Origin of the sequence: Streptomyces sulfonofaciens, from assembly GCF_014656295.1 — a bacterium.
Taxonomy (GTDB): Bacteria; Actinomycetota; Actinomycetes; order Streptomycetales; family Streptomycetaceae; genus Streptomyces; species Streptomyces sulfonofaciens.
Map to the genome: position 1 here is coordinate 348,155 of NZ_BNCD01000003.1, position 57,671 is coordinate 405,825.

General features: G+C 73.5%; 49 protein-coding genes and 2 riboswitches. Of the genes, 15 read left to right on the top strand and 34 right to left on the bottom strand.

Annotated elements, in window-relative coordinates:
• The first annotated feature begins 577 nt into the window (after positions 1–577).
• Complete coding sequence (locus tag IE313_RS07290) at positions 578–2,077, top strand: phytoene desaturase family protein (RefSeq protein WP_189930113.1); 1,500 nt, start codon at positions 578–580, stop codon at positions 2,075–2,077.
• Between the two features lie 196 nt (positions 2,078–2,273).
• Here the strand turns inward: IE313_RS07290 and IE313_RS07295 are convergent, their stop codons facing one another.
• The 5 genes from IE313_RS07295 to IE313_RS07315 all read right to left on the bottom strand — a co-directional run bounded on the left by IE313_RS07295 (position 2,274) and on the right by IE313_RS07315 (position 7,525).
• Positions 2,274–3,392, bottom strand: coding sequence for a hypothetical protein (locus IE313_RS07295; protein ID WP_189930114.1), 1,119 nt, complete (start codon positions 3,390–3,392; stop codon positions 2,274–2,276).
• 54 nt (positions 3,393–3,446) lie between these two features.
• Complete coding sequence (metF, locus tag IE313_RS07300; RefSeq protein ID WP_189930115.1) at positions 3,447–4,367, bottom strand: methylenetetrahydrofolate reductase [NAD(P)H]; 921 nt, start codon at positions 4,365–4,367, stop codon at positions 3,447–3,449.
• A 369-nt stretch (positions 4,368–4,736) separates the two neighbouring features.
• The gene (gene thiE / locus IE313_RS07305; protein ID WP_189930116.1) at positions 4,737–5,432 is read right to left on the bottom strand and encodes a thiamine phosphate synthase; all 696 of its coding nucleotides are present in this window, start codon (positions 5,430–5,432) and stop codon (positions 4,737–4,739) included.
• 298 nt (positions 5,433–5,730) lie between these two features.
• Positions 5,731–6,096, bottom strand: a complete 366-nt coding sequence (locus IE313_RS07310) for an Rv2175c family DNA-binding protein (protein ID WP_189930117.1) — start codon at positions 6,094–6,096, stop codon at positions 5,731–5,733.
• Between the two features lie 187 nt (positions 6,097–6,283).
• Positions 6,284–7,525, bottom strand: a complete 1,242-nt coding sequence (locus tag IE313_RS07315) for an NAD(P)/FAD-dependent oxidoreductase (RefSeq protein ID WP_373316933.1) — start codon at positions 7,523–7,525, stop codon at positions 6,284–6,286.
• A 122-nt stretch (positions 7,526–7,647) separates the two neighbouring features.
• Positions 7,648–7,761, top strand: a riboswitch (TPP riboswitch).
• 57 nt (positions 7,762–7,818) lie between these two features.
• On the opposite strand from IE313_RS07315, the gene thiO reads away from it, so the two are divergent.
• The 5 genes from thiO (at position 7,819) to IE313_RS07340 (ending at position 13,549) form a co-directional block, all read left to right on the top strand.
• Complete coding sequence (gene thiO / locus IE313_RS07320; RefSeq protein ID WP_229924442.1) at positions 7,819–9,156, top strand: glycine oxidase ThiO; 1,338 nt, start codon at positions 7,819–7,821, stop codon at positions 9,154–9,156.
• Complete coding sequence (gene thiS / locus IE313_RS07325; RefSeq protein ID WP_189930119.1) at positions 9,153–9,374, top strand: sulfur carrier protein ThiS; 222 nt, start codon at positions 9,153–9,155, stop codon at positions 9,372–9,374. The genes thiO and thiS overlap by 4 nt, the downstream gene beginning before the upstream one ends.
• A gap of 5 nt (positions 9,375–9,379) precedes the next feature.
• Complete coding sequence (locus IE313_RS07330) at positions 9,380–10,174, top strand: thiazole synthase (protein WP_189930120.1); 795 nt, start codon at positions 9,380–9,382, stop codon at positions 10,172–10,174.
• A gap of 255 nt (positions 10,175–10,429) precedes the next feature.
• Positions 10,430–12,382 carry a Stk1 family PASTA domain-containing Ser/Thr kinase gene (pknB, locus tag IE313_RS07335; protein WP_189930121.1) on the top strand — a complete coding sequence of 651 codons (1,953 nt, stop codon included), beginning with the start codon at positions 10,430–10,432 and terminating at the stop codon, positions 12,380–12,382.
• A 321-nt stretch (positions 12,383–12,703) separates the two neighbouring features.
• Positions 12,704–13,549, top strand: a complete 846-nt coding sequence (locus IE313_RS07340; RefSeq protein WP_189930278.1) for a deoxyribonuclease IV — start codon at positions 12,704–12,706, stop codon at positions 13,547–13,549.
• A gap of 31 nt (positions 13,550–13,580) precedes the next feature.
• On the opposite strand, the gene IE313_RS07345 is transcribed toward IE313_RS07340, so the two are convergent.
• Positions 13,581–14,228 (bottom strand): sulfite oxidase-like oxidoreductase, encoded by a 648-nt coding sequence (locus IE313_RS07345; RefSeq protein ID WP_189930122.1) that lies wholly within the window; start codon positions 14,226–14,228, stop codon positions 13,581–13,583.
• Positions 14,229–14,681: 453 nt separating this feature from the next.
• Positions 14,682–16,031 (bottom strand): class II 3-deoxy-7-phosphoheptulonate synthase, encoded by a 1,350-nt coding sequence (locus IE313_RS07350; protein WP_189930123.1) that lies wholly within the window; start codon positions 16,029–16,031, stop codon positions 14,682–14,684.
• A 224-nt stretch (positions 16,032–16,255) separates the two neighbouring features.
• Between IE313_RS07350 and IE313_RS36330 the strand changes: the two genes are divergently transcribed.
• Both IE313_RS36330 and IE313_RS07360 read left to right on the top strand, forming a co-directional pair.
• A complete protein-coding gene (locus tag IE313_RS36330; protein WP_373316945.1) occupies positions 16,256–16,312 on the top strand; it encodes a trp operon leader peptide in 57 nt (18 codons plus the stop codon).
• Positions 16,313–16,409: 97 nt separating this feature from the next.
• Positions 16,410–18,614: an anthranilate synthase family protein gene (locus IE313_RS07360; RefSeq protein ID WP_308439146.1), complete on the top strand. Its 2,205-nt coding sequence runs from the start codon at positions 16,410–16,412 to the stop codon at positions 18,612–18,614.
• Positions 18,615–18,780: 166 nt separating this feature from the next.
• Here the strand turns inward: IE313_RS07360 and IE313_RS07365 are convergent, their stop codons facing one another.
• The 4 genes from IE313_RS07365 to IE313_RS07380 form a co-directional block, all read right to left on the bottom strand.
• Positions 18,781–19,809 (bottom strand): 6-phosphofructokinase, encoded by a 1,029-nt coding sequence (locus IE313_RS07365; RefSeq protein ID WP_189930125.1) that lies wholly within the window; start codon positions 19,807–19,809, stop codon positions 18,781–18,783.
• Between the two features lie 143 nt (positions 19,810–19,952).
• Entirely contained in the window at positions 19,953–20,597 is a 645-nt protein-coding gene (locus tag IE313_RS07370) for a response regulator (protein ID WP_189930279.1), read from the bottom strand.
• A gap of 100 nt (positions 20,598–20,697) precedes the next feature.
• A complete protein-coding gene (gene macS, locus IE313_RS07375) occupies positions 20,698–22,023 on the bottom strand; it encodes a MacS family sensor histidine kinase (RefSeq protein ID WP_189930126.1) in 1,326 nt (441 codons plus the stop codon).
• A gap of 37 nt (positions 22,024–22,060) precedes the next feature.
• Positions 22,061–22,801 (bottom strand): lysophospholipid acyltransferase family protein, encoded by a 741-nt coding sequence (locus IE313_RS07380; protein WP_189930127.1) that lies wholly within the window; start codon positions 22,799–22,801, stop codon positions 22,061–22,063.
• 265 nt (positions 22,802–23,066) lie between these two features.
• Here IE313_RS07380 and IE313_RS07385 point away from each other — a divergent pair, with 265 nt between their 5' ends.
• Positions 23,067–23,846: an alpha/beta hydrolase gene (locus tag IE313_RS07385; RefSeq protein WP_189930128.1), complete on the top strand. Its 780-nt coding sequence runs from the start codon at positions 23,067–23,069 to the stop codon at positions 23,844–23,846.
• A gap of 487 nt (positions 23,847–24,333) precedes the next feature.
• Positions 24,334–24,972: a hypothetical protein gene (locus IE313_RS07390; protein ID WP_189930280.1), complete on the top strand. Its 639-nt coding sequence runs from the start codon at positions 24,334–24,336 to the stop codon at positions 24,970–24,972.
• 378 nt (positions 24,973–25,350) lie between these two features.
• Here IE313_RS07390 and IE313_RS07395 read toward each other — a convergent pair whose 3' ends face one another.
• From IE313_RS07395 to IE313_RS07420, 6 genes are all read right to left on the bottom strand, one after another.
• Complete coding sequence (locus IE313_RS07395) at positions 25,351–26,127, bottom strand: endonuclease/exonuclease/phosphatase family protein (RefSeq protein WP_189930129.1); 777 nt, start codon at positions 26,125–26,127, stop codon at positions 25,351–25,353.
• Positions 26,128–26,245: 118 nt separating this feature from the next.
• Positions 26,246–27,187, bottom strand: a complete 942-nt coding sequence (locus IE313_RS07400; RefSeq protein ID WP_189930130.1) for an ROK family glucokinase — start codon at positions 27,185–27,187, stop codon at positions 26,246–26,248.
• A 53-nt stretch (positions 27,188–27,240) separates the two neighbouring features.
• Positions 27,241–27,939 (bottom strand): DUF5304 domain-containing protein, encoded by a 699-nt coding sequence (locus tag IE313_RS07405; protein WP_189930131.1) that lies wholly within the window; start codon positions 27,937–27,939, stop codon positions 27,241–27,243.
• Between the two features lie 113 nt (positions 27,940–28,052).
• Entirely contained in the window at positions 28,053–29,267 is a 1,215-nt protein-coding gene (locus tag IE313_RS07410) for an ArsA family ATPase (protein WP_189930132.1), read from the bottom strand.
• Positions 29,268–29,361: 94 nt separating this feature from the next.
• Complete coding sequence (locus tag IE313_RS07415) at positions 29,362–29,799, bottom strand: SRPBCC family protein (protein ID WP_189930133.1); 438 nt, start codon at positions 29,797–29,799, stop codon at positions 29,362–29,364.
• Positions 29,800–30,012: 213 nt separating this feature from the next.
• Complete coding sequence (locus IE313_RS07420; RefSeq protein ID WP_229924467.1) at positions 30,013–30,768, bottom strand: metallophosphoesterase family protein; 756 nt, start codon at positions 30,766–30,768, stop codon at positions 30,013–30,015.
• A gap of 440 nt (positions 30,769–31,208) precedes the next feature.
• On the opposite strand from IE313_RS07420, the gene IE313_RS07425 reads away from it, so the two are divergent.
• Positions 31,209–33,020 (top strand): AMP-dependent synthetase/ligase, encoded by a 1,812-nt coding sequence (locus IE313_RS07425; protein WP_189930135.1) that lies wholly within the window; start codon positions 31,209–31,211, stop codon positions 33,018–33,020.
• A 310-nt stretch (positions 33,021–33,330) separates the two neighbouring features.
• On the opposite strand, the gene IE313_RS07430 is transcribed toward IE313_RS07425, so the two are convergent.
• Entirely contained in the window at positions 33,331–34,482 is a 1,152-nt protein-coding gene (locus IE313_RS07430) for a glycosyltransferase family 4 protein (protein WP_189930136.1), read from the bottom strand.
• A gap of 203 nt (positions 34,483–34,685) precedes the next feature.
• Here IE313_RS07430 and IE313_RS07435 point away from each other — a divergent pair, with 203 nt between their 5' ends.
• On the top strand, positions 34,686–35,942 hold the full coding sequence (locus IE313_RS07435; protein WP_189930137.1) for a glycosyltransferase 87 family protein: 1,257 nt from the start codon (positions 34,686–34,688) through the stop codon (positions 35,940–35,942).
• Between the two features lie 220 nt (positions 35,943–36,162).
• On the opposite strand, the gene IE313_RS07440 is transcribed toward IE313_RS07435, so the two are convergent.
• The 5 genes from IE313_RS07440 to IE313_RS07460 all read right to left on the bottom strand — a co-directional run bounded on the left by IE313_RS07440 (position 36,163) and on the right by IE313_RS07460 (position 41,812).
• The gene (locus IE313_RS07440; protein ID WP_189930281.1) at positions 36,163–37,350 is read right to left on the bottom strand and encodes a hypothetical protein; all 1,188 of its coding nucleotides are present in this window, start codon (positions 37,348–37,350) and stop codon (positions 36,163–36,165) included.
• 208 nt (positions 37,351–37,558) lie between these two features.
• Positions 37,559–38,584 (bottom strand): C40 family peptidase, encoded by a 1,026-nt coding sequence (locus tag IE313_RS07445; protein ID WP_189930138.1) that lies wholly within the window; start codon positions 38,582–38,584, stop codon positions 37,559–37,561.
• A 285-nt stretch (positions 38,585–38,869) separates the two neighbouring features.
• The gene (locus IE313_RS07450; protein ID WP_189930139.1) at positions 38,870–39,889 is read right to left on the bottom strand and encodes a C40 family peptidase; all 1,020 of its coding nucleotides are present in this window, start codon (positions 39,887–39,889) and stop codon (positions 38,870–38,872) included.
• Positions 39,890–40,190: 301 nt separating this feature from the next.
• Positions 40,191–41,540 (bottom strand): NYN domain-containing protein, encoded by a 1,350-nt coding sequence (locus IE313_RS07455; protein WP_189930140.1) that lies wholly within the window; start codon positions 41,538–41,540, stop codon positions 40,191–40,193.
• Between the two features lie 32 nt (positions 41,541–41,572).
• A complete protein-coding gene (locus tag IE313_RS07460) occupies positions 41,573–41,812 on the bottom strand; it encodes a hypothetical protein (RefSeq protein ID WP_189930141.1) in 240 nt (79 codons plus the stop codon).
• Positions 41,813–42,083: 271 nt separating this feature from the next.
• On the opposite strand from IE313_RS07460, the gene IE313_RS07465 reads away from it, so the two are divergent.
• A complete protein-coding gene (locus IE313_RS07465; RefSeq protein WP_189930142.1) occupies positions 42,084–42,365 on the top strand; it encodes an Lrp/AsnC family transcriptional regulator in 282 nt (93 codons plus the stop codon).
• Between the two features lie 66 nt (positions 42,366–42,431).
• On the opposite strand, the gene IE313_RS07470 is transcribed toward IE313_RS07465, so the two are convergent.
• The 6 genes from IE313_RS07470 to ctaE form a co-directional block, all read right to left on the bottom strand.
• The gene (locus IE313_RS07470) at positions 42,432–43,802 is read right to left on the bottom strand and encodes an aminotransferase class V-fold PLP-dependent enzyme (RefSeq protein ID WP_189930143.1); all 1,371 of its coding nucleotides are present in this window, start codon (positions 43,800–43,802) and stop codon (positions 42,432–42,434) included.
• A gap of 143 nt (positions 43,803–43,945) precedes the next feature.
• Positions 43,946–44,062: riboswitch (SAM riboswitch) on the bottom strand.
• 186 nt (positions 44,063–44,248) lie between these two features.
• Positions 44,249–45,331 (bottom strand): anthranilate phosphoribosyltransferase, encoded by a 1,083-nt coding sequence (gene trpD, locus IE313_RS07475; protein ID WP_189930144.1) that lies wholly within the window; start codon positions 45,329–45,331, stop codon positions 44,249–44,251.
• A gap of 140 nt (positions 45,332–45,471) precedes the next feature.
• Positions 45,472–47,106, bottom strand: coding sequence for a cytochrome bc1 complex cytochrome b subunit (qcrB, locus tag IE313_RS07480; protein ID WP_189930145.1), 1,635 nt, complete (start codon positions 47,104–47,106; stop codon positions 45,472–45,474).
• Positions 47,103–48,164 (bottom strand): cytochrome bc1 complex Rieske iron-sulfur subunit, encoded by a 1,062-nt coding sequence (gene qcrA / locus IE313_RS07485; RefSeq protein ID WP_189930146.1) that lies wholly within the window; start codon positions 48,162–48,164, stop codon positions 47,103–47,105. The genes qcrB and qcrA overlap by 4 nt, the downstream gene beginning before the upstream one ends.
• Positions 48,161–48,970: a cytochrome bc1 complex diheme cytochrome c subunit gene (qcrC, locus tag IE313_RS07490; RefSeq protein WP_189930147.1), complete on the bottom strand. Its 810-nt coding sequence runs from the start codon at positions 48,968–48,970 to the stop codon at positions 48,161–48,163. Before qcrC ends, qcrA begins: the two co-directional genes overlap by 4 nt.
• Before the next feature lie 64 nt (positions 48,971–49,034).
• The gene (ctaE, locus tag IE313_RS07495; RefSeq protein ID WP_189930148.1) at positions 49,035–49,646 is read right to left on the bottom strand and encodes an aa3-type cytochrome oxidase subunit III; all 612 of its coding nucleotides are present in this window, start codon (positions 49,644–49,646) and stop codon (positions 49,035–49,037) included.
• 217 nt (positions 49,647–49,863) lie between these two features.
• On the opposite strand from ctaE, the gene IE313_RS07500 reads away from it, so the two are divergent.
• Entirely contained in the window at positions 49,864–50,265 is a 402-nt protein-coding gene (locus IE313_RS07500; protein ID WP_189930149.1) for a hypothetical protein, read from the top strand.
• A 156-nt stretch (positions 50,266–50,421) separates the two neighbouring features.
• Here IE313_RS07500 and IE313_RS07505 read toward each other — a convergent pair whose 3' ends face one another.
• The 4 genes from IE313_RS07505 to ctaC all read right to left on the bottom strand — a co-directional run bounded on the left by IE313_RS07505 (position 50,422) and on the right by ctaC (position 54,967).
• Complete coding sequence (locus tag IE313_RS07505; protein ID WP_189930150.1) at positions 50,422–51,681, bottom strand: L,D-transpeptidase; 1,260 nt, start codon at positions 51,679–51,681, stop codon at positions 50,422–50,424.
• Between the two features lie 162 nt (positions 51,682–51,843).
• On the bottom strand, positions 51,844–52,242 hold the full coding sequence (locus IE313_RS07510) for a cytochrome c oxidase subunit 4 (RefSeq protein WP_189930151.1): 399 nt from the start codon (positions 52,240–52,242) through the stop codon (positions 51,844–51,846).
• Positions 52,239–53,978 carry an aa3-type cytochrome oxidase subunit I gene (gene ctaD, locus IE313_RS07515; protein ID WP_189930152.1) on the bottom strand — a complete coding sequence of 580 codons (1,740 nt, stop codon included), beginning with the start codon at positions 53,976–53,978 and terminating at the stop codon, positions 52,239–52,241. Before ctaD ends, IE313_RS07510 begins: the two co-directional genes overlap by 4 nt.
• Positions 53,975–54,967, bottom strand: coding sequence for an aa3-type cytochrome oxidase subunit II (ctaC, locus tag IE313_RS07520; protein WP_373316936.1), 993 nt, complete (start codon positions 54,965–54,967; stop codon positions 53,975–53,977). Before ctaC ends, ctaD begins: the two co-directional genes overlap by 4 nt.
• A 271-nt stretch (positions 54,968–55,238) precedes the next feature.
• Between ctaC and IE313_RS07525 the strand changes: the two genes are divergently transcribed.
• Positions 55,239–56,618, top strand: coding sequence for a cysteine desulfurase/sulfurtransferase TusA family protein (locus tag IE313_RS07525; RefSeq protein WP_189930153.1), 1,380 nt, complete (start codon positions 55,239–55,241; stop codon positions 56,616–56,618).
• Here IE313_RS07525 and IE313_RS07530 read toward each other — a convergent pair.
• Positions 56,611–57,630 (bottom strand): carbohydrate kinase family protein, encoded by a 1,020-nt coding sequence (locus IE313_RS07530; RefSeq protein ID WP_189930154.1) that lies wholly within the window; start codon positions 57,628–57,630, stop codon positions 56,611–56,613. The genes IE313_RS07525 and IE313_RS07530 overlap by 8 nt on opposite strands.
• Positions 57,631–57,671 lie beyond the last annotated feature (41 nt).

Sequence of the window (57,671 nt, forward strand, 5' to 3'; positions counted from 1 at the left end):
TCCCGGCTTCCCGGCTTCCCGGCTTCCCGGCTTCCCGGCTTCCCGGCTTCCCGGCTTCCCGGCTTCCCGGCTTCCCGGCTTCCCGGCGGGAAACGAAACGCCGGTCCGGTGCGGTCTCGTCCCCCGTCGAGACCTCGCCGGACCGGCGTCCCCCCGTACATCCCCCGCAAGGGCCCCGCGGACGGCGCCCGCCCCCCCTGGTCGCGCCGGTCGACGGGCCCGGCCTCCCCCGCCGTGCGGCGGGGGCGGCCAAGGGCGCCGCGCCGTTCCGCCGCCCCGTGTCGGCGGTACCGGAGCCGCGCCCCTTCCGTGCCACCACTCTTCCGTGGCGGGTGCCCCCGCCCCATCCGCGCGGCTACTCATCTACGCGCCTAGGTAGCCGTACTCAGGGATGGGCACCTGCCCCTAGCCACCACCCGGCGGGACGCGCCCCGACCCGCCGCGCGGGGCGGCCCGGCAGGGCGGAACGGGCGAGGCGGAGGGGGAACAGGCGGGACAGGCCGGGGGCCACCGGTGGCAGCGCTTCCGGTTCCGGCCCCGCGCGTGCCTGTCAGAGACGGCCGATAGGGTCCCTGGCATGGCACGGATTGCGGTGATCGGCGCCGGGATGGGCGCGATGGCGGCCGCCGCCCGGCTGGCCGTCGCGGGCCACCGGGTAGTGGTGTACGAACGCGGGGAGACCTACGGCGGCGCGCTGGGCAGCGTCGAGCGCGAGGGCTTCGTCTTCGACACGGCTCCGGGCCTGCTCACGCTCCCCGCCGTCTACCGCGACCTGTTCGTCAAGACGGGCAGGCAGCCCCTGGAGGAGTGTGTCGAGCTGGCGCAGGTGGAGCCCGCGGTCCGCCACGTCTTCGCGGACGGCACCGGCGTCCACCTGGCGAACGCCTCCCGCGCGGCCGTCGGCGAGGCCCTGGACCACGCTCTGGGCCGGGGCTCGGGCGAGCGCTGGGCCGCGTTCATGAACCGTGCCCGCGATGCCTGGGACCGCACGCGCCGCCCCCTGCTGGAAGAGCCGCTGTGGCCGAACTGGCAGGTCCTCGCCGACCGCGAGCCCTACCCGGCGCCCACCCGGCGCAGGCTGCTGCGCCGGGACCGCTCGGCGGCCACCCTCTCGGAGATCGCCGAGTTGGAGCTCGGCGGCGACGCCCGGCTGCGTGCGCTCCTGGAGCACCACGCGCTCACCGCCGGCCTAGATCCGCGCACGGCCCCCGCGTCCGCCGCCGTCCTGCCGTACCTGGAGCAGACGTTCGGCGTCTGGGCGGTCCGGGGCGGGCTGCGGGCCCTGGCGAGCGCCGTCCACGAGCGCTGTGTGGCCCGGCGGGTGGAGTTCCGCTTCGGTGCCGCGGTGACCGGGATCGTCGAGAAGGACGGCAGGGCGGCGGGGGTCGAGCTGGCGGACGGCACCGTGGATCAGGCCGCGTTCGTGGTGGCGGGTGTGGCACCCGGGGTGCTCGACCGGCTGCTGCGCGGCGTGCCGGCCCGCACCCCGGACGAGGTCCCCGGCAGGACGGGCCTGCCCAGCCGTCTGACGCTGCTGCTCGCCCTGCGCGGCCCCCGCCCCAAGGACGCCGTGCACCGCACGGTGGTGCACACCGGCGACCGCGGCGCGGAACTCGACCGGCTCTTCGCGGCCGCTCCCGGCGTCCCCGCCGAACCGACGGTCACCGTCCTGCGCCCCGCCGGCCCGGGGCCCGCGCCCGACGCCGAGCACGAGGCGGTCACCGCCACGGCCACGGTGCCCGCGGGCGCCGCGGTCACCGAGGCGGACGTCGAGCGGGTCCTCACGCGCGCGGAGCGTGCGGTGGAGGGCCTGCGCGAGCGCCTCCTGTGGCACGAGGTGCGCACCCCGGCCCATGTCGCCGAGGCGACCGGCGCGGAGGGCGGTGCGGTTCCGCCGCCCGCCCTGGCCGCGGGCGGCGGCCGGCTGCTGCACCCGTCGAACGCCACTCGCCTGCCGGGACTGTTCACCGTGGGCGGCTGGTCCCACCCGGGCGGCGGCCTGCCTCATGCGGGGATGTCCGGTGCACTGGTCGCCGGACTGATCGTGGAGGGTCCCGGGTTCCGCGGCTCGCAGTAACGGCACCAGCGGCGGCCACAGGCGGACCTGGGCGCCACGGCCACGGCGGACCTGGGCGCCGGCAGTCGCGCCTCACCACGCCGGTCGCCCGGTGCCGGCTCACCGGCTGCCCGGCTACCGGCGGCGCGCCCGTGCGCGCCGGTGCCGCGCCCCTCGGTACCCCGTACCGCGCCCGTCGGCACGGGTACCGCGCTCGTCAGTACCGGTACTGCTGGTCGTGGTAGCCGTCGTCGTAACCGGTGGGGTCGTAACCGCCGTGGGGGTGCTCCCCGCTGGGATGGCCGCCGTTCGCCCCGTCCTGGTAGGGGTACGGCTGCTCGGGCGGCAGCTCACCGCCGTAAGCCGCCTCCGTGGCGCGCTGCTGGGGCATCCACACACCGCCCGGCGGTGTGTCCGTCTCGTACGACGCGCTCGCGTACGGGTCCTGGGCGGGGTACGCCCCGGCGTACTGCTGCCCGTAGGGGTCGTACTGCTGGTGCTGCTGCTGGTGCTGGTGCTGGTCGGTGCCGTAGCCCTGGGCGCCCTGGAAGCCGTCCTGCGCCGCCCCGGTGTAGGCGTCGGCGGAGTAGGCGCCGTACGCCTGCCGGCCGGTGTCGTAGCCGTACTGCTGGTCGTAGCCCGCGTGGTCGTCGTAGCCGTACTCGCCGGTGCCGTAACCGGTGTGCTCGGCGGACGCCGAGGCGTAGGCGTCGGCGGGGGTCCCGGAGCCCCCCGGCGCGTAGGCACCGGAGTCCGCGGGCGCGGTGGGCGGGTAGCCGTAGGCGGTGTCGGCGTACCCGCTGTCCGCGTCGGCGGTGTACCCGGTCCCCGCCGTGCCGGTGTACGCGGTGTCGGTGCCGTAGACGCCGTACTGGCCGGTGTCCTCGGGCAGCGGCTCGGGTTCGTAGATCGGCGCCGGGGGCTGCTCCGGTTCGTGGGTCGGCGCCGGGGGCTGGTCCGGGAGCGGCGGGGCGTCGGCGGTCCCGGTCGGCTCGTACTCCACGTCGGACACCTTGAGGGTGGGCTCCTGGCGGCCCGCGGCGCGGCCGGGGGCCGCCTTGCGGCGCCTGCTCGCGCCCGGTCTGCCGCCCAGCGCCCAGCCGGTGGAGAACCCGCGGCGGAACGAGAGGGTGACGTACGTCTGCCCGACGGCGAAGGCCACCGCGCCGACGGCGATGACCACGACGGACGGCAGTGCTACACCGATCACCACGCAGAGGAAGCCGACGAAGGCGAGCAACCGCCAGCGCAGCCGCGCCTTGTACTGCAGCAGCACCTCGCCGAGCAGCCAGAGCGCGACCAGACCGAATGCGATGTAGAGGACCGTCCAGCCCATGTACGCCCCTCTCGTGCGGATGTCACGCCTCGTCGGGCAAGGGTACGGCCGCCGCTAGGCCTGCTGCGGGTGCAGGCCGAGATTCTCGTGGATTTCCAGCGTCGCCGTGGAGTTGTTGAGCGTGATGTAGTGCAGCCCTGGGACGCCTTCCGCCAGCAGGCGCGCGCAGAACTCCGTCGCGAACTCGATGCCGATGGAGCGTACCGCCGCGGGGTCGGACGCGGCGGCGAGGATGCGCTCCCTGAGCCCGCCGGGAACGGCGGCGTTGCTCAACTGCGGGAGGCGCTCCAGCATCCGCACGCTGGTCACCGGGATCACCTCGGGGATGATGGGCGTGTCGCAGCCCGCCGCCGCGACGCGGTCCCGCAGCCGCAGGTACGACTCCGGTTGGAAGAACATCTGGGTGATCGCGTAGTCGGCGCCCGCCCGGCACTTGTCGGTGAAGTACCGGATGTCGCTGTCCTCGTCGAGCGAGCGCGGGTGCAGTTCGGGGAACGCGGCGACGCCCACGCAGAAGTCGCCGGACTCCTTGATCAGGCGGACCAGGTCGGCGGCGTAGGTGAGGCCCTGCGGGTGCGGCACCCACTCGCCCATGGGGTCGCCGGGCGGGTCGCCCCGGACGGCGAGCATGTTGCGGATCCCGGCGTCCGCGTACTGGCCGATGATGTTGCGCAGCTCGGCGACGGAGTGGTTGACGGCGGTGAGGTGGGCGACCGGTGTGAGGGTGGTGTCGGCCACGATGCGCTCGGTGGCCTTCACGGTGCCCGCGCGGGTGGACCCGCCGGCGCCGTAGGTGACCGAGACGAAGCTCGGTGCCACCGCCTCGACCCGGCGCAGGGCGTCCCAGAGGTTCCGCTCGCCTTTCGGGGTCTTCGGCGCCCAGAACTCGAAGGAGTACGTGGTGGTGCCGGACGCGAGCATGTCGCGCACGGTGGGTGCGCGATCGGTCCTGGTGGATGCGGTGCCGAAGGCCATACGGGCAGGTTAGCCAGGTGGCGGCCGCGACCAAACCAGACCAGGGGCAATTGTCTTGATTGCCAGGATGTCGGCCGTGCCGGTGTCCACGTTCCGGACGGCCGTCACCCGGTGTGCACGATCCGGATCCGGCCGAATCCGTGCTGCGTCCCCTGTGGTGTTCCGGTGTGGCCCGGGCGGGGCCGTCTGGGCTTCCCGGGCCCGTGTGGGGTTCCGGGGCCGTGCGGGGTTCCAGGGCCGTGCGGGGTTCCAGGGCCGTGCGGGGTTCCGGGGGCGTGTGAGGTTCCAGGGCCGTGCGGGTTCAGGCACGGGCCGCGCGGCCACGGGGCGCCGGAGGCGCTGGGCCGGGCCCCGGCGGGCGGGCGGTGGTCAGACGGCGCGCAGGCGCTCGGCGAACTCGGCCGCGGCGGCAGCGGGGTCGTCCGCGTCGGTGATCGCCCGTACGACGACCACCCTGCGGGCGCCCGCGTCGAGCACCTGGTCCAGGTTGGCGAGGTCGATCCCGCCGATCGCGAACCAGGGGCGGTCGGTGCCCAGGGCGGCGGTGTGGCGCACCAGGCCGAGCCCGGGGGCGTAGCGGCCGGGCTTGGTCGGGGTGGGCCAGCAGGGACCCGTGCAGAAGTAGTCGACGCCTTCCTGGACTGCGGCGGCCGCCGCCTCCTGCTCGGCGTGGGTGGAGCGGCCGATCAGGACACGGTCGCCGAGTATCGCCCGGGCGGCCGTGACGGGCAGGTCGCCCTGGCCCAGGTGGAGCACGTCGGAGCCGATGGCGTGGGCGACGTCGGCGCGGTCGTTCACCGCGAGGAGCGTGCCGTGCCGGCGGCAGGCGTCGGCGACGACCTCCAGGTGTTCCAGTTCCTCGGCGGCCTCCATGCCCTTGTCGCGCAGTTGCACGATGTCGACACCGCCCGCGAGGGCCGCGTCGAGGAAGGCCGGCAGGTCGCCCTGGCGCTTGCGGGCGTCCGTGCAGAGGTACAGCCGGGCGTCGGCCAGCCGGGCACGGGGGGTGCCGGGGGCGGCCGCGGGGCCGGTGGCCGGGGTGCTGCTGGAGCTGTGGCTGGGCATGGCGCGGGGTCCCCCCGGGGGTCGTGGTGGCGTCGGTCGTCCTGGCGGGCGGGTGGCGCACGCCGGTGGACGGCGTACGTCGGCGATCGGCGCACGCCCGTGTGCGGCGCACATCGGCCGTCCGCGTACGCCGGTGGAACAGCGCGCGCCGGCGGTCGGTGTCGGGCCGGCAGCGGGCGCGTGCCCGGTGGGCGCGGTGGGCGGGAGCGGTGTGCGCACCGGGCGGGCCGGTGGTGGGCGGGTCGGCACCCGGGGCCGCGGGGTGGCCGCGGCCCCGGGTGCCCGGCGGCTTGTCCGGTCAGACGGCGAGCGCCTGGGCGCGGCGCTTCACTTCCGTGCCGCGGTTCTCGCCGAGCGCCTGCGCGGGGGTGCCGGGCAGGGTCGGATCCGGGGTGAAGAGCCACTCCAGCATCTCTTCGTCGGTGAAGCCGTCGTCCCTCAGGAGCGTCAGCGTGCCGGTGAGGCCCTTGACGACCTTGTCGCCGTCGATGAAGGCGGCGGGCACGTGCAACGCCCTGTTCTCACCACGGCGCACCGCGATCAGTTGGCCCTCCTTGACCAGTTGCCGGACGCGCGTCACTTCCGCGCCGAGCATTTCGGCGATGTCGGGGAGGGTGAGCCAGGCGGGGACGAGAGCATCGATCTTTGCGTCAATCTCGGTCACGGGACAAGCGTGCCATCTTGGACCGACAGCCGGAAGCGGGGCGCCTCCCGCGGGGCGCGTCGCGGGGCCGGTCCGGCGTGCCCGCGGCGGGTGAGCGGGAGGTCCGCGGCATGCCCACGACACGTGTGCGGCACGCCCACGGCCCGCCGCACCGGCAGGAGGGCGGCCCCGTGGGCGCCGGGGCGGGTCACACCGTGGCCGATTTCAGCGGCCGGGTGGGGTCGGAGAGGGCGGCGGGGTCCATCCGGGCGGCGGACTCGATGAGTCTGCGGCCCTGTGCCAGGTCGCGGGGGCGGCCCACCGCGAGGACGGCGACCAGCCGGTGGTCGAGGAGCCAGCAGACCGACCAGGCGGCGCTCGTGGGGTCGCCGCGCCACACCAGGGCGTCGGCGCCCCCGTGGTACCCGGCGTACTGCACGAACCGCCCGAACTGCTCCGACCAGAAGTACGGCACGGGGTCGTACACCGCGGGCGCCGGACCGAGGACGTTGGCGGCGACGGTGCGCGGGCCCTGGAGGGCGTTGTCCCAGTGGTGCACCAGGAGCCGCTGCCCGTAGCGCGCGGACGGGAACGAGGCGCAGTCGCCCACCGCGTACACGTCGGGCGCCGAGGTGCGCAGCCGGTCGTCGGCGGCCACCTCCTGGTGGGCCCCGAGCGCGATGCCGGAGCCGGCGAGCCACCCGGTGGCGGGGCGCGCGCCGACGCCCACGACGACCGCGCCGGCGGGCAGCCGGGTGCCGTCGTCCAGCACCACCCCGCCCGGCTCGACGCGCGCCACGCGGGTGCGCGTGCGCAAACGGGCCCCGGCCTCGGCGTACCAGTCGGCCATGGGCGCCGCCACCTCGCGGGGCAGCGCCCCGGCGAGCGGTTGGTCACCGGCCTCGACCACGGTCACCGCGCAGCCCGACTCGCGCGCCGCGGTGGCGAACTCGGCCCCGATCCAGCCCGCTCCGACGACCACGACGTCGCTCCGCGCGGCGAGCACCGGCCGCAGCCGCTCGGCGTCGTCCAGGGTGCGCAGCAGGTGCACCCCGGGCACGCTCTCCGCGCCCGGCAGCCGGAGGGGTTCCGCACCGGTGGCGAGCACCGCCGTGTCGTACGGGACGGGCCCGAGGGCGGTGTCCACCTCGTGGTCGGCGGGCCGCAGGCCCCTCGCCCCGTGGCCGAGCCGCAGCTCGACCCCGAGGGTGTCGAAGTCGATGTCGAAGGCGGAGCTCTCCGCCTTGCCGAGCAGCACCGCCTTCGACAGCGGCGGCCTGTCGTACGGCGGGTGCACCTCCGATCCGAGCAGGGTGATCGTGCCCCCGAAGCCCTTTTCGCGCAGGGCCACGGCGGTCTGCACCCCTGCCATGCCCGCACCCACGATGACGATGCGCCGCTGCGCCTGCGGCTGCTGTGGCCGGCTCTCCGGCTCCGTCTGCTCGCTCACCCGATCACCTTAGACACGTGACTTTGCGTCAGTCAGCCGTTCCTGTCGCAAAGGCTCCTGCGGGCCCCCGGGATGCGGCTCCCCTACTGGGCCGCACGATGACGAGCTAGGGTGGACAACGGAAAAGAACTCGCGGGAGCCCGGGCGCACCGGGCTGAGAGGGAGGCTGCGGCGGCCTCCGACCGTACGAACCTGATCCGGGTCATGCCGGCGAAGGGAGGGTCCTGACACCCATGCGACCCCATCATGCGGGTAGTCCGCGCCCCACGGGCGGACCACGCCCCCGAGAAGACGTGCCCGGCGGCGCACCGCGCGCGCGGCAGGCGGGCACGTCCCGCACCGCGGACGTGCTCGTCGTCGGCGGCGGTGTGATCGGCCTGGTGACGGCCTGGCGGGCGGCCCAGCGCGGCATGCGCACCGCGGTCGTCGACCCGGCGCCGGGCGGGGGCGCGGCCCAGGTGGCGGCGGGGATGCTGGCCGCGGTCACCGAGCTGCACTACGGCGAGCAGACACTGCTCGGACTGAACCTGGCCTCCGCGCGGCGCTACCCCGACTTCGCCGAGGAGCTGGCCGGGGCCTGCGGGGGCCAGGACCTCGGCTACCGGCGGTGCGGCACGCTCGCCGTCGCGCTGGACGCCGACGACCGCGCGCACCTGCGCGAGCTGCACGCCTTCCAGCAGCGCCTGGGCCTGGACTCGCAGTGGCTGACGGGCCGTGAGTGCCGCCGCCTCGAACCGATGCTCGCGCCGGGGGTGCGCGGCGGACTGCGGGTGGACGGCGACCACCAGGTCGACCCGCGCAGACTCTCCGCCGCCCTCCTGACGGCCTGCGAGCGTGCCGGGGTGTCCTTCCACCGGCAGTGGGCCGCGCGCCTGTCGGTGGTGCGGGACCGGGCCGCGGGCGTCGTCCTGGAGGACGGCACGCACGTCGCCGCCGGGCAGGTGGTGCTGGCGGGCGGCAGCCTCAGCGGGCGCCTGGCGGGCGTTCCCGAGGCGGTGCTGCCACCGGTGCGGCCCGTGAAGGGGCAGGTGCTGCGGCTGACCGTGCCGCCGTCCCACGCGCCGTTCCTGAACCGTACGGTGCGCGCGGTGGTGCGGGGCAACCACGTCTACCTGGTGCCGCGGCTGAGCGGCGAACTCGTGGTGGGCGCCACCAGCGAGGAACTCGGCTGGGACACCACGGTGACCGCTGGGGGCGTGTACGAGCTGCTGCGCGATGCCCACGAGCTGGTGCCCGGCATCACCGAGCTGCCGCTCACCGAGACCTGCGCGGGACTGCGCCCCGGTTCACCGGACAACGCGCCCCTGCTCGGCCCGACCGCGCTCCCGGGGCTGCTGCTGGCCACCGGACACCACCGCAACGGCGTGCTGCTGACCCCGGTGACCGGAGACGCCATGGCGCACGTCCTGACCACCGGCGAGCTTCCGGAGGAGGCACGCGCCTTCACCCCGCGCCGCTTCGACGCGACCGTGCGGCGCGCGCCCGAGGAGCGACCGGCCGGACCCCTGCACGGGGCGCGTACGGAGGCGGCAGGGCGGACGGGGCGTCCCCCGCTCCCAGGGCGCGGGGAGGTGCCGGAGGAAGCGCCGTCGCGGCCGGCCGGCACGGCGCGGACGGAGCAGCGGACATGACCGGTACGACCGCTTCCGTGTCGGTGTCCGTCAACGGCAGGCCCCAGGGCGTGCCCCGGGGGACCACGCTCGACACGCTCGTCGCCCGTCTCACCGCGGCGCCCTCCGGTGTCGCCGCGGCCGTCAACGAGACCGTCGTCCCGCGCGCGCAGTGGCCCCGCACGGCACTGCGGGACGGGGACCGCGTCGAAGTCCTGACCGCCGTCCAGGGAGGCTGACACACATGGCAGACGACGCGTTCGCACTGGGCGGTCTGACGTTCTCCTCCCGCCTCATCATGGGCACCGGCGGCGCGCCCAGTCTCGACGTGCTCGAACGATCGCTCGCCGCCTCGGGCACGGAGCTGACGACGGTCGCGATGCGCCGCCTCGACCCCGGTGTGCAGGGCTCGGTGCTGTCCGTCCTCGACCGGCTCGGCATCCGGGTGCTGCCGAACACGGCGGGCTGCTTCACCGCGGGTGAGGCGGTGCTCACCGCCCGGCTGGCGCGTGAGGCGCTCGGCACCGACCTGATCAAGCTGGAGGTCATCGCGGACGAGCGCACCCTGCTGCCCGATCCAGTCGAGCTCCTGGACGCGGCGGAGACCCTGGTGGACGACGGTTTCACGGTCCTGCCGTACACGAACGACGACCCGGTGCTGGCCAGGAAGCTGGAGGACGTGGGCTGCGCGGCGGTGATGCCCCTGGGCTCGCCCATCGGCTCCGGCCTCGGCATCCGCAACCCGCACAACTTCCAACTGATCGTGGAGCACGCGCGTGTGCCGGTCGTCCTCGACGCCGGCGCGGGCACGGCCTCCGATGCGGCGCTCGCGATGGAGCTGGGGTGCGCGGGGGTGATGCTGGCTTCGGCGGTCACCCGCGCGCAGGAACCGGTCCTGATGGCGGAGGCGATGCGGTGCGCGGTGGCCGCGGGACGGCTCGCGTACCGCGCCGGCCGCATCCCCCGGCGCCACTTCGCCGAGGCGTCGTCCCCGGCGCAGGGCCTGGCGCGGCTGGACCCGGAGCGGCCTGCCTTCTGAGCGGCCGGCGGCACGGCGCCAGGCGCGACCGGGCGGCAGACCCGTGACCGCGCCGTACGGCCCTGCCCGGGCACGCCCCGCCCCTGACGGGTTCGGCGGCAGGGCGCGGGCGGCAGGACCGACCGGGGCGGTCACAGGTCGGCGGCAAGGCCCGGGCGGCAGGACCCACCGGGGCGGTCACAGGTCGGCTGCAGTCCCGCTCCGGCTGCGTCCGGGTGGTCGGGGCCGTCAGTGGCGGCTCGTAGACTCCCCTTTGTGGACACGACCCTCTCGGACCCGCTGATCGGGCAGGTCCTCGACGACCGGTACCGCATCGACGCCCTCATCGCGGTCGGCGGGATGGCCACCGTCTACCGGGCCGTGGACACCCGCCTCGACCGGGTGGTCGCGCTCAAGGTGATGCATCCGGCGCTCGCCGCCGACGCCTCCTTCGTCGAGCGCTTCATCCGCGAGGCCAAGTCGGTCGCCCGGCTCGCCCACCCGAATGTGGTGGGGGTCTTCGACCAGGGCGCCGACGGCGCGTACGTGTACCTGGCGATGGAGTACGTCGCCGGATGCACGCTGCGCGACGTGCTGCGCGAGCGGGGCGCGCTGCGGCCCAGGGCCGCGCTGGACATCCTGGAGCCGGTGCTGGCCGCGCTGGGCGCCGCGCACCGGGCCGGGTTCGTGCACCGCGACATGAAGCCGGAGAACGTCCTCATAGGGGACGACGGCCGTGTGAAGGTCGCGGACTTCGGTCTCGTCCGCGCGGTGAACACGGTCACGAGCACCACGGGCGCCGTCCTCGGCACCGTCTCGTACCTCGCCCCCGAACAGATCGAGCACGGCACGGCGGATCCCCGCGTCGACGTCTACGCGTGCGGTGTGGTGCTGTACGAGATGCTGACCGGCGCCAAGCCGCACTCGGGCGACTCCCCCGCCCAGGTCCTCTACCAGCACCTGAACTCCGACGTGCCGCGTCCTTCGGCGGCCGTCCCCGGCCTGGCCGCCGAGCTGGACGAACTGGTCGCCGCCGCCACCGCCCGCGCGCGTGAGACCCGCCCGCAGGACGCGGTCGCACTGCTCGGCGACACCAGGCTGGCCAGGCAGGCACTCACCGACGAGCAGTTGGACGCGCTGCCGCCCGGCGCCCGCGCCGCCGGCCACGACAACGCCGAGGACCGCACCAGCGTCATCCCCCGCGCCGCGGCGGCCCTCGCGGCCACCCGGGCGCAGGGCGGCGCCGGCGGCCGGCCCGCGGCGGGCGACGAGCCCGCGGACGGCGGACCCGTGCTGCACACCACCAGGCTGGAGGCCCCGCCTGCGCCGGGGCGCCGCGGCAGCCGGCCGCGGCGGGGGACGCTGGCGGTGGTCGTCGCCGTGCTCGTGGCGCTGGGCCTGGGCGTGGGTGTCTGGTACGTCAACTCCGGGCAGTTCACCAAGGTGCCGCCGCTGCTGGCGAAGACCGAGACCCAGGCGCGCCAGCGGCTCGCCGACGCCGGCCTCGACACCGGGGGCATCAGGCACCGGTACAGCGACACCGACGAGCGGGGCACCGTCATCTCCAGCGATCCGGCGGCCGGCACCCGGATCCGCAGCCATGACGAGGTCGGCCTGACCATCTCGCTCGGCCCGCGGACGGTCAAGGTGCCCGACCTCCAGGACGTGCCGCTGACCGCGGCACGGGCGCGGCTGAGGACCGCGGGACTGGCGCCGGGCATGGTCACCAGGGCGTTCAGCGACGAGGTCGCGCCGGGGGCCGTGATCCGTACGGACCCGCCGGCCGGGATCCCGCACAGGGCCGGCACCGCCGTGGCGCTCACGGTCAGCAAGGGCAGGCCGGTCGACGTCCCCGACGTCGGCGGCGAGTCCGTCGCGCAGGCGACCGCCGACCTGCGCGACGCGGGCCTGCGGGTGCAGGTCTCCCCGCACCGGGTGAACTCCTCCTTCGACACCGGGACCGTCGCCGGCCAGTCGCCCGCCGAGGACGCCCAGGCCGCGAAGGGCGACGTGGTCACCCTGACCGTCTCCAAGGGCCCGGTGCCGGTGAAGGTCCCCGACGTCGTCGGCAAGGACGTGGACGACGCCGAGAAGGCCCTGACGGACGCCGGCTTCGAGGTGCACGTCGACCGCGGCTTCCTCGACTTCGGCGACGAGGTCAAGGAGCAGTCGGTGGACGGCGGCGACAAGGCTCCCAAGGGAAGCACGATCACGCTGAAGGTGGGTTAGGGCCCAGCGCGCGGCGGGCCGCCGCCGGCCCCTGGCCTCCGGGTCCGGCAGGGCCCGCAGCGGCAGGAGCCGTCGGCGGCGGCGGGCGGCGGGCATGGCACGCTGTCCGACGTGAGCAGCAGGAGAGAAACGCAGGACGGCACACCATCGGCACACGGCCCCCGCGGTGGGCGCACGGCGGGTGATCCGGCCGGTGGCCGTACCGCGGGCAACCCGGTCGACGGACGCGCGACCGGTCGTCCCGCCGGAGGCGCGACCGCAGGCCAGGGCACGGGGCGCACGACCACAGGCCCCGACGCGGGACGCACGGCGCGCAACCCGATCGGCGGGCACGTCCCGGTGGCCGGCGGTCTCGCGTCGTCGGGGCTGTCGTACGCGCGCCGGATGGGTGCCGAGACCGTGCAGGTCTTCGTCGCCAACCCGCGCGGGTGGGCCACGCCCGCGGGCAGTGCGGCCCAGGACGAGGAGTTCCGCGCGGCCTGCGCGGCCGAGGGCATCCCCGCCTACGTCCACGCGCCGTACCTGATCAACCTCGGCTCGCACACCGCCGAGACCGTGGAGCGGTCGGTGGTGTCGCTGCGCCACTCGTTGCGCCGCGGCCGTGCCATCGGAGCGCGGGGGGTGGTGGTGCACACCGGTTCCGCGACGGGCGGCCGTCCGCGGGCCGTGGCGCTCGCCCAGGTGCGGGAGCGGCTGCTGCCGCTGCTCGACGAGCTGACCCACGAGGACGATCCGGACCTCCTGCTGGAGTCGACCGCGGGCCAGGGTGCCTCGCTCTGCTCCAGGACCTGGGACTTCGGCCCCTACTTCGAGGCACTGGACGCGCATCCCAAGCTCGGCGTCTGCCTGGACACCTGCCACATCTTCGCCGCAGGGCACGATCTGACCGGCCCGAACGGCACCCGGCAGACACTCGACCTGCTGGTGGAGACCATCGGCGAGGGACGGCTGAAACTGATCCATGCCAATGACTCGAAGGATGTGGTCGGCGCCCACAAGGACCGGCACGAGAACATTGGCGCGGGCCACATCGGTGAGGACGCGTTCCGGGCCCTGATGACCCACCCGGCCACCGAGAACGTTCCGCTGGTCCTGGAGACCCCCGGCCCCGGGGAGAAGCACGCCCAGGACGCGACGCTGCTGAAGAAGCTTCGGGACCATCCCTAGGGCTCGCGGGGCCCCTCGGGGCCGCTCCTCTTCAGAGCTCGGGCCCGTCTCCCGGTTCCTCCTGGTAGGTGTACCGCTGCTCCCGCCAGGGGTCGCCGATGTTGTGGTAGCCGCGCTCCTCCCAGAAGCCGCGGCGGTCGGCGGTCATGTACTCGATGCCCCGCACCCATTTGGGGCCCTTCCAGGCGTACAGGTGCGGCACCACCAACCGGAGCGGGAAGCCGTGCTCCGCGGTGAGCGGTTCGCCGTCCTTGTGGGTGGCGAAGATCGCGTGCTCGGAGGCGAAGTCGGCAAGCCGTAGGTTCGAGCTGAAGCCGTACTCGGCCCAGACCATGACATGGGTGACGGCGGGGGCGGGCGGGGCCAGCTCCAGGACGGTGGCCGCGGGCACCCCGCCCCATTCCACGCCGAGCATGCTGAACTTGGTCACACAGTGCAGATCGGCCGTGACCGTGGTGTACGGCAGTGCGGTGAACTGCTCGTGCGTCCAGCCGCGGGTGCCGCCGTCGGCGGTGATGCCGAAGACCCGGAACTCCCACCGCTCGGGACGGAACTTCGGTACGGGGCCGTAGTGCGTGACCGGCCAGCCCCGTTGCAGGCGCTGTCCCGGGGGGAGCTCCGGGTGCGCCGTGTACGGCTGTGCCGCATGCCGGGATGCGCGACCCACCGGATGACCCATGCTTCCATCCTGACAGACCGGACAGAGCGATCATTCGGCCGGTCGGCCGCCGGGGCCGCGAGGGGCCCCCGGGGCTTGCGGGTCCCTGGAGCCCCTCGCGGGCCCCGTACCGCTCGCGGGGCTCCCGGGACTCGCGGGTTCCCGGGACAGGCGGGACTCACCGGGCTCGCGGGACTCACCGGGCTCGCGGGGCTCGCGAGTCGCAGGCTTCCGGCGGCTCCGCCGGGACGGGGGCCGGGTGGGCGGTCACGAGGGTGTGTGCGGCCTGCCGCCGCGGGGGGCCGGCCCCCCGCGGTCGCCGGGCCTGCCGCCCCCTCCGGGGGCGCGCGGCTCCCCGGCGGGGGGGGTCACGCGGTTCCCCGCGCCCCTGACCAGGCCCAGCCGCCCGCGGTCCGAGGCCGGCTGATCGCCGGTGGGGGCTGGGCTGTCCGGTGGGGCGCGGGGGGTGGCTGTCTACTGGTCGCGGTACATCTCCGCCACCAGGAACGCCAGGTCGAGCGACTGGCTGCGGTTGAGGCGCGGGTCGCACGCGGTCTCGTAGCGCTGGTGGAGGTCGTCGACGAAGATCTCGTCGCCGCCGCCGACGCACTCGGTGACGTCGTCGCCGGTCAGCTCGACGTGGATGCCGCCGGGGTGGGTGCCGAGTTCCTTGTGCACCTCGAAGAAGCCCTTGACCTCGTCGAGCACATCGTCGAACCGGCGGGTCTTGTGGCCGGAAGCCGCCTCGAAGGTGTTGCCGTGCATGGGGTCGGTGATCCAGCCGACCGTGGCACCGGAGGCGGTGACCTTCTCCACGAGTTCGGGGAGCTTGTCGCGGACCTTGTCGGCGCCCATGCGGACGATGAAGGTGAGCCGGCCGGGCTCCTGGTCGGGGTCGAGGCGCTCGACGTACTCCAGCGCCTCGGCGGCCGTGGTGCTCGGGCCCAGCTTGACGCCCAGCGGGTTGCGGATCTGCGAGGCGAACTCGATGTGCGCGCCATCGAGCTGCCGGGTGCGCTCGCCGACCCACACGAAGTGGCCGGAGGTGTCGTAGAGCCGGCCGGTGCGGGAGTCGGTGCGGGTCAGCGCTGACTCGTAGTCGAGCAGCAACGCCTCGTGCGAGGCGTAGAACTCCACCGTCTTGAACTCCTCGGGATCGGCGCCGCACGCGTGCATGAAGTGCAGGGCGTTGTCGATCTCGCGGGCCAGTTGCTCGTACCGCTGGCCGGAGGGGGAGGACTTCACGAAGTCCTGGTTCCAGGCGTGCACCTGCCGCAGGTCGGCGTAGCCGCCGGTGGTGAAGGCGCGGACCAGGTTCAGCGTGGAGGCGGAGGCGTGGTACATCCGCTTCAGCCGCTCCGGGTCGGGGATCCGGGCCTCGGCGGTGAAGTCGAAGCCGTTCACGGAGTCGCCGCGGTAGCTGGGGAGGGTCACACCGCCGCGGGTCTCGGTGGGCTTGGAGCGCGGCTTCGAGTACTGGCCGGCGATCCGGCCCACCTTCACCACGGGCACGGACGCGGCGTACGTCAGCACGGCGCCCATCTGGAGCAGGGTCTTCAGCTTGTTGCGGATGTGATCGGCGGAGACCGCGTCGAACGCCTCCGCGCAGTCGCCGCCCTGGAGCAGGAACGCCTCGCCCTTGGCGACGGCACCCAGCCGGGAGCGCAGCAGGTCGCACTCGCCCGCGAAGACGAGCGGTGGATACGACGCGAGTTCTTCGATCACCGAGCGCAGAGCCTCTTGATCGGGGTACTCGGGCTGCTGCGCCGCGGGCAGGTTCTGCCAGGTGTTTCCACCGGCCTGGGTTTCAGCGTTCACGGTCACGGGCCCAGGTTACGGGTTCCTTACGCCTCCCAAGTCCCGCAGACCAAGAGATGAGACGACCGCCTCCGGCGACTCGTACCGCTTCGTGACGAATGCCCTACGCACGGTACGGGCGCCTGTGTCCGTACCGGTGCCGGCGCCGGCACCCGTGCAGATGCAAGCGCGGGTGCGCGGCGGTGACGGGCACAGGGGCGGCACGGCGGGTCTCGTGTACAGTCGCGGCCATGTTCGCGCAGCCGACCATGGACTGGTGGTGGACCGCTCACCCGGCGGCCCACTGACACTGCGCGCACCGCAACACCGCAGAGGCCGCCCGAGGGGCGGCCTTCGGTGTTTCCGCGGACCGTTCCTCCCCCGTTTCGGAAGGAACCACCCGCCATGCGCCACGCACCCCGCCCGCGCGGTACGCACCGTGCCGCCGCCGGACGTCTTGAAGCATTCGATCTCGTTCAGCGCCTCCTGGCACCGGACGCGCCCCCCTTCGCCCTCTTGCGCCGCAGCACACCGGGTCACCACCCCGACACGGTGGAGGTGCTGCTCGGTCCGGTCACGGAGGTGGCGCGCCTCGCGGACATCCCGTTGCCCTCCGGCGCACCGGGCGGGGGCCGGGCCGTGCACGACGTGCTGGCACTGGTGCCGTTCCGGCAGATCAGGGAGCGCGGCTTCGACGTGCACGACGACGGCACCCCGCTGGCGCTGCTGGTCCCGCACGAGGTGCACCGGCTGCCGCTCGACGCCGTCCTGGACGCGCTGCCCGGACACGAGGTGCGGGTGGCGGACGGCGGCTTCGACGTGGACGACGGGGCGTACGCCGCGATCGTGGAGCGGGTGGTGCGGGACGAGATCGGGGTCGGCGAGGGTGCCAACTTCGTGATCCGGCGCGACTTCCGGGGCCGGATCGAGGGCTTCTGCGCCGCCGACGCGCTCGCGCTCTTCCGCCGCCTGCTGGTCGGCGAGCGCGGCGCGTACTGGACCTTCGTGGTGCACACCGGCGCCCGGACGCTGGTCGGGGCCAGCCCGGAGGTGCACGTGCGGATGTCCGGCGGCGGGGACGAGCGCGAGTCGCCCGGCTCCTCCGCCGGAGGACCGGCGGGCGGGACGGGGGCCGGGACGGTCGTGATGAACCCGATCAGCGGGACCTACCGCTACCCCGCCCAGGGTCCTTCGGTGGAGGGGCTGCTGGACTTCCTCGGCGACCGCAAGGAGATCGAGGAGCTGTCGATGGTCGTCGACGAGGAACTGAAGATGATGTGCACGGTCGGCGACATGGGCGGTGTGGTGGTGGGGCCGCGGTTGAAGGAGATGGCCCATCTCGCCCACACCGAGTACGAGTTGCGGGGGCGCTCCTCGCTGGACGTGCGGGACGTGCTCAGGGAGACCATGTTCGCGGCGACCGTCACGGGCTCGCCGGTGCAGAACGCCTGCCGGGTCATCGAGCGGTACGAGCCGCGCGGCCGGCAGGGCGGGCGCGGCTACTACGCGGGGGCGCTCGCGCTGATCGGCCGGGACGCGGCCGGCGCGAGGACGCTGGACTCCCCCATCCTGATCCGCACGGCCGACATCGCCGCGGACGGCGGGGTGCGGGTGCCGGTGGGCGCCACCCTCGTACGGGGCTCGGATCCGGCGGGCGAGGTCGCCGAGACCCGTGCGAAGGCGGCCGGGGTGCTGGCCGCGCTCGGCGTGGGCCCGGCCCGCCCGCGCCGGGAGGGATCGCGGCCGCGGCTGGCCGACGCCCCCCGGGTGCGGGCCGCGCTCGACGCGCGGCGGGCCTCGCTCGCCCCGTTCTGGCTGCGGATGCAGGAGCGGGTGGCGCCGGCGGGCGGGCCGCCCGGGCACGCGCTGGTGGTCGACGGCGAGGACACCTTCACGGCGATGCTGGCGCACGTGCTGCGCTCGTCCGGTCTCAGGGTGACGGTGCGGCGCTTCGACGAGCCCGGGCTGCGGGCCGCGGTGGCGGCGCACGACGGGCCCCTGGTACTGGGTCCGGGGCCGGGGGACCCCGCGGGCGGGTCCGACCCGAGGATGCGGCTGCTGCGGGGACTCGCCGGCGCGGCGCTGCGTTCGCACCGGCACGGGGTGCTCGGCGTGTGCCTCGGGCATGAGCTGCTGGCGGCCGAGCTGGGGCTCGACATCGTCCGCAAGGAGGTGCCGCACCAGGGGGCGCAGTGCGCCGTCGACGTCTTCGGGCGGAGCGAGACGGTCGGCTTCTACAGCAGTTTCGCGGCGCACTGCGATGACGCGCGGGCCGCCGAGCTGGCCGCCCGCGGAGTGGAGGTCAGCCGGGCGGCGGGCAGTGGGGAGGTGCATGCGCTGCGCGGACCGGGCTTCGCCGGTGTGCAGTTCCACCCGGAGTCGGTCCTCTCGCTGCGCGGCGCCGGGATCGTCGGGGAACTGCTCGCCTGGGTGCGGCGCAGTTCCGAGGAGCCTTCGGCGACGGAGGGAGCGGCGCCTTCGGCGACGGAGGGAGGGGCGCCCTCGGCGACGGAGGGAGGGGCGCCCTCGGCGACGGAGGGAGGGGCGCCTTCGGCGACGGACGGCGGGGCGCCTTCGGCGACGGAGGGGACGGCGCCCTCGGCGAGGTAGCGGCAGTGGCGCACCGGGTTCTCGTGCGGTGTCCGGGACCGGATGGCACCCGGACACCGCACGGCGCCCGGGGACCGGGGGCCTGGTCCGCAGTCCGCCGGTGGCGGTCGCGGTCGCGCGGTGGCACCGAGGCGGGCCGGGGCGCGTTCCCGGTCCCGGGCGCCGGTCAGCCGAAGAACACGCTTACCTCCTCGTAGAGCGCGGGGTCGACGGTCTTGAGCTTGGCGGTGGCCTCCACGATCGGCACCCGGACGATGTCGGTGCCGCGCAGGGCGACCATCTTGCCGAAGTCGCCGTCCCGCACCGCCTCGATGGCGTGCAGTCCGAAGCGCGTGGCCAGCCAGCGGTCGAAGGCGCTGGGCGTGCCGCCCCGCTGGACATGGCCGAGCACCGTGGTGCGTGCCTCGTTCCCGGTGCGCCGCTCGATCTCCTTGGCCAGCCACTCGCCGACGCCGGAGAGCCGGACGTGGCCGAAGGAGTCGAGCGAGCCGTCCTTGACCACCATGTCGCCGTCCCTGGGCATGGCGCCCTCGGCGACGACCACGATCGGCGCGTACGAGGCGCGGAAGCGGCTGGTGACCCAGGCGCAGACCTGCTCGACGTCGAAGCGCCGCTCGGGGATGAGGATGACGTTCGCCCCCCCGGCGAGGCCCGAGTGCAGGGCGATCCAGCCGGCGTGCCGGCCCATCACCTCGACGACGAGGACGCGCATGTGCGACTCGGCGGTGGTGTGCAGGCGGTCGATGGCCTCGGTGGCGATGCCGACCGCGGTGTCGAAGCCGAAGGTGTAGTCGGTGGCGGACAGGTCGTTGTCGATGGTCTTCGGTACGCCGACGCAGTGGATGCCGTACTCGTCGGCGAGGCGGCCGGCCACGCCCAGCGTGTCCTCGCCGCCGATCGCGATCAGGGCGTCGACCTCCTGCTTGGCGAGGTTCTCGCGGATCCGGCGGATGCCGCCCTCGACCTTCAGGGGGTTGGTGCGCGAGGAGCCCAGAATGGTGCCGCCGCGGGGCAGGATGCCGCGCACCTGGGGGATGTCCAACTGGAAGGCGTCGCCCTCCAGCGGGCCCCGCCAGCCGTCGCGGAACCCGACGAAGTCGTATCCGTACTCCTGTACGCCCTTGCGGACGATGCCCCGGATGACGGCGTTGAGCCCCGGGCAGTCGCCGCCTCCGGTCAGTACTCCGACCCGCATGGAATGGTCCCTTCGCCCTAGGGGAGCTGATGGCGCACACGCTAGTAGTGATGCACGTCACTCCGGGATGGGGCGAATGGCCAATTCCGCGGCATTCACGCGGAGTTGATCTTTAATGTTCACCCGAAGGTGGCTCTGTGCCGTCAAGCCTCGTCAAGGCCCCTTTCGATGGCATAGCGGACGAGTTCCACACGGTTGTGCAACTGGAGCTTGCCCAGGGTGTTCTGGACGTGGTTCTGCACGGTGCGGTGCGAGATGACGAGGCGCTCGGCGATCTGCTTGTAGCTCAGACCCTTGGCCACCAGCCGCAGCACCTCACGCTCCCGGTCCGTCAGCCGGGGCGCCCCCGGCTCGTCGGGTGCGGCGGGCGCGGGCTCGGCGGCCAGCCTGCGGTACTCCCCGAGCACCAGACCCGCGAGGCCGGGCGTGAAGACGGGGTCGCCCGCCGCGGTCCTGCGCACCGCGTCGATCAGCTCCTGCGTGGAGGCCGACTTGAGCAGATAGCCGGTGGCACCCGACTTCACCGCCTCCAGCACGTCGGCGTGCTCCCCGCTCGCGGACAGTACGAGGACGCGCAGGGCGGGGTCCGCACCGACGAGCTCCTTGCACACCGCCACACCGGGCTTGAGGGGGAGGTTGAGGTCGAGCACCAGGACGTCGGGGCCGGTGGCCCGGGCCCGGCGCACGGCCTGCTCGCCGTCGCCCGCCACGGCCACCACCTCGAATCCGGCCTCGGCCAGGTCCCGGGCGACGGCATCGCGCCACATGGGGTGGTCGTCGACCACCATCACCTTCAGGGACGCCGGGGACGCTGCCGCGGCCGCCGCCTCCGGCGCGCCGTCCGCTCCCCTCGCCTGCGGCCCGTTCTCCCCGCGCCCCTCGCGCACCTCATCCCGCCTTCCCCCGCGGGGCCGCCCGCCGCGGAACCGTCAGTTCGACCTCTGTGCCCTGGCCCGGTACCGAGACCAGCTCGGCCCGGCCCCCGATGTCCCGCAGCCGTCCCCTGATCGACAGCGCCACCCCGAGCCTGCCCTCCCCCACCGCCTCGGCGAGCCTGCCCTCCGGGATGCCGGGCCCGTCGTCGCGGACGGTGACGACCACCGCGTCGGGCTCGTCCTCGACCAGGATCCAGGCGCGCGCCCGCTCCCCGGCGTGCCTGCGGACGTTGTCCAGCGCCGCGCCGACCGCGGCCGCCAGTTCCCCGGCGGCCGGCGCGGGCAGCGGCACAGGCGCGCCCGGCTCGGAGAACGTCACGCGGGAGCCGGCGTACGGGGCGAGCAGGGACCGCACGTCGACGGGCCCGTCGACGGGACCGGCATCGGCGGCTCCTGACTCGTCCGCGCCGGTCTCCTGCCCGCCGGTTGCCGCGGCGCCCGCCGTACCGCCGCCCCGCGCCGCGCCACGACCGCCCGCGCGGCCGGTGCCCGTCCGCCCACCGCCGTGCGCGACCGCCGCGGCGGGGCCGCCGGCCGCGCCGGCGACCCGGACCAGGCCGCTGGTGACCAGGGCGCGCAGCGCGGCCTCCTGCTCCCCCGCGAGGCGGCCCAGCTCCGCGGCCTCGCCGCCCAGGGCGCGGCTGCGGCGCTGCACCATCGCAAGGACCTGCAGGACGCCGTCGTGGATGTCGCGGGCCAGGCGCTCACGCTCCCGGGTGGCGGCCTCGATCTCCAGTGCGCGGGCCAGGGTGCGTTCCGAGGCCCGGGCCACCTCGACGACGTAACCGATCGCGATCGCCGCGACCCACACCAGCAGGACGTTGTGCAGGGTGGCGCGGCTGAGGGCGCCGCGCTGCACGATGTCGGCGGCGCCGACGAGGACCGCGGCCCCCGCGGCCCAGCGCCAGCCGCCCTTGAGCGCGAACGCCAGCACCGAGCCGGCCGTCCAGATGCTCGGCAGGGTCGGGGCGCCCGCCACGATCCGGGCGTGCTCGGCGGCGACCGGGGTGAGCAGGATGCCGGACAGCGCGAGGGTGAGGTCGACCGCGAGGAACCGGCGCGTACAGGCCGCCGCGCCGGTCACACAGCGCCAGGTGGCGGCCGTCCAGGCGGCCAGCACCGCGAAGTAGGCGATGGCGACGGCGGGCCGCGCGAACATCTCGTGGGAGAAGGCGAAGAGACCTATGGCGTAGAGCAGGGTTACCGGGCGGTAGACGGCGAGCGCACGCCACAGCGGCTGCTCGACCGACATCCTGATGACCTTCTCGCGCCCCGCCATGCCCCGCCCCTCGATGGACCCCGCCCCGGTCAACCGCCTACGCGGCGCGGGTCCTTCCCGTCCTGCCCGCCTTGTCCGCCCGCTCCTGCTTGGCGGCCTCGGCGATCCGGCGCTTGGCGGCGGTCGCGTAGATGTCCACGTACTCCTGTCCGGAGAGCTTCATGATCTCGTACATCACCTCGTCGGTCACCGCCCGCAGCACGAACCGGTCGTGCTCCATGCCCTGGTAGCGGCTGAAGTCCAGCGGCCTGCCAATGCGGATGCCCGGGCGCATCAGCTTGGGGACGACCTTGCCGGGCGGCTGGATCTTCTCGGTGTCGATCATCGCTACCGGGATGACGGGCACGCCCGCGGCGAGCGCCACGCGCGCGAGGCCGCCCGGCTTGCCGCGGTAGAGCCGCCCGTCGGGCGAGCGGGTGCCCTCCGGGTAGATGCCGAACAGCTCACCGCGCTCCAGGACCTCGATACCGCTTCTGATCGCCGCCTCGCCCGCGCCGCGCACGCCCGAGCGGTCCACCGGGAGCTGGCCCACGCCCTTGAAGAAGGCGGCCGTCATCCGGCCCTTGATGCCGGGTGTGGTGAAGTACTCGGCCTTGGCGATGAAGGTGACCTTCCGGTCGAGCACGGCGGGCAGGAAGAAGGAGTCGGAGAACGACAGATGGTTGCTGGCCAGGATCGCGGGGCCCTCGGCTGGAATGTTGGCGATGCCTTCCACCCAGGGCCGGAAGGCGAGCTTCAGCGATCCCCCGAGGGAGAACTTCATTGCGCCGTAGATCACCGGGGCCTCCTGTGTCTGTGGGTCCGACCATACCCGGACCGCGCCCGTCCACCCCGCGCCAGCTCCCGGAACGGCCCTGGTCGGTGTCGGTGGGGTCGCGTACGGTGAAGTACGCCGTGTCGGTGGGCGCCGAGCGTCCGGCCGTCCACCGCCCGGGGTGCCCGGCGCTGCCCGCGTGCCCCGCCGCCCCACCGCACGGACCCGCCCGACCGCAGGTCCCCGCCCGCACGGGCAGGCCGTACCCACACGAACAGGAGACCCGAAGGTGCCGGTACTCCCCGGAGCCGAGCCGTACCGCCACGACGGCGGGGACGTCGGCGTGCTCCTCTGCCACGGTTTCACCGGTTCCCCGCAGTCGCTGCGCCCCTGGGCCGAGTACCTGGCCGGGCACGGACTGACGGTGTCGCTGCCGCTGCTGCCCGGGCACGGCACCCGCTGGGAGGACATGCAGCTCACCGGCTGGCAGGACTGGTACGCGGAGGTGGACCGCGAGTTGCGTGCGCTCGGCGAGCGGTGCGCGCGGGTCTTCGTGTTCGGGCTCTCCATGGGCGGCGCGCTGGCCCTGCGGCTCGCGGCCCGGCACGGCGCGGCGGTGTCGGGGATCGTGGTGGTCAACCCGGCGGTCAGGGTGCACGGCGCCGCCTCGTACGCCCTGCCCCTCGCCCGGCACTTCGTGCGCTCGGCGCGGGGCCTGACCGACGACATCGCCAGACCGGGCCACCACGAGCTCGGCTACGACCGGGTGCCGCTGCAGAGCGCGTACTCGGTGCGCCGGTTCTTCCGGCTGGTGGACGGCGAGCTGCCGCAGGTCACGCAGCCGCTGCTGCTGCTGCGCAGCACCCGGGACCACGTGGTGCCGCCGGCGGACTCGGCACGCGTGCTCAGCAGGGTCTCGTCCACGGACGTCACCGAGACCCTGCTGGAACAGAGCTACCACGTCGCGACGTTGGACCACGACGCGGACCGGATCTTCGAGGACAGCCTCGCGTTCATCGGCCGGCTCGCCCCCAGTCTCGGCAAGGAAGGGACGGCCACCGGTGGCTGAGCAGGACGGACCTCGCCCCGACTTCGACCGCGAGGAGCGCCGGGCGCCCGAGGAGGGCGCCACGGGCCCCGTGCGGCCCGGCCCCGGCGCAGCCGGGCCGGCTGTGCCCGAGCCCGCGGCGGTGGGGCCCGCACCCGCCGAGCCCACCGCCCCCGAGCCCGGCCCCGCGGAGGCCGCGGCCCCCGAGGGCGCCGCCCCGGACGCCGCGGCAGCACCCGGCACCGGGGACGCGATCGGTGCCGACGCGGTGGCCGCGGAACCGGCACTGCCGGACGGGCACTCCTCCCAGGCCGAGACCGGACCGGGGCGCGCGACGGACCAGGACGCGCCCGGGGCGACCGGCGGGCCGGGCACAACCGGGCCCTCGGCCGCTCAGGAGCCCTTCGGCCCCGTGCAGGAACCCTTCGGCCCCGTGGAGAAGCCCTTCGGTCCCGTGCAGGAACCGTTCGGCGCCGTGCGGGAACCCGCCCGGAAGGATCCCGCCGGCGTGGCGGGACCGGGCGGGGAACCGGGCGCGGAGGAGCCCGCCGAGGCGGGCGCACCCGGCTTCGACGAGGACGCCGCGTGGGCCGCCATCGTCGCCGGGTACGGGGAGGAGCCGCCCGACCCGCCGGGCGCCAAGCCCTTCAAGCCCATCGAGGACCTGCTCCTGCCGGAGCCGGAGCCGGGGCCGGGCACCGCGGACGGCGGCACCGGGCGCCGCCCCGGCGCGGACGCCGCCGAGGAGGCCGCCGAGGGCGGCGCGGACGGCACGGACCCAGGCAAGCCCCCGCGCCCCGGGCACCCGCTCGGCGGCTCGGTCGCCTTCGCCCCCGGCGTGGGCCCGCGCGACTACCGCCCGGCGCGGCCGTCCGGCGGCGAGGACGAGGCCGACGACGAGGGCCACTTCATACCGCCGGAGCCGCCCCCGCTGCCCGCGGCGGACACCACCGCCAGGTTCGGTTGGCTCGCTGTGCTCGGCGGCCCTCTCCTGCTGCTGCTCAGCGTGCTGTTCGGCTGGCAGATGACGTGGTGGCTGGCGACACTCGGGATCGGCGGCTTCGTCGGCGGCTTCGTCACCCTGGTGGTGCGGATGAACCCGGGTGACGAGGACGACGACGATCCGGGCCGCGGCGCGGTCGTCTGAGCACAGGGCAGGACCCGCCCGGGGCCCGCGGCAGAGCAAGGGCGCAGCCCGTGCCTTCGCGGCAGCCCGCGCCTTCGCGGCGCCCTGACGAACGGAGGGCGTCGCAGCCGGGCGCCGGGTGTCGGCAGCCGCACGGCCGGACCCGGCAGGACGACGCCAGGGTGGTCGAGCGGTATGCGCGGCGCCCACCGGCCGTGCCCGGCCTCCGTCGCCCACGAGCGCTTCGGGTCGCCGACGGTCCGCCGGGGCGGGCGCGGCCGGGGCGGGGCGTGCGCAAGGAGACCGCGCGCAGCCGTCGTGCCCGGGCGGCCCGTTTCGCCACCGGGTGGAGCGGCGCCCGTGGAGCGGTGAACGCCGCCGGCCCCGGCGCGACGGGCGCTAGTCGCCCGCCGGCGGGATCCTGAGCGCCGCCAGGACCGGAAGGTGGTCCGTGGCCGCCCTCAGATCCTGGTGGCGCACGCCCGGCAGGTCCCTGGGCACGCCGCAGGCCAGCACCTCCACGCCCTCCGTGGCGAAGATCGCGTCGATCCGCTGTCGCGGCCCCGTGGCCGGCGCGGTGTGCTCCGCGCCCCAGGGCGCAAGGGCCCAGCAGTCCCGAAGGGCCCCGGCGAGACGGCCGAACGTCCGCCCCCCGGGACGGTCGTTGAGGTCGCCGCCGGCGACGGCGTAGGGCACGTCGAGGCCGTGCAGATGGTTGAGGAGCATCCCGGCCTGGGCGTAGCGCTCCTCGTCCTGGAGCGAGAGATGGCAGCTCAGGACGCCGAGGCGGGCCCGGCCGAAGCGGACCACGGCCGTGGCGAAGCCGCGCCGGTGCAGGCCCGGGGCGCGCGGCAGCAGTACGTCCTCGCTGCGCTCCACGGTGGCGCGCAGCGAGCAGAGCAGTGCGGGCCCCGCGGCCGGGGCGCCGCCCGAGAGGATCACGAGTCCGGACCGGGACGCCAGCCGAGCCAGCTTCTTGCGCCACCGGAAGAACCTCGGCGCCTCCTGCACCAGCACCAGGTCTGGAGCGCAAGCCCGGATCACCCGCGCGAGGGCGTCCGTGTCGTCCCGTATCGACCGGATGTTGTAACTGAGCACCCGGATGACGGCGGAACCGTCCTCCTCGGTACGGGAGCCGGGCATCGGCCTGGTGTCGCTGGATGTGCTGGTGGGCATGGCGATCAAGATACGGGAAGCGGTGCGGGCACCTCACCCCGCCGGCGGCGGACGACAGCGGACGGCGGCGGGCAAAGGCGGCGGGGCCGGGCACCTGACGGGCCCGGCCGAGGCGGTGTCAGCCCTGCCTGGCGAGGTCGGCCGCACCGACCAGGCCGGCCTTGTTCCCCAACTGGGCGGCCAGCACCTGGGCGTGCGGGCGCCACTGCCCGCCGATCAGCCAGCGCCGGAAGGACTTGCGGATGGGTTCGAGCACCAGCTCGCCCTCGTCCGAGACGCCACCGCCGACGATGAACGCGGACGGGTCGAAGAGGGAGGCCAGATCGGCGAGTCCGGCACCGGCCCAGCGGGCCAGCTCGCGGAACGAGTCGACCGCGACCGGATCGCCGTGCCGGGCCGCCTCGCTGACGTGCCGGCCCTCGATGCCGTCCGGGGTGCCGTCGCCGAGGCGGAGCAGTGTCTCGGCGTTCTCCGGGGTGGCGTTGGCGCGCTGCTTCGCGTACCGCACCAGAGCCCGTCCTGACGCGTACTGCTCCCAGCAGCCCTGGCTGCCGCAGCCGCACAGCAGGCCGTCCGGTACGACGCGGATGTGGCCGAACTCGGCGGCCACGCCGAAGCGTCCGCGCCGGAGCTTGTTGCCGATGATGATGCCGCCGCCGAGACCGGTGCCGAGCGTGATGCAGATGACGTCGTCGTGGCCCTGGCCCGCGCCGAAGCGGTACTCGCCCCACGCCGCGGCGTTCGCGTCGTTCTCCACCACGACCGGCATGCCCACGCGCTGCTCGACCTTGTCCTTCAGCGGCTCGTGACGCCAGTGGACATTGGGCGCGAAGAGCACGGTGGCACGCTTGTCGTCCACGTAGCCGGCGGCCCCGATGCCGACGGCCTCGATCTCGTGCCCCTCTCCGGCGCCGGTGACGGCCGCGCAGATCGCGTCGACGATGCCCTCGGCGGTCGACGGGGTGGGCACGGTGTGCGTCTCGAGGATCGAACCCTCTTCGTCGACCACTCCGGCCGCGATCTTCGTGCCGCCGATGTCCACCCCGATGGTGAGTCCCATGTGTCCCTCAGTTCCGGTCGAGCCCCGCTACGGCCAACCGTACCCGAGCGGAGTCAGTCCAGGTCGATGTGTTCGCCTGGTCCCGGGCCCTCGTCGCGCCGGTCAGGGCCGGTTCCGTGACCGCCGTGGTCCGGGTGGGCGGAGGTGCCGCCGTGGTCCCCGCCGCCGTCCCGGCGGGAGCCGGGGGCGCGGGTCCAGCGTTGCTCCTGGGCGGCCACGGCGGAGCGGTAGGCGGCGAGGAGTTCGGAACCGGCGGCGGCGAGATGGTCGAAGACATCCGGATTGCGCTGGATGACCGGATCCACCGCGGCCCTGGCCTGCCGGACGGCCTGCTGCACCACCTGCTGCGCGGCGCCCTGCGCGGCCATCCCGAACAGGGGCGCGGCCGCCCCGGACAGACCGGAGAGCTTGTCGGCCACGGCGTCGACCAGCCTGCGCAGTTCCTCGGCGGCGGATCCGGGCGGCGGGCCGTACCTGGCGCGGCGGCGCGCCTGCTCCTCGGCGAGGTCCTCGGCGCAGGCCGCGGCCCACGCGCCGGCGTCGGGCGGACCGACCGGGTCGTGCCCGGCCCGGCCCTCCTCCCGGTGGCCGGTGCCGCGCTCCCGGTCCGGGTCGGCGTGGCCGCCGGCCGCGTCCCGCCGGTGCTGCGGGCCTTCCTGGTGCTGCCGTTCCTGCTGGTGCTGCCGGCCCTGCCGGCCCGGGGTCTCCCACGGGTCCTCGGGGAGGTCCGGGCGCTCGGCGGCTTCGCTCATGGCGGTCTGACTCCCGCGGACGGATCTGGGCTTCGTACCTTCGACGGTACCGGACCGCGGGTGCTCCGTTCACGGGACGTGCGCAACGCGGCAGGCCGCGGTGCGGGAACGGGTCAGCCGCCCCGCGGCCACAGGCCGGGGTCCGGCCTGAAGCGGATGCGCAGCTCGCCGTCGTGCAGACCCGCGCCGTCCACCGTGCAGCGGCGCAGCGCGGACGGCAGGCCGACGACCCGGCGGAACGGGCCCACCGTGAGGACCAGTTCGTCTCCTCGTCTGACCAGGTCGAGCTCCGCGCGACGGGCGCCGGGCAGCGGAATGCGCCAGACCAGCACCCCGTCCTCGGCCCGGTGGTCGGTCAGCGGCCACGACAGGTGCCCTGCGGCCCGGTGGGGCGGCGCGGCGGCCACCGCGGGGACGGCCAGGGCCAGCAGGTCGTCGGGGCCGCGCGGCTCCCGTCCCGCGTGTCCGACCTCGTGGAGCGGGCCGTACCCGCCCGCGGGCCCGGGGCCGCCCGCGCGGGCGCCGGCCCACTCGTCGAGGATCTTGCGCTGGGCGGCGGCGAGGCCCCCGAGCCAGGGGTCCGGCCCGGACGCGGGCAGGACGCGGTTGGCGATCAGGGCGTCCGCGCGCAGGCCGTGCAGGGCGAGGCCGGCGGTGGCGGTGCGCACGGCCTCCGCGCCCGCCTCCCCCGGCTCCGCGACCAGCCGCACGGTGGTGCCCGGGTCCTCGATCACGCTCTGCACGGTGGCCAGCTCCACGTCCCAGCGGCCCGCAGCCTCGTAGAGCCCGTCGGTGGGCACCGGGACGCCCGCGAGCCGCCCCAGCACGGGCCGCAGGGCACGCGCCGCCCTGCGCTCCTGCGGCAGCAGCCGGCGCAGGTAGCGGCGCAGTTGCTCGGGCAGCGCGAGGGCGGCCAGGGCCTCGCAGTCGGCGGGCAGATCGGCCACCACGAGCTCGTAGGGGCCCTCGGCGGCCGTGCGCAGGGCGCGCAGCAGGGCCAGCTCCCGGCTGCCCGGCAGCGGGGTCAGCTCGTCGTCGTCCAGCGGCGCCGCACCGAGCAGGCCGAGGACGGAGGAGGCACCCCGCTGGAGGGCGAGCAGGTCGGCGCGGAAACGGGCGGCCGGATCGGGACGCAGCACCGTGAGACCGGGGAAGGGGCTCACCGGCGCGGGGCCGGTGGGGGTGCCGAGGGCCGCGCCGGCGCTGTCGGTGGCATCGGTGGTGAGCAGCAGGGTGGCGGTGCCGGCGCGGGCGGCCCGCACGGCGGTGGCCGCGGCCAGGGTGGTGCGACCGGCTCCGCCGGGTCCGGTCAGCAGGACGGTGCGCATGTGGCGCTCCCGCCCGCGGTGGGGCGCACGTGCTCTTGCGGGCGGCGCGGCGCGGCTGCGCACGACCGGCGCACGGGACGGTTGCGCACCGCGGCTACCTGGACTCCACGCGCTTCTTCAGGCCCGCGAGGGCCCGGTCGATGACGACCTTCTCCGCCTTGCGCTTGATCATGCCGAGCATGGGGATCTTGACGTCGACGGTGAGGCTGTAGGTGACCCGGGTGCGGTCGCCGCCGGCCGGTTCGAGGGAGTAGCTGCCGTCCAGGGAGCGCAGCATCTGGGACTTCACCAGGGTCCAACTGACCTCGTTGGGGCCGTGCCAGGTGTAGGCGAGCGTCTGGTCGTCCTTGATCGCGCCGGCGTCCATGACGAGCCGGACCTGCTCCGCGCGGCCCTGGCCGTCGGTGGCCAGCACCTCGGCCTCCTTCACCTCGCCCGTCCAGTCCGGGTAGCGGGCGAAGTCGGCGATGACGTCCATGACGTCGGCCGGTGCCGCCTCGATCGTGATGCTCGAACTGGTGTGTTCCGCCATCGCCGTGGCTCCTCCAGATACGGGTCCGGCCAAGGGTGTCGGACAGTGTGAACGCTGCGAAAGTGCCGGACTTCGAGGGCGCCCGGCGGCCCGTGCAGCGGAAGGCTACCGCGCGCGGGCGCACCACCCGGACCGGCGTCTCTCCCCGGCCCCCCGCGACACGCCTCTCCCACCGCCCGACGCTGTGCCTCCCCCACCACCCAACCCTGTGCCTCACCACTGGAGGGCGAAGGGCCGCCCGGAGGAGGCGAAGTGCCCGACGTTCACGCACTCCGTCCGGCCGATCCGCATCCGCTGCGCCAGCGGCTGGTGCACATGGCCGAAGAGCGCGTACCGCGGACGGGTCCGGCGGATCGCGTCCAGCAGCGCGAGGCTGCCGCGCTCGAAGCGGCGGGCCACGGTGTCGTAGACCAGCTCGGGGACCTCCGGCGGGATGTGCGTGCACAGCACGTCCACCTCGCCGACGGCCTCGATCTTCGCCGCGTACTCCTCGTCGCCGATCTCGTACGGAGTGCGCATCGCGGTGCGCAGGCCACCACCGACGAAGCCGAAGACCCGGCCGGCGATCTCCACCCGCTCGCCGTCCAGGACCCTGGTGCCGGACCCGGCGTACTCCGGCCACAGGTCCGGCATGTCGACGTTGCCGTAGGTGGCGTACGTAGGAGTGGGGAAGGCCGCGAACAACTCGGAGTACTGCTTGCGCACCGCCTTCTCGATGGCCGCACGGGGGTCCGCGCCGACGGCCGACCAGAGTCCGGCGCCGAAGGCACGGGCCTCCTCGAAGCGGCGGGCGGTGCGCAGCTCGACGATCCGGTGGGCGTTCTCGGCACCGAACAGGTCCGGGAAGATGCCGCGCGAGTGATCCGCGTAGTCCAGGAAGAGGACCAGGTCACCGAGGCAGACGAGCGCGTCGGCGCCCTCCCCCGCGCGGGCCAGGTCGCGGGCGTTGCCGTGCACGTCGCTCACCACGTGGATGCGCGTCCCGCGCGCGCCGTGGGCGCCGGACCGGCCCCGCGCGTCGTATACAGGACGCTGACCGAATGCTGTGCCTCCCATACCGATGCCTCCCATACCGAACAAGCGTAGGCCCCCCGGGAAACTGGAAAAACAGTGGAACAAACACGGCCAGAGCGGCCGGACCTGCGGCAACTTCCTACTCGGGAAGGGAGTGGACTAGTGTGCGCGAAGCACCGTCATGGCGTGTGACGCGGCAAACATCTGAGCGGGCCCCCTACCGCGCAAGTGGTACCCATGGGTAACGTCCGGGCAGTTCAGTGTGCCGTGGGTGCTCAGCGGTTCGGCGGTTTTCAGCCATTGACGCCCGTAGCTCATCTGCCCGAGCCTTGGACCGCACCGTCGCATCGCACCAACCCCCCTGTGGCGCCGGCGCCCTATGAGGAGCAGCAGTCTTGCGCGAGTTCAGCCTTCCGGCCCTGTACGAGGTCCCCACGGACGGCAATCTGACCGACATCGTCCGCAGAAACGCCGCTCAGCATCCGGACGTCGCAGTCATCGCGAGGAAAGTGGACGGCGTCTGGCAGGACGTCACCGCCGGGGCCTTCCTGGCCGAGGTGCGCTCCACCGCCAAGGGCCTGATCGCCTCCGGTGTGCGTCCCGGCGACCGGGTCGCCCTGATGTCCCGCACCCGCTACGAGTGGACGCTGCTCGACTTCGCCATCTGGAGCGCGGGCGGGATCACGGTGCCCGTGTACGAGACCAGCTCGCCCGAACAGGTGCAGTGGATCCTCGGCGACTCCGGCGCGGTGGCCTGCCTGGTCGAGACCGGTGCGCACGCCGCCGCGGTGGAGTCGGTGCGCGAGGGGCTGCCCGGGCTTGCGGCCGTCTGGCAGATCGAGCCGGCGGGCGGTCGGCCGGGGGCGGTCGAGCAACTGCGCGAGGCGGGTGCCGGCCTCGGCGACGAGGTCGTCGAGGAGCGCTGCTCGGTGGCGAAGGCGGACGACCCTGCCACCATCGTGTACACCTCGGGGACCACTGGCAGGCCGAAGGGCTGCGTGCTCACCCACCGCAGCTTCTTCGCGGAGTGCGGCAACATCGTGGAACGGCTGCGCCCGCTGTTCCGCACCGGCGAGTGCTCGGTGCTGCTGTTCCTGCCGCTCGCGCACGTCTTCGGGCGCCTGGTGCAGGTGGCGCCGATGATGGCGCCGATCAAGCTGGGCTGCGTGCCGGACGTCAAGCAGCTCACCGACGAGCTCGCCGCCTTCAGACCCACGCTGATCCTGGGCGTGCCCCGGGTCTTCGAGAAGGTCTACAACTCGGCCCGCGCCAAGGCGCAGTCCGAGGGCAAGGGCAAGATCTTCGACAAGGCCGCGGAGACGGCCATCTCCTACAGCCGGGCCCTGGACTCCGCCGCCGGCCCCTCCCTCGGCCTCAGACTGAAGCACAAGACGTTCGACAAGCTCGTCTACAGCAAGCTGCGGGCGGTGCTCGGCGGCCGCGGCGAGTACGCGATCTCGGGCGGTGCGCCGCTGGGCGAGCGCCTGGGCCACTTCTTCCGCGGCATCGGCTTCACGGTCCTGGAGGGCTACGGCCTGACCGAGTCCTGCGCCGCGACCGCCTTCAACCCGTGGGACCGGCAGAAGATCGGCACGGTCGGCCAGCCGCTGCCCGGCTCGGTGGTCAGGATCGCCGACGACGGCGAGGTGCTGCTGCACGGCGAGCACCTGTTCAAGGAGTACTGGAACAACGAGGCCGCGACGGCCGACGCGCTGGCCGACGGCTGGTTCCACACCGGCGACATCGGCACCCTCGACGAGGACGGCTATCTGCGGATCACCGGCCGCAAGAAGGAGCTGATCGTCACGGCCGCGGGCAAGAACGTCGCGCCCGCCGTGATCGAGGACCGCATCCGCGCGCACGCGCTGGTCGCCGAGTGCATGGTGGTCGGCGACGGGCGGCCGTTCGTCGGTGCGCTGATCACGCTGGACGAGGAGTTCCTGGAGCGCTGGCTGAAGGAGCACGGCAAGCCCGCCGGCACGCCGGCCGCGGCGCTGCGCGACGACCCCGAGCTGCTCGCCACCGTCCAGCAGGCCGTGAACGACGGCAACGCCGCGGTGTCCCGTGCCGAGTCGGTGCGCAAGTTCCGGGTGCTGCCGTCCCAGTTCACCGAGGAGTCCGGTCATCTGACGCCGTCGCTGAAGCTCAAGCGGAACGTCGTCGCCAAGGACTTCGCGGACGAGATCGAGGCGCTGTACCGCGGCTGAGGCCCCGCTTACGGGCACCTGCGGGACGCCCGCGGAGCACGGCGGGCACGGAGCGCGGCAGGCACGGATCGCCGGTGGCGACGGATCACCGTCGGCGGCGGGCCACCGGACGCTACCGGGCAGGACCACCGGCCGGGACCGGGCAGGACCGGCCGTGCCGGACCCCGGCAGGCCAGCGGCGCCCGTGCCGTCCGTCGGCCCGTGTGGGCGCCCCGGGCCCGGAGCCGCCCGGCGGGCCCGGCCCCTCGCACTTCGGCCGGCCCCGGTCTGCCTCGGCCTCCCCGGGTCCCCCTCGGTCTCCTTCAGCTCCTCACAGCAGTGCTCTCAGGCGTCCCGCCAGCAGGTCCCACCGCCACTGCTCCTCCACCCAGGCGCGCCCCCGCTCGCCCATCCTGCGCCGCAGACCGGCGTCGTCCAGCAGGGCGAGGACGCGCTCCGCGGTTCCCGCGGCGGCCCCGGTGCCCGCGCCGCGCACCACGTACCCGCTCTCGCCGTCGAGCACGGCGTCCGGCGCGCCCCCCGAGTCGCCGGCCACCACCGGCAGCCCCGTCGCGGACGCCTCCAGGTAGACGATGCCGAGGCCCTCCACGTCGAGCCCGCCGCGCCGGGTGCGGCAGGGCATGGCGAACACGTCGCCCGCGCCGAAGTGGGCCGGCAGCTCCTCCCAGGGCACCGCGCCGGTGAACCGCACGGAATCGGCCACGCCGGTCTCCTCGGCCAGGGCCCTCAGCCGCTTCTCGTAGGGGCCGCCGCCCACCAGCAGCAGGACGGTGCGGGGCTGCCGGGCAAGGATCCGCGGCAGGGACCGCACGAGCGTGTCCTGGCCCTTGCGCGGCACCAGCCGGGACACGCAGACCACCACCGGCCGTCCGGTGAGCCCGAGCCGGGCGCGGACCGCCTCGCCGCCGGAGTCCGGGTGGAACGCCTTCTCGTCGACGCCGGGCGGCAGATGCGTCATCCGCGCGGCGGCCTCGGGCGTCAGCGCGGCGGCGATCCGGGTGCGCGTGTACTCGCCCAGGTAGGTCACCGTGTCGGTGCTCTCGCCGATCCGGCGCAGCAGGCGCCTAGCCCCTGGCAGCAGCGCCCAGCCGGCCTCGTGGCCGTGCGTGGTGGCCACCAGGCGGGTGGCGCCGGCGCGCCGCAGCGCGGGCGCCATCAGGCCGAGCGGCGCGGCGGCGCCGAACCAGACCGATGTGCAGCCGTGCTCCCGCAGCAGCCCCGCGGCGCGCCGGGTCACCCGGGGCGTGGGCAGCAGCATCGTGGTGGGGTCGCGCACCACCGTGAAGGGCTGCTCGCGGTCGAAGGCCGCGGTGGCCTCGGCGCCCTCACGGCCGCGCTTCCAGGTGGAGGCGTAGACGACGGTCCTGTCCGGGTCCAGACGCCGCGCCATGTTGTGCAGGAACGTCTGGATGCCGCCCGGCCTGGGCGGGAAGTCGTTGGTCACGATCAGGGTCCTGTGCATCGCCGCCGACAGTACCGAACGGCCCTGCCCGATGGCCTCCGGGCACCCGGGCCCGGCATCATGACGGGGTCGGCGACGGCCGCGGGCGCCCGGCCATCGGGCGCCGGGTGCGGACGGGCGACGGCACGGCGACGACGACAACGGCGACGGCACGGCGACGGCACGGCGACGGCGACGGCAGTGAGGGAGCGGGCGAGGTGGGCATGGCTGCCAGGGCGGCGAGCAGGGTCCCGCAACCGCTGTGGGCCGTCGGCGCCTTCGCCGCCACCAGGGCCCTGCTGCTGCTCTGGGTGCTGGGCGCGCTGCCCTTCCCCGGGCTCGACGTCACCGGTGACGTGTCCGTGATCTACCACGGCTGGTACGAGGTCCTGCGCACCGGCCGCTTCCCCGGCTCCGACGTCACCTGGCAGTACCCGCCCGGTGCCGCCCTCGCCGTGCTCTCCCCCGCGCTGCTGCCGTTCCTGGCCTATGCCCGGGCTTTCTTCGCCGTGCTGTTCGCGGCCGATGCGCTGGTGCTCGGGATGCTGCTGTACGCGGCCCGGCGGCCGGGCAGGTCGGCGCGCGGCGCCTGGGTGTGGGTGGCCGGGGTGCCGCTGCTCGGCCCGACCGCGTACGCGCGGTACGACCTGCTGGCGACCGCGGTGGCGGTCGCCGCGCTGCTCGCCGGCGTCCGGCGGCCGAGGGTGCTGGGGGCGCTCGCCGCGTTCGGGGCGCTGCTGAAGGTGTGGCCGGTGCTGGTGCTGGCGGGCACCCGGCGCGGGCGGGCCACGGTGCGGTCCTGGGGGACGGCCGCGCTGGTCGGCGCCGGCCTGCTGCTCACGGCCTGGGCCGCACTGCCCGGAGCGCTGGCGTTCCTGCGCTTCCAGCAGGCCCGCGGCACGGAGGTGGAGTCGCTGGGCGCGCTGGTGCTGCACGCCGCACGGCACCTGGGCTGGCCGGGCGAGGTGGCGCTGCACTACGGCTCCGTGGAGTTCCTCGGGCCGCACGTGCAGCTCGTGAGCGGCGTCGCACAGGTCTTGTCGGGGCTGGCCCTGGGCTGGCTGCTGCTGTGGCGGCGGCTGGCGGGCACGTGGCCGCCGGGCACCCTCGCCGACGCCGCCTTCACCGCGGTCCTGCTGTTCACCACCACCAGCCGGGTGATCAGCCCCCAGTACATGGTGTGGCTGGTGGGGCTCGCCGCCGTGTGTCTGCTCCGCCGCACCGGCCCGATGCGGGCGCCGGCCCTGATGGTGCTGGCGGCGACCCTGGTGACGACGCTGGAGTTCCCGGTCTGGTTCGGCCATGTGGTGGCCGGTGACGCCCTGGGCATCACGCTGCTGTGCGTGCGCAACGGCCTGCTGGTCGCCGCGTCGGTCACCGCCGGGGTCCTGCTGTGGCGCCGCACGGTGCGCCCTCCCCGGCACCGTGCGGACTCGCCGGAGTGCGTCCGAGGGACAGAGGAGCTGGTCGATTCACACTGACGGGCGGCCTGCCGGCGACGGACGCGGCCGCGCCGCGCTCCGGACACCGCGAGCCCGCCCCTCACCCGGCCGGCTCCCCCACCCGGCCGATCCCCTCACCCCGGCCGCCCGCACCTCGGCCCCCTCACCCCGGCCGAGCCGCCCTCGGCCCGACCGGGCCCGCCGCCCGCTCCGTCCGGTCTCCCGGCCATCCGCCGCCCGCCCCGTGTGCATCGCCCGGTCAGCCCAGTTCGCGGCGCAGGTACGCCCGCCACCGCGCGGTGAACTCGGCGCGGCTGACACCGAGGACGTCCCGGAACGCGTCGTCGACCGCGCCGGCCCGCTCCCGGTGGGCGCCCACCGCGCGGTAGAAGTCCTTCAGCCGCGTCCCGCCCCACTGGTCGGCGATCATCCGGCAGGCCAGCCAGCCGCCCTCGTACGCCTCGGCGAGCGGGTCGGCCTGCCGGGAGAAGCCGAAGTCGGCGTCACCGGGCAGCTCCTTCGGCACCCGCCCCCGCCGTACCGCACGTTGCAGCTCGGGGGCGGCCTGGGCCGGGGTGCGGCGGGTGCCGCGGTAGCCGACCCAGTCGGCATAGCCCTCGGAGAGCCAGAGCGGGGTGGCCGGCGAGGTGGCGGAGCGGGTGGCCACGTGCGTGGTCTCGTGCGTCAGCACGACCTGGCGGCCGAGGTCGTTGAGCACACCGTAGGCGTCCGGGTTGACGATGATGCGGTCGGCGGGCGACCGTCCGGCGCCGCCGACCTCGCCGGTGGTGACCGCCGCGATACCGCGGTACGCGGCCGGCGGCGAGCCCAGCAGGCCCGCCATGCCCTCCAGCGAGGCGGGCACCTCCACCACCACCCGGCCCGACCAGCCGCCGCCCCAGGCGTCCCGCACCGCGGGCACCGCGTGGTCGGCGAGCCTCGCGAAGTCCCGGAGCCGCGCGGTGTCCTGACCGACGCCGAGGACCAGGCTGTGCGTGCCGTCCACGGCGACCACCCGGCCCTGCTCCCAGAGCTGCCGGGCGGTGTGGCCGCCGGGCCGGTCGGCGGTGACGTACCAGCGCCCCTCCTTGCGGTGCAGGGTCAGGGCGCGAGGGGCGAGGACCGGGGCGCTGTCGTAGCCGTCGATGCGGAAGCGCAGCTCGGCGGTGGCCCGGGCGGCCGCGCCCGAGCGGTGGAAGGCGGTGACGTGGTAGGCCCAGGAACCGAGTGGGACGGCGGCGAGGTTGCGGAAGGCGGTCGCCGATCGCCGGGCCGCCGACCGGTCCTCGCCCGCCCCGCCCGTCGCCAGGTAGGCGCTCTCGTCCCGGTCGAGCACCGCACGCGCACGCCGGTCCAGCAGCCGCTGCACCTGTGCGGCCGCCGGGTCGGCGGGCGCAGCACCGTCGCAACCGATCAGCCCTGCCGAGCCGACGGCCCCCGCGCACAGCACCGCGAGGGCGCGCCGGAGCCGCACCGCCCGTCTGCCACCACCGCCACCCGCCACGCACACGATCGTACGGCGCACGGCGCCACCCCTCATGACGAGCGCAGGCGTCCGGGTCCGGCGCCCCGCCTCGCGCTCGCCGGCCGGGCGGCGGCGCGGACGCCCCCGCCGGACGACCGCGCGCCGTTCGGGTGCCGCCGGCACCCCGCCGTCAGATCCGGGTCACGGACGACACCGGCATCATGCCCACCGGGTCGTAGCGCACCGGCGCACCCGGGTAGGGGGCGTGGATGACCTGGCCGTGGCCCGCGTACATCGCGATGTGGCTGGCGTCCTGGCGGTAGGCGACGAGATCACCCGGCCGGGCCTGGGCCGGCGGCACCCGGCGTCCCGCATACCGCTGCGCCTGCGAGGTGCGGGGCAGTCCCACCCCCGCCTGGGCGTAGGCCCACTGGGTGAGCCCCGAGCAGTCGAAACCCGCCGGCCCGTTGGCCCCCCACACATAGGGCCGGCCGAGGGCCGAGCGTGCCGCGGCGAGTGCGGCCGCCGCACGCTGCGTGGCCGGTGGCGCGCCCGGGCCCGCCGCGGGGAACCGGCCGGGTGGCGAGGAGTGCCCGAACACCGCGCGCTGGGCGGCGGTGAGGGTGCGCAGCAACCGCCTGGCCTCGGCGAGCTTGTGCTCGACGGTGCGTTTGTGGCGGGCCGCGACCCGGCGGCTGTGCTCCAGTTCGCGCAGAGTCCTCTCGGCCTCCGCACGGTCCTGCGCGAGGCCCCGCCGAAGCGTCTCCAACTCCTTCAGGCGACTCGCCGTACGGGTGCCGATCCTGTCGAGGGTGGTGGCCGTGTCCAGGAACTCGTCCGGCCGCGACGAGAGGAAGAGCCGCAGGGCGGGGTCGACACCGCCGGTGCGGTACTGCGCCCCGGCGATCGAACCGAGCGCGTCCCGTATCTCGTTGACGCGCTGTTGCCCGTGGGCGAGCCGGTCCTGTGCCGAGGAGACCCGCGCGGTGAGCCGGTGCGTCTGCTCGGTGGTGCGGTGGTAGGCCTCGGTGGCCCGCTCGGCCTGCCGGTACAGCCGGTCCACCTCGGCCCTGGCGTCGGTGTGCCGCTCGGTCGGCGCGGCGTCCGCCGGGACCGCGGCGAGTGCCGCGGCCGCGGTGGCCGTGGCGGCGGACAGGACGGTGACTCGGGTGCCGCGGCCTGCGCCGGGGCCGGGGATGCGGCGATGGGACCCCACAGGTAGCCGCTCTCCTTCCGCTGACGGACCCCCGGGTACGGGGGAATTCGACGCCAGAGAGTAACCGCACCACTACGCACCGAGCACGGGCCGACGTGCGGCCGAAATGCACGAACCCCGCCGCAGACGCAGGTCAGCGGCGGGGTCGGAAGAGGGGGGCGAGGCGGAAGTTCGCCCGTTCGGACGCATCACACGCGGTGTCCGTACCGGATGCCGGACCCGGGCGCACGGCCCGGACGGCGTCCCTCGCCCCGGGGCGCCGAACGGCGCCCCGGAAGCGGGTGGTCAGACGCGGACGCCGAACTGGAAGGGCATGTTGCCGATGGCCTCGTAGCGCACGCTGGCACCGGTGTGCGGGGCGTGCAGGACCTGGCCGTTACCGGCGTAGAGGCCGATGTGGTGCAGGTCGCCGTAGAACAGCACCAGGTCGCCGACCCGCAGGTCGCTCTCCGAGTAGATGCGCGTACCGGCGTTGGCCTGGGCCTGCGAGGTGCGCGGTATCGAGACACCGGCCTGGGCGTACGCCCACGAGGTCAGGCCGGAGCAGTCGAAGGAGCTGGGGCCCGTGGCACCGTAGACGTAGGGGCTGCCGATGACGCTCTGGGCGGCGGCGAACGCGGCCGCGGCCCGGCCCGAGGCGGCCGTACCGCCCCCGAGGCGCTGGCTGTCGCGGCTGGCGCGGTTCTCCTGCGCGGCGAGCTGCTGCCGCTCCGCGGCCGTCAGCGTGTTGAGGAGCTTCTGCGCCTCGGCGAGCTTGTCCTGGACCTGCTGCTTCTTCTTGCCCAGCTCGGTGCGGGTGTCCGCCAGGTCCTTGAGCTTGGCGGTGGCCTCCTTGCGCTGCTGGGCCAGGGAGCGCTGCTTCTCCTGGATCTTCTTCAGCGCCTCGACCTGCTGACCGCTGAGCTGGTCGAGGGTGGTGGCCTTGTCCAGGTAGCTGTCGGGGTCGGAGGAGAGGAACAGTTGGACGGAGGGATCGATGCCGCCCGAGCGGTACTGGGCGGTGGCGACCGAACCGAGGTCGTCCTGGAGGTCGTTGAGCTCGTCCTGGCCGCGGGCGACCTTGTCCTGGAGGTCGCTGACCTCCTTCTCGAGCTTCTTCTGCTTCTCCTTGGCCCCGTCGTACTTCTCGGTGGCCTGCTCCGCCTGCTCGTAGAGCTTGTCGACCTTGGACTTGACCTCTTCCTTGCTGGGCTTCGGATCGGCCTGGGCGGCCTGCGAGGTCAGGGCCACTGCTGCGGCTGCGGTTGCGGTGAGCACGGTCACGCGGGCGCGGCTCGGCTGTTTGGATCGACGGTGGGACGCCACGGAGGCGAGCTCCTTCTTCCATCAGCCGCCTACCGAAACGCTGGTGGGCGGGTGCTCCTCCACCGTCGCTCCCGATGAGCGATCACCCGAGCGGAGGTTCGAGCCAGACCCTAGTGACCTTCTTGTGATCAGTTCAAATCCTGACGGGAAAAAACTACCTTGCGCAGGTGTTTCTTTACCCGTGACTCACCACCGGTGATAAGAGGCTGACACTACGTCGCGCAAAGAAGCCGTGAATACGGGCATCGAAGCCAGATGGCACGCATGGTGCTTAGGCGACTTCTCCGCTCGAACTCATCGGTCAGCCGCGGGAGAGCCGTTTGAGCAGCACCGCGGAGGCGACCGGACGCGCACCCGCCTTGGCGATGCCATCGGCCACCTCGCGGTCGGTGGAGACCACGATCACGGGCCGTCCCGGCGGTTCCGCACGCACCAGTTGGCGGATCAGCTCGTCCGCCGTGACCCGCGGCTTGGAGAACAGCACGCGTACGCCGCGCGGCGGCGCGAGGAGCACCGGTGCGGCGAGCTCAGCACCGTCGAAGACGCAGGTCACCTCGGCGCCCGTCTGCGCGGCGAGCAGGGACAGCGCGCCCAGCAGCCGCAACCGCTGCTTCTCCAGCGGCATCTGCGGGTAGCCGGTCTTGGTGACGTTGTAGCCGTCGACGACGAGATGGGCCTGCGGCAGGGCCAGCAACTGGTCGAGAATGGCTGGATCATGCTCCGACAGGGCTCGGGCGGCGATGTCCTTCGGGGTCATCCGGCCCGGCTCCACGGCCTCGACGGTCTCCGCGGGGCGCACCGAGACGGGCGGCAGGGCGAGTTCGCGGCGCAGCCCCTGCGCCGAGTCCAGCAGTGTGTCGAGCAGGAGCCGCACGCGCATGTCCTCGACGCTGCGGCCCTCCCGTGCGGCCCTGCGGGTGGCCTCCAGGGCCGCTTCCGACTCGCCGAGCCTGGCCCGCAGGCGGCGCGCCTCGCTCTCCGCCGCCGACAGCAGTGCCTGCCCCTCGGACCTGGCGTTCTCGGTCTCGGCCTGTGCCCTGCGCACCGCCGCCTCGCCGCGCTTGACGTCGCTGAGCGCGCCGCGCAGCTTGCGGTGCAGCGACTCGGCCTCCTTCCTGGCGGCCTCCAGCTCCGCGCGCAGCCCCTCCGTCTCGGCCCTGGTCTGCTCCCTGGCCGCGGCCAGCTCCGCACGGAGCCGGTCCAACTCGGCCCTGGCCTGTTCGTCGGCCCGCTCGGCGTCCGCCCGCTGGACCTCCTCGCCCGCGGCGGTGACCAGCTTCACCCAGCCCGGGGGCCGCAGCACATAGGCCGCCGCGGCCACGTCCAGCGGATCGGCGGCCGGCGGCGGGGTGCCCGAGTCGAGCGCGCCGGCCAGCTCGGGCTGCGCCTCGCGCAGCCGCTCGGCGATCCGCTGCCGGAACAGCGGCTCGCTCTCCACCGCCGAGGCCATGGCGTTGGCGGCGAACTTGGCGCGCCTGCTCGGGGTGAAGCGGGCGTACTGGCGCAGTTGCGTGGGCAGCTCGGCGACGGTCAGGCCGCCGAAGCCGTCCGAGACGAGCTGGACGACACGGCGGCGCACTCCCTCGGGCAACGGGCGGTCGAGCACCTCAGCGGTGCCGTCGGCCGGCCCCCCGCCTGCGCTCTCCACCATCGCCACCCCATCTGCTCATGGGCGCCGCTCCCTCAGGAGCCGACGCCCGGCCTGTCCACCAGTTCCACCTGGTCCACCGCGTTGCACCAACGGCAGCGCACGGACTCGATGGTCTCATTCACCACATCGCGCTCCTCCACGCTGGGCTCACCGGACAGGTCCAGGTGCACGTACTCGACGACCTTCGAGGAACGCGTCACATCGAACCGGGTGAGATTGCCGCAGAGGGTGCAGCGCCAGCGGGTCTCCGCCGTCGGCAAGGGAACCGTCATCGTGCTGTCTGCCTTCCTCGGGTCCTCGGGTTTCCAGGGTGCGCCCTTTTACTCGGTGCCTCCGATGGCCGGGCACACAGTGTTGCGTGGTGCGTCCGGCTCGTAACCCTACGGCCTGACGGGGGGCCCGCGCTCGGGTGCGGTCCCGGCCGGACCGGTCTGCCCCGATGTCTCCCGCTGTGGCCCCGTGCGGCCGGCGGCGCAGGGAGGCCCGGGGACCCTGCGGCTACAGTGAAGGCCCACCCGCGGGCACCGAGGGAGACAGCAAGCCGTGATCACCGCGATCGTGCTCATCAAGACCAGCGTGGACCGGATCCCGGAGATCGCCGAGTCGATCGCCGCGCTGGACAGCGTCAGCGAGGTGTTCTCCGTGACGGGCAACCACGACCTGATCGCCATGGTCCGGGTGGCCGACCACGACGATCTCGCGGAGGTGATCCCCGGCCGGATCAGCAAGATCCCCGGGGTGGAGGCCACCGACACGCACGTCGCCTTCCGGACGTACTCGCAGCACGACCTGGAGGCGGCGTTCGCGATCGGCCTCGACTCCTGACCGGACCGCCCGCCACCGGACCGCCCACCGCCGGGCGGCTCTCTGCCGGGCGGCCCGGCGGCGCGCTCAGCGGACGGCCTCGCCGACCGCGGCCCCGGTGTCCGGCACGCAGCGCCCCTCCTCGGTGCGGTAGCGCCACCGGGCACCGTCGCGCACCAGCTCGCCGACCGCGCGCACGAACCGCTCCACGTGCTCGTCGGGAGTGCCCGCGCCGAAGCTGACCCTGACCGCGTTCAGCGCACGCTCGCCGGGCTCGGCCTCCGGCGCGCCGCACTCCCCCGGTTCGTCGGGCGCACCCCCGAGCACCGCCCTGACCAGCGGATGGGCGCAGAACAGCCCGTCGCGCACGCCGATACCGTACTCGGCGGAGAGCGCGGCCGCGACATGCGAGCTGTTCCAGCCGTCGACCACGAACGAGAGCACTCCGACGCGCGGGGCGTCGGCGCCGAACAGCGACAGCACCCGCACGCCCGGCACCGCCGCCAGCCCCGCCCGCACCTTCTCCACCAGGTGCCGCTCCCTGGCCACGAGGGAGGCGAAACCGGCCTCCGTCAGTGCCTTGCAGGCGGAGGCGATGGCGTGCGCGCCGATCACATTGGGCGAGCCGGCCTCGTGCCGGGCGGGTCCGCCGTGCCACTCGACCGCCACGTGCCCGTCCGCGCGGCGCACCACCCTGCGCGAGGCACCGCCGCCCGCGAGGTAGGGCCGCGCCGTCGCGAGCCAGTCCCCGCGCCCGGCCAGCACACCGGAGCCGAAGGGCGCGTACAGCTTGTGCCCGGAGAAGGCCACCCAGTCGACGTCGAGTGCGGCGACGTCCACCGGGTGGTGCGGGGCGAGCTGGGCGGCGTCCAGCACGATGCGGGCGCCGTGCGCGTGGGCGGCCGCGGCCAGTTCGCGCACCGGCCACAGCTCGCCGGTGACGTTCGAGGCACCGGTGACGCAGACCAGCGCGGGCCCCGGTGCCCGCCGCGCGAGCGCACGCTCCAGGGTGCGCACCGCCTCCTGCGGGGTGCGGGGCGCGTCCAGGTAGGTCACCCGGCGCCAGGGCAGCAGGGCGGCGTGGTGCTCGGTCTCGAAGACGAAGACCCGGCAGTCGTCCGGCACCGCACGGGCCAGCAGGTTCAGCGAGTCGGTCGTCGACCTGGTGAAGACCACCTCGTCGTCGGGCCGGCAGCCGAGGAAGCCGCCGATGGTCGCCCTGGCGTTCTCGAAGAGCTCCGTGGAGAGCTGCGACAGGTATCCCGCGCCGCGGTGCACACTGCCGTAGTACGGGGCGTACGCGGCGACGTCGTCCCAGACGCGCTGGAGCGCGGGGGCGCTGGCCGCGTAGTCGAGCGCGGCGTAGGCGACCTCGCCACCGGTGACGAGCGGGACGCGCACGTCACGGCCGAGGACGGGCAGCGGTTCCTTGCGGGATGCGGGCGTGGCGAAGGACATGGGGAACTCCCGGGTGAGCCAGAGGGGCACCGCGGCGCGGGCGGGCGGCGGCACGGTGTGAAGGGGGTGCGGAGGCGGGGCCTTGCGCCCTAGCGCATTCGCTTGCTCACGCGGCGGCTCCCCAGAGGACCAGGACCCCGAGGGGTCCGCGCTTGCCGCAGACCCTGCTGTCTGCGACCTGGTCTTCACCCGGGGCACCCCGCCACGGACGGAGGGTTGCCGGACAGCGGGCCGGGGCCTCGTCGCTGTCGCTCATGACCTGCCGACGATTATGTCAGTCCCGAAACGCCGCGCAACCGCCTTCCACATCCCGGGACGCCGCGGCCCCGCCCCTGCCGCCGGGCTGCGCCCGCCCGCCCGCGCGCCGGCCGGGCCAGGAGCGCGCCGGCGCCGCGGCACCGCCCCGCAGCGCCGACGCGCTCCGGGGCGGACGGGGCGGGCGGCCCTCAGGCGTGGGTGGCCGCGACCCACGCCTCCAGCACGCCACGGGCCGCCCCCGAGTCGATGGCCTCGGCGGCTCGCCGGATGCCCTCCTGGATCCGCTCCTCCAAGGACACCCCACCGGCACCCGCGGCCCCGTCCGCACCCAGCGCCACCAGCGCCGCCGCCGAGTTCAGCAGCACCGCGTCCCGCACGGCCCCTTCCTCCCCGGCCAGCAACCGCCGCGCCACATCCGCGTTGTAGGACGCGTCCCCGCCGCGCAGCGCCTCGACCGGGACCAGGTCGATCCCCACAGAACGGGGATCGAAGACCTGCTCCCGCACGGTGCCGTCCCGCACCACCCACACCCGGGAGAGCGCGGTGGTGGTCAGCTCGTCGAGTCCGTCCTCACCGCGGAAGACCAGTGCGGACGAGCCCCGGTCGGCCAGCACGCCGGCCACGATCGGCGCCCACTTGGCGTCGGCCACGCCGACCGCCTGCGCCTTGACCTTCGCGGGGTTGGTGAGCGGTCCCAGGATGTTGAAGGGGGTCCTGATGCCCAGCTCGGCACGGGCCCGGGCGACGTGCCGCAGCGCGGGGTGGAACTTTATGGCGAAGCAGAAGGTGATCCCGGCCTCCTCGACCACCTCCGCGACCCGCTCGGGCGGCAGGTCGAGGTTGACGCCGAGCTTCTCCAGCACGTCCGACGAGCCGCTCGCCGACGACGCCGCACGGTTGCCGTGCTTGACGACCTTCGCCCCGGTCCCGGCGACCACGATCGCCGACATGGTGGAGATGTTGACCGTGTGCGCGCCGTCACCGCCCGTACCGACGATGTCGACGGTCGGCCCCGGTACCTCGATCACCCGGGCGTGCTCGTACATGGTGCGCACCAGACCGGAGATCTCCTCGACGGTCTCGCCCTTGGCGCGCAGTGCCACCGAGAACGCGGCGATCTGCACGTCGGAGGCCTCGCCGCGCAGGATCCGGTCCATCGCCCAGGCGATGGCGTCCGCGGTCTGGTCGCGGCCGGACAGCAGGGCGTTCAGCACCGCGGGCCAGGAACGGCCCGCCGCGGTGTCGCCTCCAGCGGGGTGCACAGCGTTCATATGCCGCTCCTGGGTACGTCACGTAAGGGTTCGGGCCCAGCCTATCCAGCGCGGGGGACGCCGCAGGGCCCCGTCCGGTGCTCGGACGGGGCCCTGCGGTGTGGCGACCGTGAGACGCGCGCCGGCTCGGCGCCGGCCGGTCAGTGGTGGCCGTGGCCGCTGGTGATCTCCTTGTACTCCTCCACCGTGGGCTTCGGGATCTGGTTGCCCTCGCCGTAGTAGCCCTTGGAGAGCTTCGTGCGAAGCTTCTCGCCGCGGGAGACCTGGCGCTCGACGCCGTTCTCGTCGACGGCCGGGCCGAGCTGGGCGGGCTCGTACTGCTCGTGCGCGGTGAGGGTGTGCAGTTGGTCGGCGTCCAGCGGCTCGTGGACCTCGATGAACTCACCGTGCGGCAGGCGCTTGATGATGCCGGACTCCCGTCCGTGCAGCACCTTGTCGCGGTCCCTGCGCTGCAGGCCCAGGCAGATCCTCTTGGTGACGAGGAACGCGAGGACCGGGGCGACGAAGAAGGCGATCCGCACGAACCAGGTGATCGAGTTGATCGACAGGTGGAAGTGGGTGGCCCACAGGTCGTTGCCGCCGCCGACCAGCATCACGAAGTACCAGGTGAGCCAGGCCACACCGAGACCCGTACGGGTCGGGGCGTTGCGCGGCCGGTCCAGGATGTGGTGCTCGCGCCGGTCGCCGGTGACCCATGCCTCCAGGAACGGGTACACCGCGATCACGACGAGCACCAGCGGGAAGACGACGATCAGCGGGATCGCCACGCCCAGCACGAGCGTATGGCCGAGGAAGTTGATCTCCCAGCCGGGCATCACACGGATCAGGCCCTCGGAGAAGCCCATGTACCAGTCCGGTTGGGCACCGGTGGAGACCTGGTCGGGCCGGTACGGGCCGATGGCCCAGATCGGGTTGATCGAGGCGATCGCGGCGATGATCGCGATCACGCCGAAGACCAGGAAGAAGAACCCGCCGGCCTTGGCCATGTAGACCGGCAGGAGCGGCATGCCGACGACGTTCTTCTCGGTCCTGCCCGGGCCCGCGAACTGGGTGTGCTTGTGGTAGAAGACCAGGATCAGGTGGCCCACCAGCAGGCCCATCATGATGCCGGGCAGCAGCAGGATGTGGACCGTGTAGAACCGGGCCACGAAGTCACCGCCCGGGAACTCCCCGCCGAACAGGAAGAACGACATGTAGGTGCCGACGATCGGCGTGGAGAGGATCGCCCCCTCCATGAACCGCACACCGGTGCCGGAGAGCAGGTCGTCCGGGAGCGAGTAGCCGGTGAAGCCGGTGAACATGCCCAGGACCAGGAGCAGGAAGCCGAAGATCCAGTTGACCTCGCGCGGCTTGCGGAAGGCGCCCGTGAAGAAGACGCGCATCATGTGCACGAGCATGCCGCCGATGAAGATCAGCGCCGCCCAGTGGTGGATCTGCCGGATCAGCAGACCACCGCGGACGTCGAAGCTGATGTGCAGCGTGGAGTTGAACGCCTCCGACATCAACTGGCCCTGCAGCGGGACGTAGCTGCCGTGGTACACCACCTCGTTCATCGAGGGGTGGAAGAACAGCGTCAGGTACACACCCGTGAGGATGATGATGATGAAGCTGTAGAGGCAGACCTCACCCAGCATGAAGGACCAGTGGTCCGGGAAGATCTTGCGCATGTTGCTCTTGGCCAGCGAGTAGACCCCGAGCCGGCCGTCCGCCCAGTCCGCGACCCGCTCTCCGGCGGGTGCCTGGCGGCGTGACGCGTTGCGTGTGGTGCTGCTCATTTTTCTGCTCCACGCTCCCAGAATGCAGGACCGACGGGCTCCGCGAAGTCGCCGCGCGCTTCGAGGAAGCCGTCCTGGTTCACGCCGATGTGCAACTGCGGCAGGGCGTGACCGGCCGGGCCGAAGAGCACCCGGCCCCCGTCGGAGAGGTCGAAGGTGGACTGGTGGCACGGGCACAGGACGTGGTGCGTCTGCTGCTCGTACAGGGAGATCGGGCAGCCCACGTGGGTGCAGATCTTGGAGTAGGCCACGATCCCGTCGTGCGACCAGTCCAGTTCGCGCTTGTCCTTGATGTTCTCCGGCTGGATCCGGATGATCATCAGGGCCGCCTTGGCGATCTGCTGCTGGAAGTCCTCGTCGCTCTCCTCCAGGCCGTCCGGCTTGGCGAAGGTCAGCGAGCCCACCGGGATGTCCGCGGGACGCAGCGGCTGGTCGGTGTTCATGTTGACCAGCAGCTTGCCCTTGGCCCACAGGGTGTGGCGCAGCTTCTCCTCGGGCTTGGGACCGAGGCCGCCGAGGAGGAAGACGCCGGAGAGCGGAAGCAGCGCCAGCGCACCGAACATGGTGGTGCGGATCAGGCCACGACGGCCGAGCGCGGACTCCTTGGCGCCCTGCGCGAAGTCGGCGAGCACCTTCTGCTTGGTCTCCGGGTCGGCCTCGATCGCGTGGCGCTCGTCGGCGATCTCCACGTCGGACATCAGGGTCCTGGCCCAGTGGACCGCGCCCGCACCGATGCAGAACAGCGCCACGCCGAGGGTGAGCCCCAGGGCGAAGTTCATGGCGTTGATGTGCCCGATCGGGAAGACGAAGATCGACTTGTCCCGGGGGATCGCGAAGTACGACGCGATGAAGCCGACGGTGCACAGCATCGAGATCGTGAACAGCAGGGCGACGGTGCGCTCGGAGCGCCGTGCGGCACCCTCGTCGATGTCCTGGATCCGGTGCTCGTGCGGGGGGAGTCCGGGGTCCGCGAACGGGTTCTCGTCCGGGACGGAGACCTCGCCGTGTGCGGTGCTCCGCTCCGGCAGGTTCTCTTCTGGAATGTCGTGGTTACTCATGACTTCCTGGCCTTTGCGGTCCGAGCGGCGACCCAGGCGGCAATGGCGACCAGTCCGCCGAGACCGAAGATCCAGGCGAACAGACCCTCGCTGACCGGGCCGAGTCCGCCGAGCTTGAGGCCACCGGGGCTGGTGGTGTCGTCGCTGTTGACCGCGTGCAGGTACGCGATGATGTCCTTCTTGTTCTGCTCCGGCATGACGCTGTCCGGGAAGTTCGGCATGCTCTGCGGGCCGGTCTGCATGGCCTCGTAGATGTGCTTCGGATCCACGTTCTCCAGCGACGGGGCGAACTTGCCGTGCGTCAGCGCACCGCCTTCACCGGTGAAGTTGTGGCACTGCGCGCAGTCCGTGCGGAAGAGCTCACCGCCCTTGGCGATGTCGGCGCCCTTCGGGTCGTACTGGTTCTTCGTCGGCACGCTGGGGCCGGCGCCCAGGGAGGCGATGTACGCGGCGATCTGGTCGATCTCGGCCTGCGAGTAGATGACCTTCTTGCGCGGCGCCTGGGCGCCCTGCTGCTGGAGGGGCATACGGCCGGTGCCGACCTGGAAGTCGACGGCCGCGGCACCGACGCCCACCAGTGACGGACCGTCTGAGGTGCCCTGTCCTCCCGTGCCGTGGCAACTGGCGCAGCCGACCGAGAAGAGCCGCTTGCCCTCGTCGATCGCGAGGGACTGCGCGGTCTCGTCGGCCTGCGCCTTGTCCGCGGGCGCGAAGGCGATGTACAGCCCCCCGGTGGCCGCCAGCGCGAGGAGTAGGACGACGACCGCCGCCAGCGGATGGCGTCGTCGTGCGGAGAGCTTTTTCACGGATTACCCCGGTGTCAGGATCTTCTGCGTCGATGCTTCGGGTGTTCGGCGGGCCGCGGCCCGGTTACTTGATCAGGTAGATCGTGGCGAAGAGGCCGATCCAGACGACATCGACGAAGTGCCAGTAGTAGGACACGACGATGGCGGCTGTCGCCTGTGAGTGGGTGAACCTCCGGGCCGCGTAGGTGCGGCCGAGGACCAGCAGGAAGGCGATGAGTCCGCCCGTCACGTGCAGCCCGTGGAAGCCGGTGGTCAGGTAGAACACGGAACCGTACGGGTCGGAGGAGAGCGAGATGCCGTCTTCCTTGACCAGGTTCGTGTACTCGAAGATCTGACCGCCGATGAAGATCGCGCCCATGATGAAGGTGATGATGAACCACATCCGGAGCTTCTTCACGTCACCGCGCTCGGCCGCGAACACGCCGAGCTGGCAGGTGAGGGAGGAGAGCACCAGGATGGTGGTGTTGGTCGCCGAGAACGGAATGTTCAGCGAGTCCGCCATCGCCTTCCAGTGATCCGGCCCGGTCACCGATCGCAGGGTGAAGTACATCGCGAAGAGGGCCGCGAAGAACATCAGCTCGGAACTCAGCCAGATGATGGTTCCGACACTGGTGAGGTTCGGCCTGTTGACCGACGGGTGCGCGTGCCCGGTCTCTACTGTCGTTGCTGTCGCCACGCCGACATTATGTCGGTCGCTTATCTTGCGCTCACTCCGGGGGGTGCCGTTCGGTGTGTCCGGCGGATGTGCGCGCTCCCGGGGCGGCGCACGGCACGGTCCCGGACCGCTGCCCACCGGCGTTCCAAGGGAGTAGCATCCGCGCATCGGGTCCCGGGAATGCTCCCGGCAGACCCGCCGGAAGTCCCCGGTAGCCCCCCAGAGGCATGGAGGAGCAATGCAGGCCACCGCCACGGTGCTGGTGTACAGCGACAATGCCCGCACGCGCGAGGAGGTCCGGCTGGCGACGGGCCGCAGGCCGGCGACCGATGTTCCCGAGGTGGAGTTCGTCGAGTGCGCGACGCTGCCGGCCGTGCTCAAGGAGATGCAGCAGGGCGGCATCGACGTCTGCGTGCTGGACGGCGAGGCCGTGCCGGCGGGCGGTATGGGCGTCTGCCGGCAGCTCAAGGACGAGATCTTCCGCTGCCCCCCGGTGCTGCTGCTCATGGGGCGCCCGCAGGACGCCTGGCTGGCCACCTGGAGCCGCGCGGACGCCGCGGTGACCCTGCCGGTCGAGCCGATCGAGTTCGCCGACGCGCTGGCGGGGCTGCTGCGCAGCAGGCTGGCCGTGGGCGCGTAGCGCCCCCGAGGGGCGCGGGGAACCGCACGGGCGCCTCGCCTGCGGTGGCCGCGGGCGAGGAGACCGCTCCTTTCGGGCGGTGTCCGGCCCACGGCCGCACCGCGGCGGGCCGCGCCGCTCCCCCGCCCCTCCTGGACGGCCGGGGCGGGCGCGGGGCTAGACCTGCGGGCGCAGGCGGGCCGACTCCACGACCTTGTGCCGACCGGGATCGTCACTCCCGTCGCCGAGCAGCGCACTGCCCTGGCGCCACTTCGCCCAGTCCAGGTTCCAGTCGCCGAAACCGTTGCCGAACGGGTCCATGCTCTCACCCTCGCTGCCGACGACCCTGACGATGTCTCCCTCGTGCACCGTGTGGAAGAACCACTCGGCGTCCTCGGTGCTCATCCCCGTGCAGCCGTGGCTGACGTTCGCGGAGCCCTGCGAGCCCACGGACCAGGGTGCGGCGTGGACGTACTCACCGCTCCAGGTGACCCTGGTCGCCCAGTGCACCGGCAGGTCGTACGAGTCGCCGCTGCCGGCGGCTATGCCGACGGTGGCACTGCGCATCTGTACGAAGGCCTGCTTCTCCAGCACCACCTTGACTCCGTTGCGGGTCTCGAAACCGGGTTTGCCCGTGGTGACCGGTATGTCCTTGACGTCCTGGCCATTGCGGTAGACGGCCATCCGGTGCGTGCCCGCGTTGGTGACCGCTTCTATCCGGTCGCCCGTGGTCAGCTTCAGCGGCTTCGTCGCGCCGCCCCAGAGCCGGTCGTTGATCTTGACGCCCCGCAGGCCGCTGGTCGCGGTGACCGTCGCGTGGGCGGGCCAGTACTCCCGGGGCCGGTAGTGCAGCGTCCTGCTGTCGACCCAGTACCAGCTACCCTCCACGGCGGGCCGGGAGTCCACCTTGAGGCCGCGTTCCACCGCGATCCTGGAGGCCCGGTCCTTGACGGGCGCGCTGAGCCTCGCGGTGACGGGCTGGCCGACGCCGTACTCGCCGGCCCTGGGTCCGAAGACCACCTTGAGCGTGCCTCTGTGGCGCGGTGCGCCGGTGCCGAAGGTGAGCACCTTGCGGCCCGGTGCGCCCTCGTCGTTCTCCGTGCTGACCCTGACGGTGTAGCGGGAACCGGCGGCCAGTGGCGCCGTGCTGTACCAGCGGCTGCCGTCGCCGGACAGCCTGCCGGCTATGTAGCGGCCGCTCTCGTCGACCGCCGTGACATCGGTGATGCGTCCGCCCCCGCCGTGTGAGGTGATCTCCAGGGGCTTGCCCGGGTCGGCCGTACCGCCGTCCTGCACGCCGTTGAACGCGATCTGGCGCGCCGCGTCGTAGGGCTCGGCCGTGAGCGGGTGAGCGGAGTCGCAGGCCGTGGCGGTACCGAGGACGGCCACCAGCAGGGAGCAGCTCCATACCGTTCGGATACGCGCTGACTGGTTCATGAGTCCACGCTAGGAACGATCCCGCGTGCGGGCGCGGCCGGTGGGCCGAACGGGCGATTACCGCAGGGCAGACGAGTGGACCCGGACACTCCGTGCGGAGTGTCCGGGTCCGTGGTGCCTGTGGCGTGCTAGGGGCACCGGGCCCGCCCGGCGCTCTCGCGCCTACTGGTTCTGGTTCTCGCCCCGGTAGTACTCGAAGACCCAGCCATACAGGCCGATCAGGATGATCGGGGCCGAGAAGTACAGCAGCCACCAGCCGAAGATGATGCCCATGAAGGCGAGCGCGCCACCGGTCGCGAGCGCGAGCGGCTGCCAACTGTGCGGGCTGAAGAAGCCCACCTCGCCGGCGTCGTCCGCCACATCGGCGTCCTTGTTGTCCTGCGCTCCCGCGTCGACCCTGCGGGCCGTGAAGGCCAGGTAGTAGCCGATCATGACGCTCAGGCCGAAGGCCAGGAAGAGCGCGGTGGTGCCGGCCGGCTCCTTCGACCACACGCCGTAGACGATGGCCATGACGAGGATGAAGAGGGCCAGCCAGAGGAACATCTTGCCCTGGATCTTCACTTGCCGGCCTCCTTGCCGCCGGTGATGCCTGCGGGTACGCCCGCTCCGACGTTCTCGAGCTGGTCGAGTGCGGCGATCTCCGGATGGTGCAGGTCGAAGGCCGGGGACTCGCTGCGGATCCTCGGCAGCGTGAGGAAGTTGTGCCGCGGCGGCGGGCAGCTAGTGGCCCACTCCAGCGAGCGGCCGAAGCCCCAGGGGTCGTCGACGCCGACCTTCTCGCCGTACTTCGCCGTCTTCCAGACGTTGTAGAGGAACGGCAGCACCGACAGCCCGAGGACGAAGGCGCTGATGGTGGAGACGGTGTTCAGGGCGGTGAAGCCGTCGGCCGCGAGGTAGTCCGCGTACCGGCGCGGCATGCCCTCGGCGCCCAGCCAGTGCTGGACGAGGAAGGTGCCGTGGAAGCCGCAGAACAGCGTCCAGAAGGTGATCTTGCCGAGCCGCTCGTCCAGCATCTTGCCGGTCATCTTGGGCCACCAGAAGTGGAAGCCCGAGAACATCGCGAAGACCACGGTGCCGAAGACGACGTAGTGGAAGTGCGCGACCACGAAGTACGAGTCGGAGACGTGGAAGTCCATCGGCGGCGAGGCCAGGATGACACCGGTCAGACCACCGAAGGTGAAGGTGATCAGGAAGCCGATGGCCCAGAGCATCGGCGTCTCGAACGACAACGAGCCCTTCCACATGGTGCCGATCCAGTTGAAGAACTTCACACCGGTCGGCACGGCGATCAGGAACGTCATGAACGAGAAGAACGGCAGCAGCACACCGCCGGTGACGTACATGTGGTGCGCCCACACCGTCACGGACAGGCCCGCGATGGCGATGGTGGCACCGATCAGGCCGCCGTAGCCGAACATCGGCTTTCGACTGAAGACGGGGATGACCTCGGAGATGATGCCGAAGAAGGGCAAGGCGATGATGTACACCTCCGGATGCCCGAAGAACCAGAAGAGGTGTTGCCACAGCAGCGCTCCGCCGTTGGCCGCGTCGAAGACGTGCGCCCCGAACTTGCGGTCGGCCTCCAGCGCCAGCAGCGCGGCGGCCAGCACCGGGAAGGCCAGCAGCACCAGCACACCGGTCAGCAGCACGTTCCACACGAAGATCGGCATGCGGAACATCGTCATACCGGGTGCGCGCATGCAGATGATGGTGGTGATGAAGTTGACCGAGCCGAGGATGGTGCCGAAGCCGGAGAAGGCCAGGCCCATGATCCACATGTCGGCGCCGACACCGGGCGAGCGGACCGCGTCGGACAGCGGCGAGTAGGCGAACCAGCCGAAGTCGGCCGCGCCGTCCGGCGTGAGGAAGCCGCCCACCGCGATCAGCGAGCCGAAGAGGTACAGCCAGTACGCGAACATGTTCAGCCGCGGGAAGGCCACGTCGGGCGAGCCGATCTGCAGCGGCATGATCCAGTTCGCGAAGCCGGCGAACAGCGGCGTCGCGAACATCAGCAGCATGATCGTGCCGTGCATCGTGAACGCCTGGTTGAACTGCTCGTTCGACATGATCTGCTCACCCGGACGGGCGAGCTCGGCGCGCATGAAGAGCGCGAGCACACCGCCGATGAGGAAGAACGCGAACGACGTGACCAGGTAGAGCGTGCCGATCGTCTTGTGGTCGGTGGTGGTCAGCCACTTGACGACGGCACTGCCGGGCTGCTTGCGCCGGACCGGCAGCTCGTGCTCGAGCGAGTCTTCGGCCGCCGCGGCACCCTGAGGTTCGTTGAGGATGCTCACAGGTTGTTCGTCTCCCGGTTCTTCTCATGGCCCGTCTGCGCGATACCGGCCGGGACGTAACCGGTCTGCCCCTTCTTCGCGAGGTCCTGGAGGTGCTTCTGGTAGCGCTCGGGAGAGACGACCTTCACGTTGAAGAGCATCCGGGAGTGGTCGACACCGCACAGCTCGGCGCACTTGCCGCGGAAGGTGCCCTCCCTGGTGGGGGTCACCTCGAAGGCGTTGGTGTGACCCGGGATGACGTCCTCCTTCATCAGGAAGGGCAGCACCCAGAAGGAGTGGATGACATCACGCGAGGTCAGCACGAAGCGGACCTTCTCCCCCTTGGGCAGCCAGAGGGTCGGGCCCGGGTTGTTCGTCTGCGGGTTGCGCACGGCCGGGGTGCCGACGTCGTAGACCCCGCCGGCGCGGGCCGGGAAGTCGTCCCTGAACCGGTCCGGGATGTCGGTGAGCTCCTTGGAGGTCTTCGCGTCCCCGGTCGAGCCCGGCACGTCCTCGACGTAGTTGAAGGCCCAGCTCCACTGGAAACCGACCACGTTGATGGTGTGCGCGGGCTTGTCGGAGATGTTCAGGAGCTTCGACTCGTCGCGCGCGGTGAAGTAGAAGAGCACCGAGACGACGATGATGGGGACCACCGTGTACAGCGCCTCAAGGGGCATGTTGTACCGGGTCTGCGGGGGAACCTCGACCTTGGTGCGGCTGCGCCGGTAGAAGATGGCCGCCCATACGATCAGGCCCCAGACCAGCACGCCCACGGCGAGTGCCGCCGCCCACGAGCCCTGCCACAGGGAGAGGATCCTTGGAGCCTCCTCCGTGGCCGGGGTGGGCATCCCGAGGCGGGGGAAATCCTTGTATGTGCAACCGGTGGCGGTCACCAGGATCAGGCCCAGAGGCAGCACCTGCAGCAGCTTCCGCCGCATCGGGCGCCGCGAGGCGGGGATACCGCCCGCGCCCGCTGAGGCGCGGGGGAGGTCGGAGCCGTTGGGACTCACGTAGCGCCTTCCCGAGAGTCTCGCCCGCGCGTTCGGCTGCGGCCTTCTCGCTGGTCGTTCGCCGTCCTGCGTCGGGCAGGGGTTTGGATGTTTATGCGGAGCAAACCCTACTGGACGCTGTTTCCCCCTGCGCGGGGAGGGTGCCCAACCCGCCGCTCGCCACCCCCCGGGGGATCTGCCTCGGCCTTCCCGCCCGGCCCACCGGTCGCGCGGCGCACCGCGGGGCCCGCGGCACCCCGTTCCCGGCGGCCGCCCGGGCTACCGTACGACCGTGCCGTACTTCGACGCCGCCTCCACCGCTCCCCTGCATCCCGTGGCCCGTCAGGCCCTGCTCGCCGCCCTGGACGACGGCTGGGCCGACCCCGCGCGCCTGCACCGCGAGGGCCGGCGGGCCAGACTGCTGCTCGACGCCGCGCGGGAGGCCGCGGCCGAGGCGGTCGGCTGCCGTCCCGACGAGCTGGTCTTCACCTCGTCCGGCACCCGGGCCCTGCACACCGGGCTGGCCGGCTCGCTGGCCGGGCGCCGTCGCACCGGCCGCCACCTGGTCGTCTCGTCCGTGGAGCACTCCGCGGTACTGCACGGCGCCGAACTGCACGAGGCACAGGGCGGCACGGTCACCGAGGTCCCCGTGGACCGCACGGGCGCCGTCCGCGCACAGGCGTTCGGGGAGTCGCTGCGCGCGGACACCGCACTGGCCTGCCTCCAGTCGGCCAACCACGAGGTCGGCACCGTCCAGCCGGTGGAGGAGGTGGCCGCGGTGTGCCGGGCGGCCGGGGTGCCGCTGCTGGTGGACGCGGCGCAGTCGCTGGCCTGGGGCCCGGTGCCCGGCGCCTGGTCGCTGCTGGCCGCCAGCGCGCACAAGTGGGGCGGTCCGCCGGGGGTCGGCCTGCTCGCCGTGCGCAAGGGCGTCAGGTTCGCTCCGGAAGGTCCCCGCGACGAGCGGGAGTCGGGGCGGGCGGCGGGCTACGAGAACGTTCCGGCGATCGTGGCGGCCGCGGCTTCGCTGCGTGCCGTGCGCTCCGAGGCGGCGGCGCAGGGCCCGCGGCTGCGGGAGCTGACCGACCGGATCAGGACCCGGGTGCCCGAGCTGGTGCCCGATGTGCAGGTGGTGGGCGATCCGGTGCGCAGGCTGCCGCACCTGCTCACCTTCTCGTGCCTGTACGTCGACGGGGAGGCGCTGCTGCACGAGCTGGACCGTGCCGGGTTCTCGGTGTCGTCCGGCTCGTCCTGCACGAGCAGCACGCTGACACCGAGCCATGTGCTGGTGGCGATGGGGGTGCTGAGCGAGGGCAACGTGCGGGTGTCGCTGCCGCCGGGCACCCGGGAGGAGGACGTCGAGCGCTTCCTCGCGGTGCTGCCCCGGGCGGTGGCCGCGGTGCGCGAGCGGCTGGGCGCCCCCGACTCGCCGGCGGCGCCCTCGCGGCAGGGCTCCCTGGTCGTCGACACCCTCGGCAGGCTGTGCCCCGTCCCGGTCATCGAGCTGGCCAAGGTGATCGACGGCGTTCCGGTCGGCGGCACGGTGACGGTGCTCTCGGACGACGAGGCGGCCCGCCTCGACATCCCGGCCTGGTGTGCGATGCGGGGCCAGGAGTACGTCGGCGAGGAGCCGGCGGACCGCGGGCGGGCCTATGTGGTCCGCCGGCTCACCTGACCGGCCCGCTGCGCCCCGGCGGCCGGCCGGACAGCACCCGGGCCAGGTGGCCGTGGATGTCCGCCGCGGCCCCGTCGCCGTAGGCCTTGGCGAAGCGGTCCACGAAGTGGTCGCGGCGCAGCTCGTACTCCTGGGTGCCCACGGTCTCGATGACCAGGGTGGCCAGCATGCAGCCGAGCTGGGCGGCGCGTTCCAGGCCGACGCCCCAGGCGACACCGGAGAGGAAGCCGGCGCGGAAGGCGTCGCCCACGCCGGTCGGGTCCGCCCTGGCCTCCTCCTGCGGGACGCCGACCTCGACGGGATCCTCGCCGCACGCCTCGATGCGGACGCCGCGTGCGCCGAGCGTGGTGACGCGGTGGCCGACCTTGCCCAGGATCTCCTCGTCGCTCCAGCCTGTCTTGGACTCGATGAGGCCCTTCTCGTACTCGTTGGAGAAGAGGTAGGAGGCGCCGTCGAGCAGGGTGCGGATCCCGTCGCCGTCCATGCGGGCGATCTGCTGGGAGAAGTCGGCGGCGAACGGGATGGAGCGCGAGCGGCACTCCTCGGTGTGCCTGAGCATCGCCTCCGGGTCGTCGGCGCTGATCAGGACGAGGTCGAGGCCCTGGACCCGGTCGGCGACGGTCTTCAACTCGATCAGGCGGGCCTCGCGCATCGCACCGGCGTAGAAGGAGCCGATCTGGTTGTGGTCGGCGTCCGTGGTGCAGACGAAGCGTGCGGTCTGCACCACCTCGGAGATCCGGACGGAGGCCGTGTCCACCCCGTGCCGCTCCAGCCAGGCCCGGTACTCGCCGAAGTCGGCCCCCGCGGCGCCGACCAGGACCGGCGCGACACCGAGCTGGCCCATGCCGAAGCAGATGTTGGGTGCGACGCCGCCGCGGCGCACTTCGAGGGTGTCGACCAGGAAGGACAGCGAGACCGTGTGCAACTGTTCCGCGATGAACTGGTCGGCGAAGCGGCCGGGGAAGGTCATGAGGTGGTCGGTGGCGATGGAGCCGGTGACTGCGATGCGCACGGCAGACGCTCCTGCGGAGTTCGTAGGGCTGGGCTCGGCCC

What these genes read in the sequence shown, in the direction of transcription:
- IE313_RS07455 (WP_189930140.1), bottom strand. Translation starts at nt 41,540, where the DNA reads ATGGTGGAGAGCGCAGGCGGGGGGCCGGCCGACGGCACCGCTGAGGTG.
- IE313_RS07470 (WP_189930143.1), bottom strand. Translation starts at nt 43,802, where the DNA reads ATGTCCTTCGCCACGCCCGCATCCCGCAAGGAACCGCTGCCCGTCCTC.
- IE313_RS07345 (WP_189930122.1), bottom strand. Translation starts at nt 14,228, where the DNA reads ATGGGTCATCCGGTGGGTCGCGCATCCCGGCATGCGGCACAGCCGTAC.
- IE313_RS07430 (WP_189930136.1), bottom strand. Translation starts at nt 34,482, where the DNA reads ATGCACAGGACCCTGATCGTGACCAACGACTTCCCGCCCAGGCCGGGC.
- IE313_RS07505 (WP_189930150.1), bottom strand. Translation starts at nt 51,681, where the DNA reads ATGAACCAGTCAGCGCGTATCCGAACGGTATGGAGCTGCTCCCTGCTG.
- IE313_RS07500 (WP_189930149.1), top strand. Translation starts at nt 49,864, where the DNA reads ATGCAGGCCACCGCCACGGTGCTGGTGTACAGCGACAATGCCCGCACG.
- IE313_RS07410 (WP_189930132.1), bottom strand. Translation starts at nt 29,267, where the DNA reads ATGCGCACCGTCCTGCTGACCGGACCCGGCGGAGCCGGTCGCACCACC.
- thiE (WP_189930116.1), bottom strand. Translation starts at nt 5,432, where the DNA reads ATGCCCAGCCACAGCTCCAGCAGCACCCCGGCCACCGGCCCCGCGGCC.
- IE313_RS07360 (WP_308439146.1), top strand. Translation starts at nt 16,410, where the DNA reads ATGCGCCACGCACCCCGCCCGCGCGGTACGCACCGTGCCGCCGCCGGA.
- trpD (WP_189930144.1), bottom strand. Translation starts at nt 45,331, where the DNA reads ATGAACGCTGTGCACCCCGCTGGAGGCGACACCGCGGCGGGCCGTTCC.
- IE313_RS07400 (WP_189930130.1), bottom strand. Translation starts at nt 27,187, where the DNA reads ATGGGACTCACCATCGGGGTGGACATCGGCGGCACGAAGATCGCGGCC.
- IE313_RS07365 (WP_189930125.1), bottom strand. Translation starts at nt 19,809, where the DNA reads ATGCGGGTCGGAGTACTGACCGGAGGCGGCGACTGCCCGGGGCTCAAC.
- macS (WP_189930126.1), bottom strand. Translation starts at nt 22,023, where the DNA reads ATGGCGGGGCGCGAGAAGGTCATCAGGATGTCGGTCGAGCAGCCGCTG.
- IE313_RS07395 (WP_189930129.1), bottom strand. Translation starts at nt 26,127, where the DNA reads ATGCCCACCAGCACATCCAGCGACACCAGGCCGATGCCCGGCTCCCGT.
- IE313_RS07405 (WP_189930131.1), bottom strand. Translation starts at nt 27,939, where the DNA reads ATGAGCGAAGCCGCCGAGCGCCCGGACCTCCCCGAGGACCCGTGGGAG.
- IE313_RS07435 (WP_189930137.1), top strand. Translation starts at nt 34,686, where the DNA reads ATGGCTGCCAGGGCGGCGAGCAGGGTCCCGCAACCGCTGTGGGCCGTC.
- qcrA (WP_189930146.1), bottom strand. Translation starts at nt 48,164, where the DNA reads ATGAGTAACCACGACATTCCAGAAGAGAACCTGCCGGAGCGGAGCACC.
- IE313_RS07290 (WP_189930113.1), top strand. Translation starts at nt 578, where the DNA reads ATGGCACGGATTGCGGTGATCGGCGCCGGGATGGGCGCGATGGCGGCC.
- IE313_RS07370 (WP_189930279.1), bottom strand. Translation starts at nt 20,597, where the DNA reads ATGGTGGTCGACGACCACCCCATGTGGCGCGATGCCGTCGCCCGGGAC.
- IE313_RS07295 (WP_189930114.1), bottom strand. Translation starts at nt 3,392, where the DNA reads ATGGGCTGGACGGTCCTCTACATCGCATTCGGTCTGGTCGCGCTCTGG.
- qcrB (WP_189930145.1), bottom strand. Translation starts at nt 47,106, where the DNA reads ATGAGCAGCACCACACGCAACGCGTCACGCCGCCAGGCACCCGCCGGA.
- metF (WP_189930115.1), bottom strand. Translation starts at nt 4,367, where the DNA reads ATGGCCTTCGGCACCGCATCCACCAGGACCGATCGCGCACCCACCGTG.
- thiS (WP_189930119.1), top strand. Translation starts at nt 9,153, where the DNA reads ATGACCGGTACGACCGCTTCCGTGTCGGTGTCCGTCAACGGCAGGCCC.
- IE313_RS07330 (WP_189930120.1), top strand. Translation starts at nt 9,380, where the DNA reads ATGGCAGACGACGCGTTCGCACTGGGCGGTCTGACGTTCTCCTCCCGC.
- IE313_RS07460 (WP_189930141.1), bottom strand. Translation starts at nt 41,812, where the DNA reads ATGACGGTTCCCTTGCCGACGGCGGAGACCCGCTGGCGCTGCACCCTC.
- IE313_RS07415 (WP_189930133.1), bottom strand. Translation starts at nt 29,799, where the DNA reads ATGGCGGAACACACCAGTTCGAGCATCACGATCGAGGCGGCACCGGCC.